General features: G+C 63.1%; 55 protein-coding genes, 2 tRNA genes and 1 pseudogene (1 of these 58 running past the window's edge). 36 read left to right on the top strand and 22 right to left on the bottom strand.

What is annotated here, in order from left to right; genetic code table 11:
- The first annotated feature begins 144 nt into the window (after positions 1–144).
- Positions 145–2,865, top strand: coding sequence for an FtsK/SpoIIIE family DNA translocase (locus WMO64_RS02170; protein WP_349230848.1), 2,721 nt, complete (start codon positions 145–147; stop codon positions 2,863–2,865).
- A gap of 44 nt (positions 2,866–2,909) precedes the next feature.
- On the opposite strand, the gene WMO64_RS02165 is transcribed toward WMO64_RS02170, so the two are convergent.
- The 6 genes from WMO64_RS02165 to WMO64_RS02140 form a co-directional block, all read right to left on the bottom strand.
- Positions 2,910–4,760 carry a heavy metal translocating P-type ATPase gene (locus tag WMO64_RS02165; RefSeq protein WP_349230847.1) on the bottom strand — a complete coding sequence of 617 codons (1,851 nt, stop codon included), beginning with the start codon at positions 4,758–4,760 and terminating at the stop codon, positions 2,910–2,912.
- A gap of 61 nt (positions 4,761–4,821) precedes the next feature.
- The gene (locus WMO64_RS02160) at positions 4,822–5,040 is read right to left on the bottom strand and encodes a cation transporter (RefSeq protein WP_294519706.1); all 219 of its coding nucleotides are present in this window, start codon (positions 5,038–5,040) and stop codon (positions 4,822–4,824) included.
- 61 nt (positions 5,041–5,101) lie between these two features.
- The gene (locus WMO64_RS02155) at positions 5,102–5,464 is read right to left on the bottom strand and encodes an ArsR/SmtB family transcription factor (RefSeq protein WP_294519708.1); all 363 of its coding nucleotides are present in this window, start codon (positions 5,462–5,464) and stop codon (positions 5,102–5,104) included.
- A 138-nt stretch (positions 5,465–5,602) separates the two neighbouring features.
- The gene (locus WMO64_RS02150; protein ID WP_349230846.1) at positions 5,603–8,833 is read right to left on the bottom strand and encodes a peptidase; all 3,231 of its coding nucleotides are present in this window, start codon (positions 8,831–8,833) and stop codon (positions 5,603–5,605) included.
- Positions 8,814–11,261, bottom strand: coding sequence for an efflux RND transporter permease subunit (locus WMO64_RS02145; RefSeq protein WP_349230845.1), 2,448 nt, complete (start codon positions 11,259–11,261; stop codon positions 8,814–8,816). The genes WMO64_RS02150 and WMO64_RS02145 overlap by 20 nt, the downstream gene beginning before the upstream one ends.
- A 7-nt stretch (positions 11,262–11,268) precedes the next feature.
- Complete coding sequence (locus tag WMO64_RS02140) at positions 11,269–11,850, bottom strand: TetR family transcriptional regulator (RefSeq protein ID WP_349230844.1); 582 nt, start codon at positions 11,848–11,850, stop codon at positions 11,269–11,271.
- Between the two features lie 285 nt (positions 11,851–12,135).
- Here WMO64_RS02140 and WMO64_RS02135 point away from each other — a divergent pair.
- Together WMO64_RS02135 and WMO64_RS02130 are read left to right on the top strand one after the other, a co-directional pair.
- Positions 12,136–12,212 (top strand) — tRNA-Pro (locus WMO64_RS02135).
- Between the two features lie 85 nt (positions 12,213–12,297).
- A tRNA-Pro gene (locus WMO64_RS02130) sits at positions 12,298–12,374 on the top strand.
- A gap of 221 nt (positions 12,375–12,595) precedes the next feature.
- Here the strand turns inward: WMO64_RS02130 and WMO64_RS02125 are convergent.
- The 8 genes from WMO64_RS02125 to rpmG form a co-directional block, all read right to left on the bottom strand.
- Complete coding sequence (locus WMO64_RS02125) at positions 12,596–12,988, bottom strand: hypothetical protein (RefSeq protein ID WP_294521924.1); 393 nt, start codon at positions 12,986–12,988, stop codon at positions 12,596–12,598.
- Positions 12,989–13,429: 441 nt separating this feature from the next.
- A complete protein-coding gene (gene rplL / locus WMO64_RS02120; protein WP_294521926.1) occupies positions 13,430–13,804 on the bottom strand; it encodes a 50S ribosomal protein L7/L12 in 375 nt (124 codons plus the stop codon).
- 58 nt (positions 13,805–13,862) lie between these two features.
- Positions 13,863–14,396: a 50S ribosomal protein L10 gene (gene rplJ / locus WMO64_RS02115; protein WP_349230843.1), complete on the bottom strand. Its 534-nt coding sequence runs from the start codon at positions 14,394–14,396 to the stop codon at positions 13,863–13,865.
- A gap of 243 nt (positions 14,397–14,639) precedes the next feature.
- Positions 14,640–15,332, bottom strand: coding sequence for a 50S ribosomal protein L1 (gene rplA, locus WMO64_RS02110; protein ID WP_294521933.1), 693 nt, complete (start codon positions 15,330–15,332; stop codon positions 14,640–14,642).
- A 19-nt stretch (positions 15,333–15,351) separates the two neighbouring features.
- Positions 15,352–15,777: a 50S ribosomal protein L11 gene (gene rplK / locus WMO64_RS02105; RefSeq protein WP_294521936.1), complete on the bottom strand. Its 426-nt coding sequence runs from the start codon at positions 15,775–15,777 to the stop codon at positions 15,352–15,354.
- Positions 15,778–15,904: 127 nt separating this feature from the next.
- Positions 15,905–16,429: a transcription termination/antitermination protein NusG gene (nusG, locus tag WMO64_RS02100; protein WP_006574558.1), complete on the bottom strand. Its 525-nt coding sequence runs from the start codon at positions 16,427–16,429 to the stop codon at positions 15,905–15,907.
- An 11-nt stretch (positions 16,430–16,440) separates the two neighbouring features.
- Entirely contained in the window at positions 16,441–16,752 is a 312-nt protein-coding gene (gene secE, locus WMO64_RS02095) for a preprotein translocase subunit SecE (protein ID WP_294521942.1), read from the bottom strand.
- Between the two features lie 41 nt (positions 16,753–16,793).
- The gene (rpmG, locus tag WMO64_RS02090; RefSeq protein WP_173023872.1) at positions 16,794–16,958 is read right to left on the bottom strand and encodes a 50S ribosomal protein L33; all 165 of its coding nucleotides are present in this window, start codon (positions 16,956–16,958) and stop codon (positions 16,794–16,796) included.
- Between the two features lie 392 nt (positions 16,959–17,350).
- Between rpmG and WMO64_RS02085 the strand changes: the two are divergent.
- The 3 genes and pseudogenes from WMO64_RS02085 to ruvX all read left to right on the top strand — a co-directional run.
- Positions 17,351–17,623: pseudogene (locus WMO64_RS02085) on the top strand (autorepressor SdpR family transcription factor); the annotation flags it as partial.
- A gap of 4 nt (positions 17,624–17,627) precedes the next feature.
- Positions 17,628–18,305 (top strand): SdpI family protein, encoded by a 678-nt coding sequence (locus WMO64_RS02080; RefSeq protein ID WP_349230842.1) that lies wholly within the window; start codon positions 17,628–17,630, stop codon positions 18,303–18,305.
- Entirely contained in the window at positions 18,302–18,721 is a 420-nt protein-coding gene (ruvX, locus tag WMO64_RS02075; RefSeq protein ID WP_349230841.1) for a Holliday junction resolvase RuvX, read from the top strand. Before WMO64_RS02080 ends, ruvX begins: the two co-directional genes overlap by 4 nt.
- Here the strand turns inward: ruvX and WMO64_RS02070 are convergent.
- From WMO64_RS02070 to WMO64_RS02055, 4 genes are all read right to left on the bottom strand, one after another.
- Positions 18,696–19,085: a sulfite exporter TauE/SafE family protein gene (locus WMO64_RS02070; RefSeq protein WP_294521954.1), complete on the bottom strand. Its 390-nt coding sequence runs from the start codon at positions 19,083–19,085 to the stop codon at positions 18,696–18,698. The genes ruvX and WMO64_RS02070 overlap by 26 nt on opposite strands.
- Positions 19,085–19,447: a sulfite exporter TauE/SafE family protein gene (locus WMO64_RS02065; RefSeq protein ID WP_294521957.1), complete on the bottom strand. Its 363-nt coding sequence runs from the start codon at positions 19,445–19,447 to the stop codon at positions 19,085–19,087. The genes WMO64_RS02070 and WMO64_RS02065 overlap by 1 nt, the downstream gene beginning before the upstream one ends.
- A 56-nt stretch (positions 19,448–19,503) precedes the next feature.
- The gene (locus WMO64_RS02060) at positions 19,504–20,229 is read right to left on the bottom strand and encodes a tRNA threonylcarbamoyladenosine dehydratase (RefSeq protein ID WP_349230840.1); all 726 of its coding nucleotides are present in this window, start codon (positions 20,227–20,229) and stop codon (positions 19,504–19,506) included.
- 66 nt (positions 20,230–20,295) lie between these two features.
- Complete coding sequence (locus WMO64_RS02055) at positions 20,296–21,885, bottom strand: peptidylprolyl isomerase (RefSeq protein ID WP_349230839.1); 1,590 nt, start codon at positions 21,883–21,885, stop codon at positions 20,296–20,298.
- Between the two features lie 255 nt (positions 21,886–22,140).
- On the opposite strand from WMO64_RS02055, the gene WMO64_RS02050 reads away from it, so the two are divergent.
- The 9 genes from WMO64_RS02050 to argF all read left to right on the top strand — a co-directional run bounded on the left by WMO64_RS02050 (position 22,141) and on the right by argF (position 32,130).
- Positions 22,141–22,638: an RNA polymerase sigma factor gene (locus tag WMO64_RS02050; protein WP_349230838.1), complete on the top strand. Its 498-nt coding sequence runs from the start codon at positions 22,141–22,143 to the stop codon at positions 22,636–22,638.
- A gap of 12 nt (positions 22,639–22,650) precedes the next feature.
- Positions 22,651–23,754, top strand: a complete 1,104-nt coding sequence (locus tag WMO64_RS02045) for a hypothetical protein (protein WP_349230837.1) — start codon at positions 22,651–22,653, stop codon at positions 23,752–23,754.
- A 263-nt stretch (positions 23,755–24,017) separates the two neighbouring features.
- On the top strand, positions 24,018–25,235 hold the full coding sequence (locus WMO64_RS02040) for an argininosuccinate synthase (protein ID WP_294521970.1): 1,218 nt from the start codon (positions 24,018–24,020) through the stop codon (positions 25,233–25,235).
- Positions 25,236–25,332: 97 nt separating this feature from the next.
- On the top strand, positions 25,333–26,715 hold the full coding sequence (argH, locus tag WMO64_RS02035) for an argininosuccinate lyase (protein ID WP_294521973.1): 1,383 nt from the start codon (positions 25,333–25,335) through the stop codon (positions 26,713–26,715).
- Entirely contained in the window at positions 26,712–27,653 is a 942-nt protein-coding gene (argC, locus tag WMO64_RS02030; RefSeq protein ID WP_349230836.1) for an N-acetyl-gamma-glutamyl-phosphate reductase, read from the top strand. The genes argH and argC overlap by 4 nt, the downstream gene beginning before the upstream one ends.
- A 56-nt stretch (positions 27,654–27,709) precedes the next feature.
- Positions 27,710–28,975: a bifunctional glutamate N-acetyltransferase/amino-acid acetyltransferase ArgJ gene (gene argJ, locus WMO64_RS02025; protein WP_349230835.1), complete on the top strand. Its 1,266-nt coding sequence runs from the start codon at positions 27,710–27,712 to the stop codon at positions 28,973–28,975.
- A 23-nt stretch (positions 28,976–28,998) separates the two neighbouring features.
- Positions 28,999–29,853, top strand: a complete 855-nt coding sequence (gene argB / locus WMO64_RS02020) for an acetylglutamate kinase (RefSeq protein WP_349230834.1) — start codon at positions 28,999–29,001, stop codon at positions 29,851–29,853.
- A gap of 150 nt (positions 29,854–30,003) precedes the next feature.
- Complete coding sequence (locus tag WMO64_RS02015; RefSeq protein ID WP_294521983.1) at positions 30,004–31,188, top strand: aspartate aminotransferase family protein; 1,185 nt, start codon at positions 30,004–30,006, stop codon at positions 31,186–31,188.
- Between the two features lie 18 nt (positions 31,189–31,206).
- Positions 31,207–32,130 carry an ornithine carbamoyltransferase gene (gene argF, locus WMO64_RS02010; protein WP_349230833.1) on the top strand — a complete coding sequence of 308 codons (924 nt, stop codon included), beginning with the start codon at positions 31,207–31,209 and terminating at the stop codon, positions 32,128–32,130.
- 33 nt (positions 32,131–32,163) lie between these two features.
- On the opposite strand, the gene WMO64_RS02005 is transcribed toward argF, so the two are convergent.
- Positions 32,164–32,631 (bottom strand): GNAT family N-acetyltransferase, encoded by a 468-nt coding sequence (locus tag WMO64_RS02005; RefSeq protein WP_349230832.1) that lies wholly within the window; start codon positions 32,629–32,631, stop codon positions 32,164–32,166.
- Between the two features lie 116 nt (positions 32,632–32,747).
- The gene (locus tag WMO64_RS02000; protein WP_294521993.1) at positions 32,748–33,593 is read right to left on the bottom strand and encodes a DegV family protein; all 846 of its coding nucleotides are present in this window, start codon (positions 33,591–33,593) and stop codon (positions 32,748–32,750) included.
- Between the two features lie 287 nt (positions 33,594–33,880).
- On the opposite strand from WMO64_RS02000, the gene pyrH reads away from it, so the two are divergent.
- From pyrH to WMO64_RS01910, 18 genes are all read left to right on the top strand, one after another.
- Positions 33,881–34,603: a UMP kinase gene (gene pyrH, locus WMO64_RS01995; RefSeq protein ID WP_349230831.1), complete on the top strand. Its 723-nt coding sequence runs from the start codon at positions 33,881–33,883 to the stop codon at positions 34,601–34,603.
- A 1-nt stretch (position 34,604) separates the two neighbouring features.
- A complete protein-coding gene (frr, locus tag WMO64_RS01990; protein ID WP_294520015.1) occupies positions 34,605–35,159 on the top strand; it encodes a ribosome recycling factor in 555 nt (184 codons plus the stop codon).
- Between the two features lie 195 nt (positions 35,160–35,354).
- On the top strand, positions 35,355–36,110 hold the full coding sequence (gene uppS / locus WMO64_RS01985; protein ID WP_294520012.1) for an undecaprenyl pyrophosphate synthase: 756 nt from the start codon (positions 35,355–35,357) through the stop codon (positions 36,108–36,110).
- Positions 36,103–36,918, top strand: coding sequence for a phosphatidate cytidylyltransferase (locus tag WMO64_RS01980; RefSeq protein ID WP_294520010.1), 816 nt, complete (start codon positions 36,103–36,105; stop codon positions 36,916–36,918). The genes uppS and WMO64_RS01980 overlap by 8 nt, the downstream gene beginning before the upstream one ends.
- A 40-nt stretch (positions 36,919–36,958) precedes the next feature.
- Entirely contained in the window at positions 36,959–38,113 is a 1,155-nt protein-coding gene (dxr, locus tag WMO64_RS01975; RefSeq protein WP_349230830.1) for a 1-deoxy-D-xylulose-5-phosphate reductoisomerase, read from the top strand.
- Positions 38,114–38,125: 12 nt separating this feature from the next.
- Positions 38,126–39,244 carry a M50 family metallopeptidase gene (locus WMO64_RS01970; RefSeq protein ID WP_294520003.1) on the top strand — a complete coding sequence of 373 codons (1,119 nt, stop codon included), beginning with the start codon at positions 38,126–38,128 and terminating at the stop codon, positions 39,242–39,244.
- Positions 39,245–39,338: 94 nt separating this feature from the next.
- A complete protein-coding gene (gene ispG / locus WMO64_RS01965) occupies positions 39,339–40,376 on the top strand; it encodes a flavodoxin-dependent (E)-4-hydroxy-3-methylbut-2-enyl-diphosphate synthase (protein ID WP_349230829.1) in 1,038 nt (345 codons plus the stop codon).
- Positions 40,377–40,437: 61 nt separating this feature from the next.
- Positions 40,438–44,619, top strand: a complete 4,182-nt coding sequence (locus WMO64_RS01960) for a PolC-type DNA polymerase III (protein ID WP_349230828.1) — start codon at positions 40,438–40,440, stop codon at positions 44,617–44,619.
- A gap of 169 nt (positions 44,620–44,788) precedes the next feature.
- On the top strand, positions 44,789–45,958 hold the full coding sequence (gene hisZ / locus WMO64_RS01955; protein ID WP_294519993.1) for an ATP phosphoribosyltransferase regulatory subunit: 1,170 nt from the start codon (positions 44,789–44,791) through the stop codon (positions 45,956–45,958).
- On the top strand, positions 45,955–46,593 hold the full coding sequence (hisG, locus tag WMO64_RS01950) for an ATP phosphoribosyltransferase (protein ID WP_294519990.1): 639 nt from the start codon (positions 45,955–45,957) through the stop codon (positions 46,591–46,593). The genes hisZ and hisG overlap by 4 nt, the downstream gene beginning before the upstream one ends.
- Positions 46,593–47,891, top strand: coding sequence for a histidinol dehydrogenase (hisD, locus tag WMO64_RS01945; protein WP_349230827.1), 1,299 nt, complete (start codon positions 46,593–46,595; stop codon positions 47,889–47,891). The genes hisG and hisD overlap by 1 nt, the downstream gene beginning before the upstream one ends.
- Positions 47,891–48,502, top strand: a complete 612-nt coding sequence (hisB, locus tag WMO64_RS01940) for an imidazoleglycerol-phosphate dehydratase HisB (protein WP_349230826.1) — start codon at positions 47,891–47,893, stop codon at positions 48,500–48,502. Before hisD ends, hisB begins: the two co-directional genes overlap by 1 nt.
- Positions 48,502–49,110, top strand: a complete 609-nt coding sequence (gene hisH / locus WMO64_RS01935) for an imidazole glycerol phosphate synthase subunit HisH (protein WP_349230825.1) — start codon at positions 48,502–48,504, stop codon at positions 49,108–49,110. The genes hisB and hisH overlap by 1 nt, the downstream gene beginning before the upstream one ends.
- On the top strand, positions 49,107–49,829 hold the full coding sequence (hisA, locus tag WMO64_RS01930; RefSeq protein WP_294519977.1) for a 1-(5-phosphoribosyl)-5-[(5-phosphoribosylamino)methylideneamino]imidazole-4-carboxamide isomerase: 723 nt from the start codon (positions 49,107–49,109) through the stop codon (positions 49,827–49,829). The genes hisH and hisA overlap by 4 nt, the downstream gene beginning before the upstream one ends.
- A complete protein-coding gene (gene hisF, locus WMO64_RS01925; RefSeq protein WP_349230824.1) occupies positions 49,823–50,620 on the top strand; it encodes an imidazole glycerol phosphate synthase subunit HisF in 798 nt (265 codons plus the stop codon). The genes hisA and hisF overlap by 7 nt, the downstream gene beginning before the upstream one ends.
- Positions 50,613–50,939, top strand: a complete 327-nt coding sequence (gene hisI, locus WMO64_RS01920; protein WP_294519972.1) for a phosphoribosyl-AMP cyclohydrolase — start codon at positions 50,613–50,615, stop codon at positions 50,937–50,939. Before hisF ends, hisI begins: the two co-directional genes overlap by 8 nt.
- Positions 50,940–50,942: 3 nt before the next feature.
- Positions 50,943–51,272 carry a phosphoribosyl-ATP diphosphatase gene (hisE, locus tag WMO64_RS01915; protein ID WP_294519969.1) on the top strand — a complete coding sequence of 110 codons (330 nt, stop codon included), beginning with the start codon at positions 50,943–50,945 and terminating at the stop codon, positions 51,270–51,272.
- Between the two features lie 103 nt (positions 51,273–51,375).
- Positions 51,376–52,557, top strand: a complete 1,182-nt coding sequence (locus WMO64_RS01910; RefSeq protein ID WP_349230823.1) for an iron-containing alcohol dehydrogenase — start codon at positions 51,376–51,378, stop codon at positions 52,555–52,557.
- 43 nt (positions 52,558–52,600) lie between these two features.
- On the opposite strand, the gene WMO64_RS01905 is transcribed toward WMO64_RS01910, so the two are convergent.
- Positions 52,601–53,104, bottom strand: a complete 504-nt coding sequence (locus tag WMO64_RS01905; RefSeq protein WP_294519963.1) for a nitroreductase family protein — start codon at positions 53,102–53,104, stop codon at positions 52,601–52,603.
- A gap of 219 nt (positions 53,105–53,323) precedes the next feature.
- Here WMO64_RS01905 and WMO64_RS01900 point away from each other — a divergent pair, with 219 nt between their 5' ends.
- The 3 genes from WMO64_RS01900 (at position 53,324) to WMO64_RS01890 (ending at position 55,459) form a co-directional block, all read left to right on the top strand.
- Positions 53,324–53,971: a redox-sensing transcriptional repressor Rex gene (locus WMO64_RS01900; protein ID WP_294519960.1), complete on the top strand. Its 648-nt coding sequence runs from the start codon at positions 53,324–53,326 to the stop codon at positions 53,969–53,971.
- Positions 53,972–53,974: 3 nt separating this feature from the next.
- The gene (locus tag WMO64_RS01895) at positions 53,975–55,129 is read left to right on the top strand and encodes a hypothetical protein (RefSeq protein ID WP_294519957.1); all 1,155 of its coding nucleotides are present in this window, start codon (positions 53,975–53,977) and stop codon (positions 55,127–55,129) included.
- Between the two features lie 168 nt (positions 55,130–55,297).
- Positions 55,298–55,459 carry a hypothetical protein gene (locus tag WMO64_RS01890; RefSeq protein WP_294519954.1) on the top strand — a complete coding sequence of 54 codons (162 nt, stop codon included), beginning with the start codon at positions 55,298–55,300 and terminating at the stop codon, positions 55,457–55,459.
- Positions 55,460–55,542: 83 nt separating this feature from the next.
- On the opposite strand, the gene gltX is transcribed toward WMO64_RS01890, so the two are convergent.
- Positions 55,543–55,743, bottom strand: partial view of a glutamate--tRNA ligase gene (gene gltX / locus WMO64_RS01885; RefSeq protein ID WP_349230822.1) — the end only. The gene runs 1,284 nt beyond the window's last position; 201 of the gene's 1,485 nt are visible here — the last part of the coding sequence; its start codon lies off the right edge, out of view; it ends in the stop codon at positions 55,543–55,545.

Raw genomic sequence — 55,743 nt, 5'->3', positions numbered from 1 at the left:
GTCTGCTGGATAAACCGCAGATTGGTTTATTTGCGCGGTGGCAGCCGCGCAATTCCATAAAAACGGCTCAAAGGAGCTGCTTTTATGGAATTCAGCCATTGTTCAGTACGCATTACCATACTCTCCTGAAAGGAATGACGCTCCATGGCCACGGCACAAAAGAAAAGCACCGGTGGAAAGCGCACTGCGTCCTCCTCCGGCAAGCGGACAAGCGCCGCCGGGAAGAGCGCCTCCGCCGGCCGGAAGAAGGCGGTCAGCCAGCCCAAGCCCATCCGCAGGGAAGTGGGGGCGGTGGTCTGCTTTCTGCTGGCCATCTTTGCCGCCTTTGGGTATTTCAATGTCCACGCCATCTTCATCGACTTTTTCTGCGGCCTTGCCAAGGGATTGATCGGATACGGCTTCTGGCTGGTGCCCCCCATGCTGCTGGTGTCCAGCGTGGTGTTGATGTTCCACCGGGGACGGCCTGTGCGGCTGCGGGTGTGGTGCGCCATGCTCCTCCCGGTGCTGGTGGGCGCGCTGCTCCACCTGATGCTGGCCAAGGGCAGCTACCAGTGGGACGGCGCACTGATCAAGACCCTGTGGACTCAGGGACAGGCCATGTCCAGCGGCGGCCTGCTCAGCGGCATCATCGCCATGGGCTTCACCGCCGTGTTCAGCAAGATCGGCGCCGGTGTGGTGTTTGTGCTGTGCGGGGCCATGATGGTGATGACCGTGTGCAACGTGACCGTTGTGGACATTGTGGACGCCATCCGCAACCGTCCCCACCCGGAGTACGAGGAAGAGGAGCTGCCCGAGCCCCGGCCCCGTGGCCGGCGTCCCGCGCCCGCCCCAGCTCCTGTGGCGGCTGAGAAGCCCGCTGCCGCCGGGCGCAGGCGTCCCGTGATCGACATCCCGGTAGATGAAGTGCCCGCTGAGGCGGCGGCCCAGGAGACGACCGAGCAGCCCCCGGAGGAGGAAAAGCCCAGAAAGAGCGGCCTCTTCAACCGCCGTCCTTCTGTGCCTACCCCCGACCAGGTACTCACCGCCTCTGCGGCGGAGGCAGAGGAGGAGCTGCCCTTCTCCCAGCCGGAGCCGGAGCCCCAGCCTCAGCCTGTGGAACCTGCCGTCAATCCGGCGGCTGTGCGCCAGCCCGAGCCTTTCCAGCCCGCTCCCGCCGTCCCCGCCCCTGTGCCCCCCATGCCGGAGATCGAGCGGGAGCCCGCCGTACCCAAGGCCAAGGGCAAGGAGACCGCCCAGGCGGCCGCGGAGGTGGCCCAGGAGGTGGAGAAGAACCTGGGCCAGAGCGGCGGCGCCTATCAGTATCCGCCTCTCTCCCTGCTGAAGGAGGGGGACAGCATCGTGGGCGCCGAGGCCATCGGCGAGCTGAAGGCCAACCAGGCCCGGCTGTCCGATACCATCCGCTCCTTCGGCATTGACGCCAACATCGTTAACGTGACCCGGGGCCCGTCGGTGACCCGGTACGAGCTGGAGCTGGACCAGGGCGTCCGGCTCAACAAGCTGACCAACCTGTCCGACGACATCGCCCTGGCCCTGGGCGCCACCGGCGTGCGCATCGCCCCCATCCCCGACAAGATCTCCATGGTGGGCATCGAGGTGCCCAACAAGCTGGTGTCCCCGGTGTACATCAACGAGGTCATCGGCTCCCGGGAGTTCCGGGACAACCCCTCCAAGGTGGCCTTTGCCGTGGGCAAGGACATCGGCGGCAACTGTATCGTGGGCAACATCGCCAAGCTGCCCCACCTGCTCATCGCCGGTACCACCGGCTCCGGTAAGTCGGTGTGCACCAACTCCCTCATCATCTCCCTGCTCTACAAGGCCACCCCCGACGAGGTGCGCCTCATCATGGTGGACCCCAAGATGGTAGAGCTGGGCATCTACAACGGCATTCCCCACCTGCTCATCCCGGTGGTCACCGACCCCAAGAAGGCCGCTGGCGCCCTCCAGTGGGCGGTGGTGGAGATGATGAAGCGGTACCGGGCCTTCTCCGAGGTGGGCGTCCGTGACCTGGCGTCCTACAACGCCCACGCCGCCCGCACCGAGGGCATGGAGAAGATGCCCCAGATCGTGGTGGTTATCGACGAGCTGGCCGACCTGATGCTGGTGGCGGCCAAGGAGGTGGAGGAGTCCATCTGCCGGGTGGCCCAGATGGGCCGTGCCGCCGGCATGCACCTGATCATCGCCACCCAGCGCCCCTCCGCCGACGTGATCACCGGCCTGATGAAGGCTAACATCCCCAGCCGTATCGCCTTTGCCGTGGCCTCCTCGCTGGAGTCCCGCATCATCCTGGACACCACCGGCGCCGAGAAGCTGGTGGGCAAGGGCGACATGCTCTACTTCCCCCTGGGCACCGGCAAGCCCAAGCGGGTCCAGGGCTGCCTCATCTCCGACGAGGAGGTGGCCGCAGTGGTGGACTTCATCAAGAAGCAGAGCGGCTCCGCCGAGTATGACGAGTCCATCATCCACGAGATCGAGAAGCACGCTGCGGAGAAGGACAAGCAGGGCAAGGGGGGCGGAAGCTCCGCCTCCGAGGACGCCGGCGGGGACTACGACGAGCTGCTGCCCTCCGCCATCGAGGTGGTGGTGGAGACCGGCATGGCCAGCGTGTCCATGCTCCAGCGCCGCCTGAAGCTGGGCTACTCCCGTGCCGCCCGTCTGGTGGACCAGATGGAGGAGAAGGGCGTGGTGGGTCCCTTTGAGGGCTCCAAGCCCCGCCAGGTGCTCATCACCAAGGAGCAGTGGCAGGAGATGCAGTTCCGCCAGGGCATGGTGGACACAGCCCCCGACGCGGGTCCCGTCCCCGACGAGCTGGCCTTTGAGGGGGACGCCATCCCCCAGAGCCGGGATATGCCTCCCTTTGATATGTAATGTAAAAAGTGGTCCCGCCGGAGCTTCCGGCGGGACCACTTTTGTTATTTGACCTTCAGCGCCCTTGTGGCGTTGAGGATGGCGATGACGGACACGCCCACATCGGCAAAGACGGCCTCCCACATGGTGGCGTCTCCGGTGGCGCCCAGAAGCAGCACCAGCAGCTTGACGGCCAGGGCGAAGACGATGTTCTGGAGCACGATGCGGCGGGTCCTGCGGGCGATGCGGATGGCCACGGCGATCTTGGAGGGCTTGTCGTCCATGAGCACCACGTCGGCGGCCTCGATGGCGGCGTCGGAGCCCAGAGCGCCCATGGCGATGCCCACGTCGGCCCGGGAGAGGACGGGGGCGTCGTTGATGCCGTCGCCCACAAAGGCCAGGGTGCCCTTGGCGCTCTTCTCCTTCAGCAGGGCCTCCACCCGGTCCACCTTGTCTGCCGGGAGCAGCTGGGCGTGGACCTCGTCCAGGCCCAGCTCGGCGGCCACCGCCTCGCCCACGGCGGCGGTGTCGCCGGTGAGCATGACGGTCTTGCGTACTCCGGCGGCCTTCAGGTCCCGGATGGCCTGGGCGGCGTCCGGCTTCACCTGGTCGGAGATGACGATATGGCCCAGATAGGCGCCCTGGGAGGCCACGTGGACCGTGGTGCCCACCTTGTGGCAGGGGTGCCAGGTGACGCCGATCTCGTCCATCAGCTTGCCGTTGCCCACCCAGACGGGCACGCCGTCCACCTGGGCGCACACGCCCTTGCCCGAGCGCTCCTCCACGCCGGATACCCGGCTCCGGTCCAGCTCCATGCCCCAGGCCTCCCGGAGGGAGCGGGAGATGGGGTGGTCGGAGTAGGACTCGGCCAGGGCGGCCAGCTCCAGCAGGTGCCGCTCGGAGCACTGGTCGGGGTGGATGGCGGTGACGTTGAATACGCCCTGGGTCAGGGTGCCGGTCTTGTCAAAGACCACGGCCTCGGTGTTGGCCAGGGCCTCCAGATAGTTGCCGCCCTTGACCAGGATGCCCTGCCGGGACGCGCCGCCGATGCCGCCGAAGAAGGAGAGGGGCACCGAGATGACCAGGGCGCAGGGGCAGGAGATGACCAGGAAGATAAGGGCCCGGTGGATGCTCTCCGCCCAAGTGACATGGATGAGGAAGGGGAGGAGCAGGGCCAGCAGGGCCGCGCCGATGACCACGGCGGGGGTGTAGATCCGGGCAAACTTGGTGATGAAGTGCTCGGCCTTGGCCTTCTTGCTGCTGGAGTTCTCCACCAGGTCCAGGATCCTGGCCACCGTGGACTCCTCAAAGGCCTTGGTGACCTGTACCCGCAGCAGGCCGGTCAGGTTGACGCAGCCGCTGATGACGTCGCTGCCGGGCTCCGCGTCCCGGGGAAGGGATTCGCCGGTGAGGGCGGAGGTGTTGATGGTGGAGGAGCCCTCCAGCACCACGCCGTCCAGGGGCACCCGCTCGCCGGGCTTGATGACGATCACGTCGCCGACGGCCACGTCCTCCGGGTCCTCCTGGACCAGCTGGCCGTCCCGCTCCACGTTGGCGTAGTCGGGCCGGATGTCCATCAGCTGGGAGATGGATTTGCGGGATTTGTCCACGGCGCAGCTCTGGAACAGCTCGCCCACCTGGTAGAAGAGCATGACGAACACGGCCTCGGGGAATTCGCCGGTGAAAAAGGCGCCCACCGTGGCCAGGGCCATGAGGAAGTTCTCGTCAAAGACCTGGCCGTGGGCGATGTTGCGGATGGCCCGCCACAGCACGTCCCAGCCGATGACCCCGTAGGGGACCAGGAATACAGCCAGGCGCAGCAGGGGGAGATTGCCGAGGGGGAGGAGAACCGCGGCCAGCAGCAGGGCCGCGCTGAGAAGGATGCGGAAGAGCATCCGCTTCTGTTTCTTGTTCATAGTGCCTCCTGAGAGACGGAGCTTCCGGCTCCGGGCGGATTCGGGCGCCACCCGTAATCAATCAGAGGACAATGGTACAGTCGGGCTCCACCCGCTTGCAGGTCTTGACCACCTGGGCCATGATGTCGTCCAGGCGGCTCTCGTCGGCGTCAATGGTCAGCTTCTGGGTGAGGAAGCTGACGGACGCATCGTGGACGCCGTCGATTTTGCGGATGGCGTCCTCCATTTTGGCGGCGCAGTTGGCGCAGTCCAGGTCCACCATTTTGTAGCGCTTCTTCATGGGGAAAACTCCTTTCCAAATCTCTGTTGTTATCGGGGTAGGGGTGGGCAGGGAAGGCGGCTCACTCGGCCACGTGCTCCATGCCCTGGTCCAGAATGGAGCGGACGTGGTCGTCGGCCAGGGAGTAGAACACGGTCTTGCCCTCCCGGCGGTACTTGACCAGTTTGCTCTGCTTCAGGGCCCGCAGCTGATGGGAGATGGCCGACTGGGTCATGTTGAGCAGCTGGGCGATGTCACACACGCACATCTCCGACTCAAAGAGCACGTAGAGGATCTTGATGCGGGTGGAGTCGCCGAAGATTTTGAAGAGCTCAGCCAGGTCGTAGAGGATCTCCTCGTCGGGCATGTTCTCGTTGACCTTGGCGATGATGTCCTCGTGGGCGTGGATATAGTCGCAGCGCTCGATGGCGGTTTGCTCGTCCATGGAATCCCTCCTAAAAACAAATGAGCTATTATTCATATGTTATTATATTCGCGGGCATAGGAATGTCAAGAGGGAAGCGAAAATTTTTTAAAAAAGTCCGCGGTGTCTGGGAGGAGACACCGCGGACTTAAACAGGAATTAAGTAGCGTTTTCAGACTGGGCAGCGGCTTTTTTGCAGCCCCGCCGTCTGAGCAGGAGCAGCAGGAGTACCAGCAGGACTGCCGCGCCTCCCGCCGCACAGGAGACGATGAGGGACACAGGGGTGGTGGGGGAGAGGACCGCCACCTGGCCGGAGGCGGGGGCGGAGAACACCAGATAGCTGCCGTCCCGCCTGCCGTCCACCTGCACCAGCCTGCCGTCCTGGAGGAGGGCGACCCGGTCCTTCTCGCCGCAGCGGAGCCGCAGGGTGAGACTGCCGCTGTCGCCGGCGATGCCTTGGATCTGGTAGTCATAACCGGCCGACACCTGATAGCCCTGGGGGACGGCGGTATTGGGCGTCCAGTCCTGAGTGGTGATGGACGCGTCGGGGGCAAAGCTGCCCTCGGCCAGCAGGACGGGCTGGGCCTCTCCGGTGGAGATGGTGGAGACCAGGGGGGTATAGACCGCGTGGATGACGGTGCTGCGGAGGATGTTTTCGGTGTCGGCATCCTCCCAGGCGGCGGAGCAGCCCTCACGCTCGGGCAGCGCCGGGAACTGGCCGGTGCTGACGCTGCCGCCATACTCCACGGTGATGGTCTTGAGCACCTGGCCGTCGGCCTCAAAGGTGACCTGAAGGGTGTGGAACTCCTCCGGCATGCCCTCCAGGGCGATGAATTCCTCATAGGGCAGGGAGACGGCCTCGCCCTCATAGTCCACGCCGTCGATGCCGCCCAGGGACTCCCGGACAAAGAAGTTGTCCCGGGCCGTGCCGTCAATACCGCCGGCGATGGCGCCGGTGCGCTCGCCGTCGCTGTCGATGCGCACCATGGCGCGGCACTCCTCCACGTCCCGGCCTGCGCCCACGATGCCGCCCATGTCGTCGTGGCCGGTGAGATCGCACAGGGCATAGCACCGGCGGACGGGGATGCGGGCCTGGCCCGCGATGCCGCCGCACAGGTTGCCGCCTGTGGTCTCCACAGCGCCGTAGCTCTGGCAGTCCAGCACCGCGCCTAGGTCGCCCCGGCCCGTGATGCCGCCTGCACAGTCATTCTTGGCAGTGACGGCGCCGTCGTTGCGGCAGTCCAGCACTGTGGCCCGGATGACCGCTGTGGTGTCCACCAGCAGCTTCCCGGCGTCCAGATCCAGGTCCTCCTCCGGGTCCGGGTCCAGCTCCAGGGCCATGATGCCCGCAATGCCGCCCACATTGGCGTCGCCGCTGACGGCGGCGTCGTTGCCGCAGGACACCACCCGTCCGCTGCCGCTGACATCCTCCTCGCTGTCGGACACGTCGTCAACGGTCTTGGTGGGGGTCTCCTTCAGCCCGGAGGCGGCCAGCCGCACCGCGTCCAGTTGGGCGATGATGGCGTTGGTGGTGGCGGTGATGGAGGCGTTGGAGGCGGAGAACTGGTCGTTCAGAGCGGATACATGGGTGTTGATGGTGTCCAGCTGGGCGTCGATGCTGTCAAAGGCGGCCCGGCCGCCGGTGTCGGTCTGGTCATACCACACACTCAGCGTGTCCTCGATAACGTTGACCGCGCTGTTGACGGCGGACAGGCGGTCCGCAGCCCCGGCGGAGAAGTCGTTGAACCTGTTTTCCAGGGTGGTGGAGGCGGTCTTCAGGTCGTCCAGGGCCTTGTTGACCTGCTTGTAGACCTGATCTCCCAGATCGGAGAGGCTGCCCTCGGTCTGCTCCAGTCTGTCCCGGATGAAGCCCGCCTGGATGAAGAGGTCCTCCAGCGCGCCGCTGATGCCGGAGATGGGAGAGGCCAGGTCGAAGCCGTTGAGCAGCGCCACCGCATCATGGATGGCAGCCAGCTTTTCGATGGGGCCCATGGCGCTGTCGGCAGATATCTCATTGAGCCGCTGCTGGAACTGCCGCAGCTTTTCCAGGGAGGCGGACAGGCTGTCCAGCTCCTTTCGGAGGGTGGACAGGTCCCGCTCGATGGCATCCAGATAGAAAGAGAGCAGGCTCTGGGTGGTGTCCAGCTGGTCGTCTCCGCTGGTAATGCCGGAGTTCACAGCCTTGCGCAGGTCGGAGAGGGCGGTGTCCATGCCGGTCAGGGCGTTGTGGGCGTCGGCGCGGAAACTGTCCGCCTCCCCGATCAGGTTGCCCAGGGCGCTGTTGATGTTCTGGGCCTCCCGGTAGATGGTGTCCAGGGCGGCCTTGGCGTGGTCGGCGCCCTGGGTGCCGCTGGTGTGGGCGGTGTCGGTGATGGAGCCCAGGGCGGTGTTGATGGCGGAGACCTCCTCTGTAATGCTGCTGCCCGCGCCGGAGACCTGGGCGGTCAGCTGGGAGAGGAGGGGCGTCAGTCCGCCCAGGGCGTCGGAGAGGGCCTGAGTGGGGTCTTCTCCGTAGATCAGATTGGTGTCCGGCTCGAACTGGCCCACAATGCCGCCGATGTCCTTCCGGCCCTGGATCACGCCGTGGTTCCGGCAGTTCTCAATGACGCCCTTCTGGCGGCCCGCGATGCCGCCGGTGTTGTACCCCGTGTGCTGGTAGCCCACGTCGGCGTGGTTGGTGCAGCCGGTGATGGTGCCGGAGGAGTATCCGGCGATGCCGCCGGTGTCCATGGCGTTCTCGTTTGCGGCGGTGTTGACCTGGCCCTGACCGATACAGGCGTCGATGACGCCCTGGTTGGAGCCTGCGATGCCGCCGGTGTGGAGTTCCCCGGTCACCGCCGCCTGGCTGACGCAGCCGGAGATCAGGCCGGTGACCGTGTTGCGGCCGGCAATACCGCCCACGTCCTCGTCGCCTGTCACAGTACCGGAGACGGTGCAGCCGGAGATGGTGCCGCTGTTTTCCCCGGCGATGAGGCCCAGCCCGGACTTGCTGCCGCCGGGGGTGAGGGTGCCCTCCACCGTCAGGTCCCGCACCACGGCCCCGGCCTGGAGGTAGCGGATGAAGCCCTGGTCCGAGCCTTTTGCTGTAAAGGAAAAACCACTGACAGTGTGCCCCGCACCGTTGAAATCGCCGCAGAACACAGGGATGGGGGCAAAATCAACGCCGGAGAGGTCGATGTCCGCGGTGAGCACCACGGTCAGGTTCCGGGAGTAGGCGTCCAGGGTGCAGTCTCTGGACAGAAGGGCCAGCTCGGCGGCGGTGGAGATGTAGAGGGTCTTGGGGCTGTTTTCCGCGGCCCGGGCGGTCGGTACGGCGGGGGACAGCAGTCCCAGGCACAGCGCCAGAGCGGCGGCCAGGGCCCCGATGCGTTTACTGGTGTTCCGTCTCATCGTCGTACACCTCTCTTTCCTGGTATTTGCTCTCGATCAGCGCGTCCACGCTGCCACGGATGACGCCCTTGATCTCGCCGTCCACAAAGCCGGACACGTGGCCCCGGATGTGGCCGTCCAGCCGGACCACGCCGTTGTTGAAGCGCTGCTTCCGGTTGCGGGTCAGGGTGATGGCGGTACGCTCGATGAGGGCGTCGCCCAGCAGCAGGAACTGGGGCAGCACGGTCATGACCAGGATGATGGAGGTCAGGGTACCCCGGCCCAGGGTGGTGCCGATGGAGCTGATGATGGAGTCGGTGGAGAGCTTGCCGATGAGGAACCCGGCCACCGTCATGATGGTGCCCGAGGTGAACACGGTGGGGAAGCTCTGGTTGAGGGATTCGATCACCGCCTCCCGCCGTCCCATGAACTGCTTGAGCTCCAGGTAGCGGTTGGTGATGACGATGGCGTAGTCGATGGTGGCGCCCATCTGGATGGCGCTGACGATCAGGTAGGACAGGAAGAACAGGTTGGTGTGGGTCAGGTAAGGGAAGGAGAAGTTGATCCAGATGGAGCCCTGGATGGTGAGCACCAGCAGGACGGGCAATCCGGCGGATTTAAAGGTGAAGAGCAGGATGACCATGACGAACAGCACGGTGAGCACGCTGATCTTCATATTGTCGCCGGAGAAGGAGTCGGACAGATCCCGGGCGTTGGTGGAGTTGCCCACCAGCACCACGTTATCCCCGTAGTACTCGGCGGCGATGGAGCGCATCTGGTCCAGAAGGGCGTAGGTCTCCTCGCTCTCCTCGGGTAGGTCGGCGGTGAACACCAGCCGGCTCCAGTGCTCGCCCTGGAGCTGGCTGAGTCCGGCGTCCAGGGTGTCCTGTAGCTCCTCCACCTTGGCGGCCTGGTCGCCGCTCAGATTGACCACGCCCTTGTCCTTCTGCTCCAGCAGGAACTGGAACACGTCCAGCAGGGGCACGGAGTAGCTGTCCGGGTCCTGGAAGATGGCGCCGTACTCCTCCACGCTCAGGCCGTAGGCCTGGTAGAGCAGCCGGGCCAGCTCGATGTCCACCCCGGCCAGCTCGGCGAATTGGCGGGGACTGGTCTTGTCGGTGAGCATCCGGCCCTCTTCCACCTCGATGTTGGCCAGGCCCAGGGCGCTCTTGACCCCGGGCAGAGCCTGGATCCGGCGGAGCACCGCGCCCTCCCTGTCGTAGTCTCCCCGGGGGACCAGCACGGCGATGGTGTTGTTGTAGCCGAAAGTCTCGTCCATCTTGTCCATGGCGATGCGGTAGGCGGGCTTGTTGCCCGAGTTGGTGGAGTTGGTGGAGAAGACGTAGTCGCAGCGGTTGGAGCAGTAAATGCCGCATACCACGATCACGGCGAAGATAACGGGGAGCACGAACCGGGTCTTGACCACGGCCTTGCCCCACAGAGAGATGCGGGGCACGAAGTTCTTGTGCCGGGTGCGCTCGATGCCCCGGTTGAAGAGCATCAGCAGGCCGGGCATCAGCAGGAACACGGTGAGCATGGAGCAGATAATGCCCTTGGAGAGCACCAGTCCCATGTCCAGGCCGATTCTCAGCTGCATCAGCATCAGGGCCACCAGGCCGGAGATGGTGGTCAGGCTGGAGGAGGAGATCTCCACAATGGCCTTGGACAGGGCGGTCACGTCGGCGTCCCGGGCGCTCAGGCCGTTGTCCCGCTCCTCCATGTACCGGTGACAGAAGATGATGGCGTAGTCGATGGCCAGAGCCAGCTGGAGCACCACGGCGATGGCGTTGGTGATAAAGGAGATGGAGCCGAACCAGTAGTTGGTGCCCATGTTCAGAATGGCGGAGACTACGAATACGATCAGGAACACCACCACCTCCAGGTAGCTCTTGGAGGTGAAGAGCAGCACCGCCACAATGACCACCGCCGCGATGAGCAGGATGTAGCTCATCTCCTTCATCAGGGTGGCGGAGTCATACTGTCCGGCGCTGGTGGTGATGTAGCTGTCGTAGCCCGCCAGGGCGTCCTGGACCGCCTGGGTGGCCTGGGTGACGGCAGGGGCGCCGTCCTCGCCGTCAAAGCTGACGTTGAAGAGGGCGGAGGCGTCTCTGTAGTGGTCCTCGCTGTCGTCAAAGGTGACAGAGTCCACGCCTTCGATCCGGGACAGCTGGTCGGAGAGCTGACAGGCATGGTCGTAGGTGATGTTGGAGACCATCACGTTGGCGGAGGCCAGGGTGGTGAACTCCTCATCCATCAGGGTGAGGCCCCGGCGGGTCTCCGTGTCGGCGGGGAGGTAGGAGGTGATGTCGTTGTTGATGACCACCTTGTTGATGGATGCGCCGCAGAAGATCACTGCCGCCAGAAAGACCAGATAGAAGGCCTTTCGCTTGTCGACAATGAAGCCCGCGATTTTATCCATGGTACTGACGGTTTTTTTCTCGCTGGACATAAGAAGATCAGCCTTTCTGGGAAGAGAGTTCGGGGAACAGCCCCGCCTGGTCCATCTGCTGGAGTAAGGCCTCCTCAGAGAGATTGGTATCCCGCTCTATCCACCACCGGACAAGGGAGAGAATGCCGCCGGCGTAGAAGTGGGCGGTTATCTCTGCCCGAGCGGGATGGGCCTCATCAGCGGGGAGACGAGAGAGGAGCTGTTCGGCCACCAGATCCTCCAGGGTCTGAATGTCCATGCTCCCGCTGGACACGGCGGAGCGGTACAGGCCCTTGTGAGCCCGCACAAAGGAGAGGGCGTTCTGGAATACGGAGAGGAGGTAGCTCCGGGGGTTGGTGCGCAGATCCTCGGCAGTGGGCTCAAAGGCCCGGTAGAGCCGGGCCACAGCATAGCGGAGGAGGGCGTATTTGTCCTCAAAGTGGGCGTAAAAGGTGGTGCGGTGGATCATGGCCCGCTGGCAGATGTCCACCACGGAGATCTCGCTGAAGGGACGCTCCTCCATCAGAGCCAGGAGAGCCTCGGTGAGGAGCTTTTTGGTTCTGCGCTGCCGCAGGTCCTCTTTGGGCTCCTCAGTTGGCTGGTTCCGCATGGCAATGCCTCCTTTTAAACAACATATTATTATAATGTGAAGGTTATCTATACAGACAGGGCCGAAAAAGAGCCCCGCGAGGTGGAGACACTATACCATGCAACCCTGCAAATGTCAAGATAATATACATATGTCTTTTAGTATACGGGTGTATTGCAGGGCCGAGAGCCGGAGGATAGAACGGACGAAAAGAAAATTTTGAAAAACTTCGAAAAAACACTTGCATAATCTGGGCAGCTGTGCTATCATATCAAAGTCGCCTGAAGCGACAACAACATGAGATATCCGGGTGTGGCGAAGTTTGGTATCGCGCTTGAATGGGGTTCAAGAGGCCGCTGGTTCGAATCCAGTCACTCGGACCAAACTCATAAAAGAAGTTGGCAGAATGAACTGTCAACTTCTTTTATGAGGGATATAAAGTTGTCAGCGAATGGTAAAAGTGAATATCCGGGTGTGGCGAAGTTTGGTATCGCGCTTGAATGGGGTTCAAGAGGCCGCTGGTTCGAATCCAGTCACTCGGACCAAGTCCGTATTCCGCAAGGAGTACGGACTTTCTTTTTTCTATAGCCGCTAAACCAGCGGTCTCTTGGCGCCGGAGGCGCGTGCAATCCGCTTGACGAAGCGAAGTGCCAAAACCTCTCGGATGGCGGCTTTCTGCTGTCAGAGAGGAAGCCTCGTCGAGCGCACGATACATAGTCGCCAGACCTAGGTATAGAAATGCGCCTTTTAGTTCCCAAAGGTTTTTTCACTGTATCTTAAAATGTTTCTTAATTCTGTCGGAGCATATGACCTTGCCTTTAACGGCGATGCTTTCAACATTTTCGATCACGAGGTCATCAAGTTCGCTGTCGATACCCAATAGCCCATAACCCTTGATTTTTATCTTAACCTGGTTTCCTTTCGATTTCAGCAGTTCTTCTTTTTCAAGAGCCATCACACCGATAAACCATCTAAAATCCAGATCGTTTTGCTGCTTGCTCATCTCTTCGATGACCGATTTTTTCTCATTAAGCGCTTGTCTTACGGCCTGATTGATAAAGTCGCTTCGGTTGGAATAATACCCTTTATCGACCAGCAGGTCAATTTGAGATAACGTTGCGATGTTCATGTTGACGGACACCTTTTCACTTGTTTCCATAAATATACCTCCTTGCTTACGATATGCTCCAATTGGAGCATATTTAGAATATCGTGTGTTTTAGCTTTTGTCAAGAGGACATGCAAAAAGGTCTGTATTGCAGTGAAACGTTCTGGTAATTTACAGCTTAACGATAACGGCAAGCGTAGTATATCAGTCTATTTCCGGTACGATTATAGGAACAAATGCTCGTATTTGGGGCCTTATACTAATACTTCTTGTCTGCGGCTGGTCTTTTATCGTTTGCCTTTTCAAACGCTGAGTTGGCGGCCTGTTTTTTCGCTTTATGGGCATAAAACTGTAGATAAGGCAGCACACAAGGCGGGACCATCTTTAACGATGATCCCGCCCCGTTATTATACGACGGGTAGAGAAAAAAACCCGGACCTGCGGTAAAACCGCAGGTCCGGGTTGATGCTGTATGAAGGGAAGGGGAGAGACTTACTTCAGCTCCACCTTGGCGCCGACATCCTCGAGCTTCTTCTTCAGCTCCTCGGCCTCGTCCTTGGAGACACCCTCCTTGATGGCCTTGGGAGCGGCCTCGACAACGGCCTTGGCCTCAGCCAGGCCCAGGCCAGTGATCTCACGGACAGCCTTGATGACCTTGATCTTCTCGGCGCCGATCTCAGCCAGAACGACGTCGAACTCGGTCTTCTCCTCAGCAGCGGGAGCGGCAGCGCCGGCAGCGGCGGGAGCGGCCATGGCGGCGGCGGAGACGCCGAACTCCTCCTCCAGAGCGTGGACGAGCTCGGAGAGCTCCAGAACGGTCAGGCCCTTAACCTCTTCGATGAGGGCAGTAATCTTCTCAGAAGCCATGATATGTTACCTCCTAAAATAAATATCTGAAGTGTTGTAGTGATGCGGGGGACAGGGGTTACGCCTCGGCGGAAGCGGTCTCCTCCACGGAGCCGCCCTGCTTCTCGGCGATGGCCTTGATGACGATGGCCAGGCTGGTGATGGGGGCCAGCATGGTGCCCAGGACCTGAGCCTGCAGGACCTCCTTGGAGGGCAGCTCGGCCAGAGCGCTGACCTCGTCCAGGGACAGGACCTTGCCGTCCATGAAGCCGGCCTTGATGGTGAACTTGGCGCCGTTGAACTGCTTGGCGAACTTGTTCACCACGCGCATGGGAGCGATGGGGTCGCTGTGGCTGATGGCCAGGGAAGTGGTGCCGTTGAGCACGTCGTCCAGGGCCTCCATGCCGCAGTTGTTGATGGCAAAACGGACCAGGGTGTTCTTCACGACGGCGTACTCCACGTCGTTCTTGCGCAGCTCGGCGCGCAGAGCGGTGTCCTCAGCCACAGTGATGCCCTTATAATCCACCAGAACGCCGCTGGCGGCGTCCTTGAGCTTCTCGGTCAGCTCGGCCACGACGGCCTGCTTCTCACTGAGAACCTTTGCGTTAGGCATGTGGGATTCACCTCCAGAAAAATAAAGTGCTGTTCCGCGTCCAAAGACACAAAACAGCACAAAACAAACGTCTATACTGCATTCTCGGCAGGATTTACCGTGCGAACACGACCTGCTGTCTCTGAACACGAAAGATAGTATAACATCCCGAAACCGGGCTGTCAACTAAAAAGTGAAAAAATTTTCTCCTGGGGGCAGATATCCAGGGGGGAATCCCCCTGGATACTGCTCGTCAGGCGGAAATTACATCAGCTTGGCACCGTTGATCTTCACGCCGGGGCCCATGGTGGAGGCCACCACGCAGCTGCGGATATACTGACCCTTGGCAGCGGAGGGCTTGGCCTTCACGATGGCGCCCATGAGGGCGTTAAAGTTCTCGGTCAACTTCTCGGCGCCGAAGGACACCTTGCCGATGGGGCAGTGGATGATGTTGGTCTTGTCCAGGCGGTACTCGACCTTACCGGCCTTGATCTCCTTGACGGCCTTGGCCACGTCGGGGGTGACGGTGCCGGCCTTGGGGGAGGGCATCAGGCCCTTGGGGCCCAGCAGCTTACCGAGGCGGCCGACAACGCCCATCATATCGGGGCTGGCCACGACCACGTCGTAGTCGAACCAGTTCTCCTGCTGGATCTTCTGGACCATGTCCATCTCGCCGACGAAGTCAGCGCCGGCGGCCTTGGCGGCCTCGGCCTTGTCGCCCTTGGCGAAGACCAGGACGCGGGCGGTCTTGCCGGTGCCGTGGGGGAGGACGATGGCGCCGCGGACCTGCTGGTCGGCGTGACGGGAGTCGACGCCCAGCTTCACGTGGAGCTCAACGGTCTCGTCGAACTTGGCGGGAGCGGTCTTGACCACCAGGTTCATGGCCTCGGCGGTATCGTACAGAGCGGCCTTGTCGATCTGCTTGGCGCTCTCCTGATATTTCTTGCCTCTAAACATTTCCTACTACCTCCTTCGCTTAGTCGCCCACCAGGACGCCCATGGAGCGGGCGGTACCGGCGATCATGCTCATGGCGGACTCAATGCTGGAGGCATTGAGGTCGGGCATCTTGGTCTCGGCGATCTTGCGCACGTCCTCCTTGCTGATGGTGGCCACCTTGGTCTTGTTGGGCACACCGGAGCCGGACTCGATGCCGGCAGCCTTCTTGATGAGAACGGCGGCGGGAGGGGTCTTGGTGATGAAGGTGAAGGAGCGGTCGGCGTAGACGGTGATGATCACGGGGATGATCATGCCGACCTCATTCTTGGTGCGCTCGTTGAATTCCTTCGTGAAAGCGGCGATGTTCACGCCGTGCTGGCCGAGGGCGGGGCCGACAGGGGGGGCGGGAGTCGCCTTGCCGGCGGGAATCTGCAGCTTCACGTAACCAGTAACTTTCTGTGCCATTTGAAACAGCACCTCCTACGATAAATGTGGTTGGAACGGCGTCTGTGGGACGCCTCCCACGTGCGGGGGAAAGCCATGCCGGGCATGGCGGAGCGGCCCGGGGCCGCGGGACGAGCCTCCGGCGGACTTACAGCTCGACAGGTTCCACCTGGTCGAGGTCCAGCTCCACGGGAGTCTCACGGCCGAACATGGACACCACGATACGGACCTTCTCGTGCTCCATATCGATCTCGTCCACGGTGCCGAGATAGGACTTGAGGGCGCCGTCGGTGATGCGGACATTGTCGCCCACCGCGTAGCCGATCACCACCTCGCGCTTTTCCACGCCGAGGGCGGCGATCTCCTCATCGGAGAGGGGGATGGCCTTGTTGCCGGAGCCGACGAAGCCGGTGGCGCCGCGGACATTGCGGACCAGATGCCAGGTCTCGTCGGTCATCACCATTTTCACCAGCACGTAGCCGGGGAACACTTTGCGCTCCACGGTCTTGGGGCCGTTGTCGGTGATTTCGGTGACCGTCTCCAGAGGGATGCTGACCTCCTGGATGAGGTCGTGCATGTTGCGGTTTTCGACTGCCTTTTCAATGGAGGCGGCGACGGTGTTCTCATAGCCGGAATAGGTATGGACGACATACCACTTTGCACTTTCAGCCATGATTTACTCCTTTATGCGCCGGGGTTGAAAAGGTTCAGCAGCGCCTGCACAACGGCGTTGGCCAGGGCGTCGAAAACCCAGATGAAGATGCCCACCACGATAACGCAGGCAATTACGATACCGGTGTTCTTCGCAACCTGCTTCCAACCGGGCCACTGTACCTTCTTCAGTTCGCTCTTCATTTCCTTGAACCACTTGGCGACGCGCTTGAAGAAACCGGGCTTGGACTTTTTCTCGTCCTTCGCCTTCTTGTCGGCTTTGGCGGGTGCGGACTTGGCGGCGTCCGCCTGGCCGGCCTGCTCGATCTTCTCGTTTTCAGACATTCAGATACACCCTTCTTTCTTGTGAGCCATCTGTAAGCTCATTACTTGGTCTCGTTGTGGACCGTGTGCTTTCTGCAGAAGGGGCAGTACTTGTTCAGCTCCAGACGATCAGGAGTGTTCTTCTTGTTCTTGAACGTGTTGTAATTGCGCTGTTTGCACTCGGAGCAGCGCAGGGTGATCTTCACCCGGTTGCCTGCCTTTGCCACTTGTCGGCACCTCCTTTATCATTTTGGGGCGCTCCGGACATAAAAAATGCCGGATGCGGCCCAATATGCCGAATCCAGCAACGTCCAGGCACAGATACACTATGCCCCTATACGCTACGGTGCGGATTCGGCATCATCTGCCTCCCTATGCCCGCTCTCGGCGGCAAAAGGGTTTGCGCGTCATTACACCGTAAAAATGCGCACAAAAAAAGCCCTTTTCATAGGTGTTAATAGAATAGCATGGGGAAGGGGAAAAGTCAAGGGGAAATTCAGAAAAAAGTTTTGATTCCGGGGATGGCGGCGGAGCGCTTGACAGGACGCCCGCCGCCTGATAGAATCTATTTAAAGAAAATTTGAAATAGCTTTGACTTTGCGCGGGAGGGGGGAGCGCTGTGGAGGGCCCCGGGATCTTCAAGGCCCTGTCCGACCCGGTGCGGCGGGAGATTCTGCTGCTGCTGCGGGGCGGGGAGCTGCCGGCGGGGGAGATCGCCGCCAGGCTGGACATGACCGCCGCCGCCGTGTCCTATCATCTCTCCTGCATGAAGCGGGCGGGACTGATACGGGAGCGGCGGGAGAAGAACTACATCTATTATGAGATGAACGCCACCGTATTGGAGGAGGCGGTACTCTGGCTGAGCCAGCTGTGCGCCGGAACAGAGGAGGAGCGCCATGAGACACGAAAAACTGTGGAGGACGCTGTTTTACATTCTGATGGGACTGCCGCTGGTGGTGACTCTGGCGGCCCTGCTGGTGCTGCCGGCGGAAATCCCCGTACACTATAATGCCGCGGGCGAGGTGAACCGCTGGGGCAGCAAGTACGAGATGCTGTTTCTGTCGCTGATCACGCTGCTGATGGGGGCATTTCTTTTAAAGGTGTCCCAGTGGAGCGGCCGAAAGGCGCCGGGGAACCGGACGGCGGTGCTGGCCATCGGCTGCGGCGCGCTGCTGGTGTTCAACGTGATGACCGTGGTCTTTCTGGTTCAGGCCTACCGCATAGCGGCCCTGGGGACAGGGCTGGAGCTGTCCGTCAGCCGGATTCTGTTCGGGGTCACGGGGCTGCTGCTCTTCTGCCTGGGCAACGTGATGCCCAAAATCCGGCGCAACGGCTGGTGCGGGGTGCGGACGGCCTGGACCATGGCCAGCGATGAGAACTGGCGCAGGAGCCAGATTGTGGACGGCGGGGTCATGATGGCGGTGGGTCTGGTGCTGGCCGTGGGGAACGCGCTCTTGTCCGGCGAGAAGACGAGCCTGCTGTTCTCCATGCTCTGTATTATATTAATGGTCCCCGCCCTGCTGATTGCCCTGGCGCTGCTGAAACGGAACATGGAAAAGGAGAAAAACAGATGAGAATCATGGCCATTGACTACGGCGACGCCCGGACGGGCATTGCCATTTCCGATCCCACCGGCCTGCTGGCGGGGTATACCACGGTGATCCACAGCCGGAAGAGCGAGGCGGTGGCGGAGGAGATCGCCTGCCTGGTCAAGGAGCACGGGGTGGAGGAGCTGGTGATGGGCTTCCCCCGGAACATGGACGGCACCGAGGGCCCCCGGGCGGAGCTGTACCGTGCCTTTGCGGAGCAGGTGGGCCAGGTGACCGGCCTGACCCCTGTCCTGTGGGACGAGCGCCGCACCACTGTGGAGGCCCACAACATCCTCCACGCCTCAGGCAAGCGGATGAAGCAGCACAAGAAGACGGTGGACGCGGTGGCGGCCACCCTGATCCTGGAGGGCTATCTCACCCGCCGCCGGACCCAGGGCTGAGCTTGTCCGGCTTTTTTCGAAAGAGCTCGGTGACGCCCACATAGAAGAGATAGACGCCGAAGCACCGGCGGAGCAGGCGCACGTCCAGACCGGTGGCCGCCCAGGCGGCGGCAGCCGTGCCCAGCAGACCGGCCAGAATGGCAGGCCAGGCGGCGGCGCGGTCCACATAGCCGTTTTTGATGTGGGCGGGCAGGGCGGTGGCGGCGGTGGGGAGGAAGTAGAGCAGGTTGACTCCCTGGGCCAGATTCTGGGGCACCCCGGCGAAGGAGGTCATATAGATGAGCAGCAGTGTGCCGCCTCCCACGCCGAAGCCGGACAGGATGCCGGTGAGAGCGCCGGCCAGAACGGGAATAAGCCACTCCATCAGAAAAAAAGGGCCTTTACGCCGCCGTAGAGGATGAACAGGGCGAACACCCGCCGGAGCCAGTCCATGTTCAGCCTGCGGAACAGCCGTCCGCCCGCAAAGCCCCCGATCAGCCCGCCGGCAAGATAGGGGAGCGCCAGGGCGAAGTCCAGCCCGCCCCGGAAGAAGTAGACGGCGGAGGACAGGGCGCACAGGGGCAGGATGATGGCCACCGAGGTGGCGAAGGCCTTCCGCTGCTCCAGGCCGCACCAGCGGGTGAGCAGGGGGACCAGGACCATGCCGCCCCCGCCGCCGAAGAAGCCGTTGGCCACGCCCGCCGCGGCGCCGGACAGGGCACAGCGCGTTTTTACCGGAAGATGCAAAAAAATCCCTCCCAACGGCACTAGTCTGCCGCCGGGAGGGATTTTCTATTCATGGACTATTTGCTGTCGGGGTTCATGCCCGCCAGGGTGAGCACCACGTCTCCCGCCATCATCAGTCCGGCCACCGGCGGCACCCAGGGCACGCTGGCCGGCACGCTCCGGCGGCCCGGGGGCGGGGTCTCCCGCTGGTCGGTGGCGTGGGGCAGCTCGGGGGAGAAGAGCACCCGGTGGTGCAGGATGCCCCGGCTGCGCAGTTCCTTCCGGATGACCCGGGCCAGAGGGCAGCCCGAGGTCTTGGAGATATCAGTGATGCGGAACTGGGTGGGGTCCAGCTTGTTGCCCGTGCCCATGGCGGAGAGGATGGGGATGCCCCGCTCTATGGCGGTCTGGATCAGGTCCAGCTTGCTGGAGACCATGTCGATGGCGTCTATGATATAGTCGTACCGGACGGAGAAGAAGTCCTCCCGGTTTGCCGGCTCATACTTGGCCGCCACCGGGTGAACCTTGCAGTCCGGGTTGATGTCCCGCACCCGGGCGGCCATGGCCTCCGCCTTGGGCTGGCCCTGGGTGGACCAGAGGGCCTGGATCTGCCGGTTCAGATTGGTCACGCCCACCTCGTCGTGGTCGATGAGGGTCAGCGCTCCGATTCCGGCCCGGGCCAGGGTCTCCACGGCCCAGCTGCCCACGCCGCCCAGGCCGAACACCGCCACGTGGGCGGCGGAGAGCCTGTCCATGGCGTCGGGGCCCAGCACCATCTCAGTGCGCAGAAATTGTTCCTTCATGGATACCTCCTGATAATAAGAGAGGGGGCGGGGTTCCTTGCCCCGCCCCCTGTGAGAAGCTCGATATTAAGCGACGTACTTGAAGCCGTCGGCCTTGACGGCCTCATAGCCCTCGGTGATGCTCTCGATCCAGCTGGTCATGTCGTCGTTCTGGAAGGAGCTCTTGGCGTTGATCTTCCAGGTGGGATCGTCCCAGGACTGGAAGTAGATGACGTGCCAGCCGTACTGGCCGCTGTTGGTGTTCTCCACCAGACCGGTGTCACCCTCGGTGTGCTCGTTGTCGAAGATCCAGCTGTTGAAGCTGTCCACCATCTGGCCCTCGTAGACCTGGGTGTACAGGCCGCCGTTGGAGGAGGAGCCGGTGTCGTCGGAGTACTCCTCAGCCAGGGCGCCGAAGGACTCGGCGGTCTTGTCGCCGGCCTCCCACTGGGAGAGGATGTCCTCGGCCTTGGACTTGGCAGCTTCCATGGCCTCGTCGGTGGGGATGGTGGACTCGTCCACGTCCTCGGTGCTGGGGTCATCCTCCTGGGTCAGCTCGGCCTTGATGAGGATGTGCCGGATGTCGGCGGTGGGCGTCTCGTTCAGGTAGCGGTCCAGGAACCGGACCACGTAGTAGCCGCTGGTGGACTCGAACACGCTCATGTCGCCCTCAGCGCGGGCGGCGTCCTTCAGCCAGTCGCCGTAGGTGGAGGAGAGGCTGGAGCCGGTGGTCTCGGTGGAGCGGAAGGTGTTGGAGCTGCTCTCCTGGACATAGGCGTCGGCCAGCTCGGCGAAGTCGCCGCCGGCCTGGACGTCGGCCATCAGCTGGTCGGCCTCGGCCTTGGCGGCCTCCATGGCGGCGGTCTTCTCCTCGTCGGTGGCCTCCACGGTGTTGCCGTCCTCGTCGGTGGTGGAGGGGGCGCTGCCGTTCAGGAAAGCGACCTCATAGGAGAAGGTGTCGATGTTGTCCTTGTTCTCGTCGTAATAGGTGTTGTAGTCGTCGTCGGTGTAGGTCAGGGCATCCCGGTGGTCCTGCTGGTACTCGGTGAGCATGATGGCCCGCTTCAGGCAGTTCTCATAGATGCCGGCGGTCATGTGGGTGCCGTAGATGGCCCGCAGGTAGGAGCCGTAGGAGTAGCCGGCGGTGGTAGCGGCATCCTTCAGGCTGGAGATGGTGGAGTTATAAGTCTCCTTGCCGCTGTCAGAGAGATCCAGGGAGAAGCCGTCCTTCTCGGCGGAGTCGGTAAGGGCGGCCACCTGGGTCAGGGCGTTCAGGGCGGACTCCATGAAGTAGTCGTAGTAGGTCTGGGTCTGCGCGTCGTCCACATACTGATCCTTGGGGTCGGTGTTGGGATTGAAGTTGGTCAGACCGGTGATGCCCATGGCGGAATACTGGTAGTACTGATATTCCTGCTGATAGGCGCTGTTGTAGTAGTAGGCAACCTCACCGGCGGTGAAGTTGTGTCCGTTGACGGTAACTGCGGTGGCACGGTTCTGGAAGAAATTGGAGTTCCAAATAAGCAGCGCGGCGACCAGGATGACCACCACCACGCCAATCACCCAGTACAGAATGGTTTTGCGCTTGGCGGCATGCGCCTCCTTGGCCTCCTTGAGCTCTTTCTGAGTCAGGTTTTGGCCGGCGCTCTGGCGCTGCTTTTTTTCTCTGGATGCGCTCATGAATGTCTCAGTCCTCTCGTTGTAATAGGAAGGCGGGGGGAGCTCTGCCCGCCCGCTCTAACACATCGTTGCATTATACAGGAAAATGAGATAAGTTGCAAGTGTAAAATGTTGTTTGGCGGGGGAAACAGGGGGGTTCCGGCGGGTTGTTTCCTGCCTCGAAATTTTAAAAAATGCATTTTCGGCGGACCCGGGAGCGCGGTCGGGCCGTCTAATGGGTGAGACCGGTCAAAACACCCGGGAGGGGGAAGAACAGTGACAGAGCTGGTACAGCGGGCCGTCCAGGGGGACACAGAGGCCTTTGTGGCCCTGATGGAGGCCCGGAAGCAGAGCTTTTATAAGGTTGCGAGGAGCATGCTGGGCCGGGACGAGGACGTGGCCGACGCCGTACAGGAGACCGTGCTCCTCTGCTTTGAGAAGCTGGGACAGCTGCGGCAGCCCGCCCACTTCAGGACCTGGTCCACCCGGATTCTCATCAATGTCTGCCAGGATATGCTCCGGGACAGAAGCAGGGTGACGCCGGTGGAGACGGTGCCGGAGCGGGCGGAGCACGATCCGGGCCAGGCCAACGCGGAGTTCCTGGACCTGTTGGAGGGGATCGACGAAAAGTACCGGACCGTGCTTCTGCTGTATTACGGCGAGGGGTTTTCAGTCCGGGAGATCAGCGGGCTTCTCTCATTAAAGAAAGAGACAGTAAAGACACGGCTGAAGCGGGGCCGGGGCGCGGTCCGGCTGGCCTATGAGGCGGAGTAAGGAGGCAGAGCCATGACAGAGCAGGAGCTGAGAGAGATTTTGGGCGGGCCGGTGGAGGTCCCCGACGTTGTGGAGGAGAAGATGGCGGCGGCCTATGCCCGGCTGCAGGCGGGGGAGAGGCGGCCTGCCCGGCGGCGGGGCCTGCGGACGGCGCTGGCACTGGCCGCGGCTGCGGCGGTGCTGTGCGCGGGAGCTGCGGCGGGATATTGGATCACCCGGACGGAGGTGGCCGTGGACGAGCGCAGACCGGCCGTTGTGGAGGGCATGTTCGGCGACAGCAGCCGTCCCAGCGTGGAGGAGCAGACGAAAGTGGAGGCGGACGGCAGTCTGAGCCTGAACCTGCCCAACCGGGAGCGTGTGCCGGTGGAGCTACCGGAGGCTCTGGCGGTGGTGGGGGACTACCTGCCGGACACCGGATACGCCTGGACCGTGGGGGACTACACCCTGACCGTGGAGGCCTATCTGTTGGACCAGGGAACCGGGACGGGAAAGATTTACTTCCTGCTGGAGCGGCCCGGGGGACTGGAGGGCGTGGAGGTATCCCCGGAGGACGGCGAGATCTGGTTCAACGGCGAGGGCATCTCTCTGACCTTCCGGGCGGGAGAGGACGCGCAGGCCGGATACCGGATTTACGCCGACCAGGCCAGGACCACGGATACCGTGCTGGCGGGGGTGGTCTCCTTTGCTGTGGCTGAGGAAGCGGACCGCTGGCAGGCGGCGGACGGGCTGACAATTGGCTTCCACGATCTGCGGCTGAATCAGAACAGCAAAAAGGACGTGAGCCTGCTGGCGGAGCTGGAGCTGCCCGGCACGGAGTCGTTGTCCGCAGTGACCGCTGTGGATCCGGACAGCGGTGAGCGCGGGGCAGTCCTGTCGGCCATCGGGATTGCCATTGACGCACAGGACGTAGACGAGATAGACAGCGTGGTGCTCCACTATGCCGACGGCAGCAGCTACGTGGTCCGGGACGAGAACCAAAACCTGGACAACACCGAGTATGCCCTGGGCTGCGGCAGCGGGACGGATATGACGCTGCGCCTGTGTTTCAACCGCCTGGTGGACCCGGCGCAGGTGGTGTCCGTGACGGTGAATGGTCGGAACTGCCCGACTGCTTAGGCGGAAAATCGAACGGAACAGTGTCAGGACAGCGAAAGCGGCTCCCAAACCTTTGGCTTTGGGAGCCGCTTTTCCCATACGGCGCAGCGTGATTTTTTGTGCCTCAAGATAATTATTATGCGCCATATTATAAAATATACGAATAAAAATGAATATATTCAAAAATAAACGGATAATATTCGAATATTTATTCAAATTCCCCCTTGCATTTTTCCGCCGGGCGTGGTAGACTGTGTCCAACAAAGCAAACGGAGGTTTTCACCATGGCTGATATTAAGAAAGTTGTGCTCGCCTATTCCGGCGGTCTGGATACATCCATCATCATCCCCTGGCTGAAGGAGAACTACAACAACCCCGAGATCATCGCCGTGTCCGGCGACGTGGGCCAGGGCACCGAGCTGGACGGCCTGGAGGAGAAGGCCATCAAGACCGGCGCCTCCAAGCTGTACGTGGAGGACCTGACCGACGAGATGGTGGACGAGGTCATCATCCCCTCCATGCAGATGGGCGCCAAGTACGAGGACTATCTGCTGGGTACCGCCTTTGCCCGGCCCATCATCGCCAAGCGCCTGGTGGAGATCGCCAAGAAGGAGGGCGCCGACGCCATCTGCCACGGCTGCACCGGCAAGGGCAACGACCAGGTCCGGTTCGAGCTGGCCATCAAGCGCTTCGCCCCTGAGATGAAGATCATCGCCCCCTGGCGGGAGTGGTCCATCAAGGGCCGTGACGAGGAGATCGACTACGCCGAGGCCCACAACGTGCCTCTGAAGATCTCCCGGGAGACCAACTACTCCAAGGACAAGAACCTGTGGCACCTGAGCCACGAGGGCCTGGATCTGGAGGACCCGGCCAACGAGCCCCAGTACGACAAGCCCGGCTTCCTGGAGATGGGCGTCAGCCCCATCCAGGCCCCCGACGCCCCCACCTACATCACCCTGGACTTTGAGAAGGGCTGGCCCGTGGCCTTCAACGGCGAGAAGATGAAGGCCAGCGACATCATCCGCAAGCTCAACGAGGTGGGCGGCGCCAACGGCATCGGCCTGCTGGACATCGTGGAGAACCGGCTGGTGGGCATGAAGGACCGGGGCGTGTACGAGACCCCCGGCGGCACCATCCTCTACCGGGCCCACGAGGTGCTGGAGATGATCACCATCGACAAGGATACCGCCCACATGAAGAGCAAGCTGGCGGTGGACTTCGCCGATCTGGTGTACAACGGCAAGTGGTTCACCCCCCTGCGGGAGGCCCTGTCCGCCTTTGCCGCCGAGACCCAGAAGCATGTCACCGGCACCGTGAAGCTGAAGCTCTACAAGGGCAACATCATCACCGCCGGCGTCACCTCTCCCGACACCCTCTACTCCGAGGACCTGGTCACCTTCGAGGAGAGCGACTACAACCAGAATGACGCCACCGGCTTCATCAACCTCTGGGGCCTGCCCGACACCGTCCAGGCGCTGCGGGAGCAGGGAAAGCTGAAATAAGGAACCGCGTACAAAGCCGGAAGGCGGGCGCCTCCCATGAGGGGGACGCCTGCTCTCCGGCTCTGCCGCAAAAGAGCGAAAAGTGAGGTAATGGATTATGAAACTGTGGGCAGGTCGGTTCCAGAAGGAGACCGACACCCTGGTAAACGACTTCAACTCCTCCATCACCTTTGATGCCCGGCTCTATCAGGAGGACATCGAGGGTTCCATCGCCCACGCCGCCATGCTGGGCAAGCAGGGCATCATCGAGGAGCACGAGGCGGAGAAGATCATCGACGGCCTGAAGGCCATTCTGGAGGACATCAAGGCCGAGCGGGTGGAGCTGACCACCGACAACGAGGACATCCACATGAACGTGGAGTCCCTGCTCACCGGCCGCCTGGGGGAGACGGGCAAGCGGCTCCACACCGCCCGCAGCCGGAACGACCAGGTGGCGGTGGACTTCCGCCTGTTTGTCAAGCGGGAGATTCCCACCATCATCCGCATGTGCCTGGATCTGGAGAAGGTGCTGGTGAAGAAGGCCCAGGCCAACCTGGAGACCGTCATGCCCGGCTATACTCACCTTCAGCGTGCCCAGCCCACCACCTTTGCCCACTACATGATGGCCTACGCCAACATGTTCCGCCGGGACGTGACCCGGCTGGAGGACTGCCTGGAGCGGATGGACGAGTGCCCCCTGGGAGCGGGCGCCCTGGCCACCTCCACCTATCCGGTGGACCGGTTCCAGACCGCCGCCGCCCTGGGCTTCAAGAAGCCCACCGACAACTCCATGGACTCGGTGTCCGACCGGGACTTTGCCATTGAATTTCTGTCCGCCTGCTCCATCCTGATGATGCACCTGTCCCGGTTCTCCGAGGAGATCGTGCTCTGGTGCTCCTGGGAGTTCAAGTTCGTGGAGCTGGACGACGCCTACTCCACCGGCTCCTCCATCATGCCCCAGAAGAAGAACCCGGACGTGGCCGAGCTGGTCCGGGGCAAGACCGGCCGGGTGTACGGCTCTCTCATCACCCTGCTCACCGTCATGAAGGGTCTGCCGCTGGCCTACAACAAGGACATGCAGGAGGACAAGGAGCCGGTGTTCGACGCCATCGATACGGTGGAGATGTGCCTGCCCGTGTTCACCGCCATGCTGGACACTCTGACCGTGCTGCCCAACAACATGCGCAAAGCGGCCTCCGGCGGCTTCATCAACGCCACCGACTGTGCCGACTACCTGACCAAGAAGGGCATGCCCTTCCGGGAGGCGTATATGATCGTGGGCCGGCTGGTGAACATGTGCATCAAGACCGGCGAGACCCTGGACACCCTGCCTCTGAAGGACTTCCGGTCCATCTCCGCGGCCTTTGACGAGGACGTGTACCAGGCCCTGGAGCTCAAGACCTGCGTCAACGGCAGAAGGGTCTACGGCGGCCCGGCCAAGGAGGCTGTGGAGCAGCAGATTGCCAATATTCAGGCATTTATCGAGGCGAGAGAAGCATGAAACCCAATGTTTATATTGACGGCAAGGAGGGCACCACCGGACTGCAGATCTATGACCGTCTGTCCGGCCGGGGAGACATCAACCTCCTGCTGATTGATGATGACAAGCGAAAAGACCTTACAGAGCGGAAGAAGTACCTGAACGGGGCGGATATCGTCTTTCTCTGCCTGCCCGACGCTGCGGCGGTGGAGGCGGTGGGGCTGATCGACAACCCCAAGACCCGGGTGATCGACGCGTCCACCGCCCACCGCACGGCGGCGGGGTGGGTGTACGGCTTTCCGGAGCTGCTGGCGGGCCAGCGGCAGCGGATCAAATACGCCAAGCGGGTGGCCAATCCGGGCTGCCACGCCACCGGCTTTCTCAGCATCGCCGCGCCCCTGGTGGCCATGGACATTCTCCCGGCGGACTACCCCGTCACCTGCTTCTCCCTCACCGGCTACTCCGGCGGCGGGAAGAAGATGATCGCCGAGTACGAGGGAGACAATAAAGCGGAAGAGCTTTACAGCCCTAGAATCTACGGCACGAACCTCAACCACAAGCATCTGCTCGAGATGCAGGCCCTGTCCGGACTGAAGTATCCGCCCGTGTTCAGCCCCATCGTGGACGACTACTATAAGGGCATGGCCACGGGGATCCAGCTCCACAACGCTCTGCTGAAGGGCAAGCCCACAGCCCAGGACATCTGCGAGCTGCTGGCCCGCTACTACGAGGACCAGACCATGGTGCGGGTGGCGCCCTGGGGGAGCGAGACCGGCATGCTGGCGGCCAACACCTTCTCCGGGTACGACAACCTGGAGATCTCGGTCACCGGCAACGGGGACCAGACCCTGATCGTGTCCCGTTTCGACAACCTGGGCAAGGGGGCCAGCGGCGCGGCGGTCCAGAACATGAATCTCATGCTGGGACTGGACGAGACCACTGGTCTTGCTGTAAAATAATGTCTGACAACACGGGCCGGCCCAGAAGAGCCGGCACCGAAAGGGAAGTGTGAACAATGAAGCAGATTTCCGGCGGCGTCACCGCACCCATCGGCTTTACGGCGGGCGGTATCCGCTGCGGCGTGAAGAAGGGCCTGGCGGACGGCAACCAGCCCGTGGTCGCCTCCATGACCGACTATCTCTCCGGCAAGAAGGACCTGGCCATGATTCTCTCCGAGCAGGAGTGCACGGCGGCGGCCATGTACACCATGAACCGGGTGAAGGCCGCGCCTCTGTACGTCACCATGGAGCATCTGGAGGACGGCGTGGCCAAGGGCATCATCGCCAACTCGGGCAACGCCAACGCCTGCGCCCCCCAGGGCCACGAGAACGCCAAGAAGATGTGCGAGGCGGCTGCCGCCGCCACCGGCCTGAAGCCCTCTGATTTTGTGGTGGCCTCCACCGGCGTCATCGGCCAGACCCTGAACATCGCCGCCATTGAGGCGGGGGTGCCCGTGCTGGCGGGCCAGCTGAAGAAGGAGGGCGGCTCTGACGACGCGGCCCACGCCATCATGACCACCGACACGGAGAAGAAGGAGATTGCCGTCACCACCGTCATCGGCGGCAAGACCGTGACCATCGGCGCCATCGCCAAGGGCTCGGGCATGATCCACCCCAACATGGGCACCATGCTCTGCTTTGTTACCACCGACTGCGCCATCACCCACGAGATGCTCCAGGACGCCCTCCACGAGATCGTGCCCCGCACCTTCAACCGGGTCACCGTGGACGGGGACACCTCCACCAACGACATGTGCGTGGTGCTGGCCAACGGCATGGCGGGCAACCCCCTCATTGAGTGGAAGGACGACAACTACACCCTCTTCGCCCAGGCCCTGCACCATGTCTGCGAGTACTTGGCCAAGTGCATCGCCGGGGACGGCGAGGGCGCCACCCGGCTGGTGACCTGCCGGGTGTGGCAGGCCCGCAGCGAGGAGAGCGCCGAGCGCCTGGCCAAGGCGGTGGTGGGCTCCCCTCTGGTGAAGGCGGCCATGTTCGGCGCCGACGCCAACTGGGGCCGTGTGCTGTGCGCCATGGGCTACTCCAAGGCCCCCTTCCGGCCCGAGTACGTGGACGTGAAGTTCGCCTCCGACCTGGGGGAGATCCTGGTGTGCCAGAAGGGCGCCGGTGTGGACTTTGACGAGGAGAAGGCCAAGAACATCCTCTCCCGGGACAGCGTGGTCATCGACGTGTGCCTCCACGAGGGGGACCACGAGGCCTCCTGCTGGGGCTGCGACCTGACCTATGACTATGTGAAAATCAACGGGGATTACAGAACCTGATAACCCCCATGGAGGCGAAGGCAATGTCCGATACCCACGTGGAGCGGGCCAAGGTTCTGGCCGAGGCCCTGCCCTATATTCAGAAGTACTACGGCAAGACCGTGGTGGTGAAGTACGGCGGAAATGCCATGATCTCCGACGAGCTGCGTCATGCGGTCATCTCCGACATCATCCTGCTCCACCTGGTGGGCGTCCACGTGGTGGTGGTCCACGGCGGCGGGCCGGAGATCAGCGACATGCTGAAGAAGATCGGCAAGGAGTCCCACTTTGTGGACGGCCTGCGGTACACAGACCGGGAGACCATGGATGTGGTCCAGCAGGTGCTCTGCGGCAAGGTGAACAAGAACCTGACCGCCATGATCAACCACATGGGCGGCCGGGCCATCGGCCTGTGCGGCCTGGATGCGGGGCTGCTCATGGCCCGGCAGCTGAATGAGAAGTACGGTCTGGTGGGGGAGATCACCCACGTCAATCCCGCTATCGTAAACGACAGCCTGAACGACGGCTACATCCCGGTCATCTCCACGGTGGCCCAGGGGGAGGACGCCGAGACAGCCTACAACATCAACGCGGACACGGCGGCGGCCAAGCTGGCGGTGGCGCTGAAGGCCGAGAAGCTCATCCTGCTCACCGACGTGCGGGGCCTCCTGCGGGACCCCCACGACGAGGACACCCTGCTGCCTGTGGTGGAGCTGTCCCAGGTGCCCGGCCTGGTGAAGGACGGGGTCATCACCGGCGGTATGATCCCCAAGGTGGACTGCTGCGTGGAGGCGGTGCGCTCGGGCGTGAAGAGCACCATCATTCTGGACGGGCGCATTCCCCACTCCATTCTCATCGAGCTGCTGAGCGACGAGGGCGTGGGCACCATGCTGCTCTGATCAAAAAACGGCGAAGCCGTTTTTTGTGCGGAGTTTTCTCCCACGCGCATGTCGCCGGAGAAAACAGACCGGATTTTTTTCGCGTCTGAGGACGCGAACTCTGCGAGGCTTTGCCGCGCTGTGGCAGACTCGCCAAGGGAGAGAGTCAAAATGACCCATGAAGAGCTAAAACAATTGGACCGCCAGTATGTGATGCAGACCTACGGCCGCTTTGACGTGGACCTGGACCACGGCAGCGGCGCCACGCTGTACGATCTGGCGGGCCGGGAGTACATCGATTTTTCCAGCGGCATCGGCGTCAACTCGGTGGGCTATGCCCACCCCAAGTGGGTGAAGGCGGTGGCCGACCAGGCCGGAAAGCTGGCCCACATCTCCAATCTGTTCTACTCCCAGCCCTACGCCAGGCTGGCCGAGCAGCTCTGCCGCCGGGCGGGCATGGCGGACGCCTTTTTCGCCAACTCTGGCGCCGAGGCCAACGAGGGCATCATCAAGCTGGCCCGCAAGTACAGCTTTGACAAGTACGGCAAGGGGAGAGGGACCATCATCACCCTGAAGAACTCCTTCCACGGCCGCACCATCACCACCCTGACCGCCACCGGCCAGGAGGTGTTCCACAACTATTTCTTCCCCTTCATCGACGGCTTCCGGTACGCCGAGGCCAACAACATGGAGAGCGTGGCCCAGGTGGCGGGGCACGACGTGTGCGCCGTCATGCTGGAGCTGGTCCAGGGTGAGGGCGGCGTGCTGCCCATGGACCAGGACTTTGTCCACGAGCTGGCGGTGCTCTGCGCCGAGCGGGACTGGCTGCTGCTGGTGGACGAGGTCCAGACCGGCGTGGGCCGGACGGGCACCCTCTTCGCCTTCCAGCAGTACGGCATCCTGCCCGACGCGGTATCCTTCGCCAAGGGCATCGCCGGCGGCCTGCCCATGGGCGGCTTCATGGCGGGGGAGAAGTGCCGGGACGTGCTGGGGCCGGGCACCCACGCCACCACCTTCGGCGGCAACCCCATCTGTGCCGCCGCGGCCCTGGCGGTGCTGGACATCCTGGACGAGGACACCCTGGCCCAGGTCAAGGAGAAGGGAAATTACCTCCGCACCCGGATCGAGGGCATGGGTCTGGACTGCCTGGGGGCCACCCGGGGTCTGGGCATGATGATCGGCGTGGAGGTGACCGGCGGACACACCAACAAGGAGCTGGCCGCCAAGCTGATCGACAACGGCCTGCTGGTGCTGACGGCGGGCAAGGCCCTGCGTCTGCTGCCCCCGCTGGTCATCACCCGGGAGGAGATGGACAAGGGCCTGGAGATTATGGAGAAGACCCTGAAGGGTCTGTAACGGAAGGAGTACATGAACATGCAGAAGGACCTGCTCAAGCTGCTGGACCTGACCAAGGAGGACATCATCAAGATCCTCAACGTGGCCGACCAGATGAAGTACAACCAGAAGCACGGACTGACCCACAACTACCTCCAGGGCAAGACCGTGGCCATGATTTTTGAGAAGAACTCCACCCGCACCCGTGTCTCCTTTGAGACCGGCATGTTCCAGCTGGGGGGCCACGCCCTGTTCCTCTCCGGCAAGGAGAGCCAGATCGGCCGGGGCGAGCCCATCGAGGACACCGCCCGGGTGCTCAGCCGGTACTGCGACGGCATCATGATCCGCACCTTCGGCCAGGATGAGGTGGAGACCCTGGCCAAGTATGCCTCCATCCCGGTCATCAACGGCCTGACCGACTTCGCCCATCCCTGTCAGGTGCTGGCCGACCTGATGACCATCCGGGAGCACAAGGCCCGGCTGGAGGGCCTGAAGATGTGCTTCATCGGCGACGGCAACAACATGGCCAACTCCCTCATCGTGGGCGGTCTGAAGTGCGGCATGGACGTGTCGGTGGCCTGCCCCGAGGGGTACGACCCGGACCAGAAGGTGCTGGACTTTGCCAAGACCGTCACAGGTAGCAAGTTCCAGCTCTGCCGGACGCCCCAGGAGGCCGCCGTGGACGCCGACGTGATACTCACCGACGTGTGGGCCTCCATGGGCCAGGAGGGGGAGAAGGCCGCCCGGGAGAAGGCCTTCGCCGGCTTCCAGGTCAATGACGCCCTGATGGCCCTGACCCACGAGGGATGCATGGTGCAGCACTGCCTGCCCGCCCACCGGGGCGAGGAGATCACGGCGGAGGTCTTCGAGGCCCACGCCGATGAGATCTTCGACGAGGCGGAGAACCGCCTCCACGCCCAGAAGGCGGTCATGTTCCTGCTCATGGGCGGCGAGCACGCCTGATAGAACCATAAAAAACAGCCCTGACACCTGGTGTCAGGGCTGTTTTTGTTTCAGAGGAAGCCGGTATATGTCCAGTCCGTCTATGTTTCCCACGAAAGAGAACCCGTTCTTCCGCGCGATTTGCCCTGTGGCGGTCTGTGCGGGCAGGCATTCTATAACCAAATTATCCGTCCTGTTCCGCGCATCCTCCACGAGACATCGCGTCAGCTCACCGGCGTACCCCTTGCCCCACTGGCTTTTGCGCAGGACCCAGCCGATCTCATAGGAAGCGGCATCGTAGGGGTGATAGATGACATACCCTGCGAATGTTCCGCTGCAATCCTCCACCGCATAGATCAGCGGCGCTTCTGCCAGCCCGCAGCGGTGCAGGAAGACCTTGGCTGCCTCTCTGGTGTACGGCGCTTCCAGGTATTTCATAACATCTTCATCAGACAGCAGATCATATAAGTCATCCAGATCCTCCGCCTGAAATTTTCGGATTCGCAGTCTCGCTGTATGCATGATGGTTTACCGCCCAATTTGGATTTGCCTTTCGGCCATGGTGGAAAAGCGGCGGCAACTTGGCCTTTGCCAGGCTGCCGCCGTACGTTTGGCTGTGTTTTGCTGCCCTGTGGGCATTACTTGCTGCGAATGAAGAGGATGCCCAGGGTGTTGGGGCCGCAGTGGGTGGACACGGTGCAGCCCGCTCTGGTCACCAGGATCTCCTTGAAGGAGGCGTATTTGGCGATGGCGGCCCGCACCTCGTCCAGGGTGTCCTGGGGGGCGGTGGAGTAGGTGATGAAGATCCGGTCGTTTTCCAGGTCGGTCCGGCCCTGGAGCCGGTCCTTCACGTAGTCCAGCACGCACTTCTCAAAGGTGCCCCGGTACTTTTTGGCCACGCCCATCTTGCCGTCCTTCACCTCAATGCAGGGCTTGAGCCGGAGCAGATTGGCCCCCAGCATGGCCACGGCGGAGCACCGGCCGCCCTTGACCATATAGTCCAGTCGGTTGAGGATAAAGCTGGCCTCCACACGGCCTGTCAGGTCCTTCAGGTAGGAGACGATCTCCTGCGGCGCCATGCCGGTCTCGGCGGCCAGGGCGGCCTCGATGACCACCAGGCCGTGGCCGGTGGACAGATTGCGGGAGTCCACCACGTACACGTTGTCAAACTCCTCCGCCGCGATGCAGGCGTTCTGGTGGCAGGAGGAGAACTCGGCGCTGATGTTGATATGGATGACCGCGTCATAGTCGGGGGAGAGGCGGGCGAACACATCCCGGTACTCGCCTACGCTGACCGCGGTGGTGGAGGTGATGTCCCCGCCGGCGTCCACATGGCGGAAGATGTCATCAGACGAGATCTCCAGCCCATCCCGGTAGGGCTTACCGTCCTTGACGATGGTGAGGGGGACGATCTCCACCTGGTAGCGGCTGACCAGCTCGGGGGAGAGGTCGCAGGTGCTGTCGGACGTAATTTTGATGGACATAACGACTCCTTTCCAGCGGCAGGGGAACGGCGGGCGCGCTGTCAAATAAAAATCAGTAGGCCGGACAGCTGGGAAAATAGCCTGAACCATGTCGAATTGCTGCTTCTATTTTAACCGTCAAAAAATGGATTGTCAATCCGCGGCAGGGGAGGGGGAGACAAATTAAGAACAAATTGAAAAATCTTATCGCAACCCCTATGCAAAAGAGAAAAGTTATATTAAAATAAAGTGAATTACAATGCTCCCCCGCGGGGGGAAATCAATACGGCAATGAAAGGGTCGAGTTTATGACGGAACCTCAGTATAAGCGGGTACTCATTAAGATCAGCGGCGAGGCGCTGGCGGGAGATGCCTCCCGGGGCCTCAATTTTGATGTGATCAACAGCGTGTGCAGCGTCATCAAGAAGTGCAGAGACAAGGGCGTCCAGGTGGGCGTGGTCGTGGGCGGCGGCAACTTCTGGCGGGGCGTGAAGGACGGCGGCGGCAAGATGGAGCGCACCCGTGCCGACCACATGGGCATGCTGGCCACCACTCTGAACTGTCTGGCCCTGGCCGACGTGCTGGAGCAGATGGACGTGGAGGTCCGGGTGCAGACCGCCATCGAGATGCGCGCCATCGCCGAGCCCTATATCCGCTCCCGTGCCATCCGGCACCTGGAGAAGGGCCGGGTGGTCATCTTCGGCTGCGGTACCGGCAATCCCTTCTTCTCCACCGACACCGCCGCTGTGCTCCGGGCCGCCGAGATCGACGCCGACGCCATCCTGCTGGCCAAGAACATCGACGGCGTCTACTCCGCCGACCCCAACAAGGACCCCACCGCGGTGAAGTACGACTCCATCACCTACGATGAGATCCTGGCCCGCCACCTCCAGGTGATGGACTCCACCGCCACCTCTCTGTCCATGGATAACAAGATCCCTGTCATTCTCTTCGCCCTCAAGGACCCGGAGAACATCTACCGGGTGATCATGGGAGAAAAAATCGGAACAATTGTCAAGGAGGCACAGTGAGATGAACGAAGCCAACAAGGAATTTGACGCAAAGATGCAGAAGACGGTGGACGTGGTGAAGAGCGACTTCGCCAGCGTCCGCGCCGGCCGCGCCAATGCCGCCGTACTGGACAAGATCACTGTGGACTATTACGGCGTGCCCACCCCCCTGAACCAGGTGGGCGGCATCTCCTCCCCCGACCCCCGCAGCCTGGTCATCCAGCCCTGGGACGCCAAGCTGCTCAAGCCCATCGAGAAGGCCATCCAGACCTCCGATCTGGGCATCAATCCTCAGAACGACGGCCGTGTCATCCGCCTGAACTTCCCCCAGCTCACCGAGGAGCGCCGCAAGGACCTGACCAAGCAGGTCCGCAAGTACGCCGAGGCGGGCAAGGTGGCCATCCGCAACATCCGCCGGGACGCCATGGACAAGTTCAAGGCTCTGGAGAAGAAGTCCGAGATCACCGAGGACGACCGGAAGGAGCTGGAGAAGGAGCTCCAGGACATGACCGACAAGCGCTGCAAGCAGATCGATGAACTGACCGAAAAGAAGGAAGCCGAGCTGATGGCCGTGTAACGGCCTGGCCGGCACAGCGAACGCATACGCACGGTCCCGGGCATGTGCCCGGGGCCTGTGCCGAAGATTGCCACGCCAGCATGTCGTGGGCGCGTTCCGGCACCGCCGGAGAAGAGTCCGCGCCCTGTGCCGGCGTGGCAATCCGCGTCTCCCGTCTCCGGCGCCAGTTATCAGGATAAAAGGATAGAGGATATCATGCCATTTTTTAAGCCAAAGGAAGACACCGCCGCTCTGGTGGACTTCGATCACCTGCCCCGGCACGTGGCCATCATCATGGACGGCAACGGCCGCTGGGCAAAGAAGCGGGGCCTGCCCCGCACGGCGGGCCACGCCGCCGGCGCGGAGAATTTCCGCACCATCGCAACCTACTGCAAGGAGATCGGCCTGGAGTACCTGACGGTCTACGCCTTCTCCACCGAGAACTGGAAGCGGCCCGCGGAGGAGGTCTCCGCCATCATGGGCCTGCTGAAGAAATACCTGATCGAGGCCATCGGCAAGATGGAGCGGGACCGGGTCAAGATGTGCTTTTTCGGCGACCTGTCCCCGCTGCCCCAGGAGCTCCGGGACCTGTGCGAGCAGACCAAGGAGATCTCCAAGCACTACGAGGGCGTACAGGTCAACATCTGCCTGAACTACGGCGGCCGGGATGAGCTGGTGCGGGCGGCCAGGGCCTTTGCCCTGGACTGCGCCGCCGGAAAGGCCGACCCCAACCACCTGACCGAGGCCCAGTTCGGCAATTATCTCTTCTCCGCCGGGGTCCCCGACCCCGATCTGGTCATCCGGCCCAGCGGGGAGGAGCGAATCTCCAATTTCCTGCTTTGGCAGTCGGCCTATGCGGAATACTATTTTACAGATGTTCTCTGGCCTGACTTCAATCGAGACGAGCTCCACCGGGCGCTGGCCGCCTACCAGCACCGTCAGCGGAGATTTGGAGGTGTCATCAATGGTTAAACGAATTGCGGTGGCGGTGGTGTGCATCCCGCTTCTGTTTGTGGTGTTCTTTGTGCTCCCGGAGATCGCCATTCCCATCATGATCTCCGTGCTGTCCATGCTGGCCCTCCATGAGGTGCTGTGGTCCACGGGCTTTGTGAAGAACGCCTGGATCTCCGGGCTGTCCATCGCCCTGTCCGGCGTGGTGCCCTTCTGGGTGTATATCGGCCAGGGCATGCGCTCGGCCCTGTGCGGCATTTTCATCTACTTTGTCTGTATCTTCGTGGTGGCCATCTCCAGCCACTACACCGTGACCCTGGAGAAGATGGGCGGCTCCTTCTTCTTCGCCATGCTGATCCCCTACTTCCTGTCCACCTTTGTGCGGATCGACCAGCTGCCTCTGGCGGACTACCTGATCCTCCTGCCCCTGGTGGCGGCCTTCACCAGCGACGCCTTCGCCCTCTTTGCAGGCATGGCCTTCGGCAAGCACAAGCTGGCCCCTGAGCTCTCCCCCAAGAAGACGGTGGAGGGCGCTGTGGGCGGCCTGGTGGGCGCCATCGTCTGCTGCCTGATCTACGGCGTGGTCATGCAGCTGGGCTTCCAGCTGAAGGTCAACTATGTGCTGCTGGCGGTGTACGGCCTGCTGGGCAGCCTGGTGTCCCAGCTGGGCGACCTGTCCTTCTCCTATATCAAGCGGCAGTACGGCCTGAAGGACTTCGGCAACATCTTCCCCGGCCACGGCGGCGTGCTGGACCGGTTTGACAGCGTCATCTTCTGCGCCCCCCTGATCGAGATCCTGATCTACTGGCTGCCCGCCATCAGCGCGTAACAGGGGAGCGTCCACCTCACGTAAGGAGTGGATTGCGGATATGAGAAGAATTTCCCTTCTGGGCTCCACCGGCTCCATCGGCAGGCAGTCTCTGGACGTGATCTCCGCCTGCGGCATGACCGTGGCGGCCCTGACTGCCAACCGGGATGTGGAGCGGATGGAGGCGCAGGCCCGGCAGTTCAAGCCCGAGCTTGCAGTGATGATGGACCCGGCTGCGGCCGCGGACTTGCGGGTCCGGCTGGCGGATACGGACATCCGGGTGGCCTCCGGCCCCGAGGGCCTGGAGGAGGCCGCCGCTCTGCCCTCCGCCGACACGGTGATCACCGCCGTGGTGGGTATGGTGGGGCTGAAGCCCACCCTGGCGGCCATCGCCCGGGGCAAGCGCATCGCCCTGGCCAACAAGGAGACCCTGGTGTGCGGCGGCGAGCTGGTGATGTCGGAGGCGGAGCGCTATGGCGCGGAGATCGTGCCCGTGGACTCGGAGCACTCCGCCCTGTTCCAGTCCCTCCAGGGCTGCCGGGACAGGGGAGAGGTCCGCAGGCTGATCCTCACGGCCTCCGGCGGCCCCTTCTTCGGGTACACCAGGGAGCAGCTGGAGCATGTCACCCTGGACCAGGCCCTCAAGCACCCCAACTGGTCCATGGGCGCAAAAATCACCGTGGACTCCGCCACCCTGATGAACAAGGGCCTGGAGTTTATCGAGGCCATGCGGCTCTACCACATGCCGCCGGAGAAAATTTCCGTGGTGGCGCACCGGGAAAGTATAGTCCACTCCCTGGTGGAATACTGTGATAATGCCATGATCGCCCAGCTGGGCAGCGCGGATATGCGCCTGCCCATCCAGTACGCCCTCACCTGGCCCGCCCGGACGGAGGCGGTGGCAAAGCCTCTGGACCTGCTGACCTGTCCGCCTCTCCACTTCGCGCCGCCGGATATGGAGGCCTTCCCCTGCCTGGGGCTGGCCATCGGCGCGGCACGGACGGGGGGCACCGCCACGGCGGTGCTCAACGGGGCCAACGAGGCGGCTGTGGGGCTGTTTCTGGAGCGGAAGATCGGCTTTATGGACATTCCGCGGCTGGTGGAGCGAGCCCTCAGCCAGGTGGCCCCGGTGTACGGCGGCGGCCTGGCGGAGATTCTGTCCGCCGACCGGGCGGCCCGGGACGCGGTGCTGTCCGCCCAGGGAACCCAACGCTAGGAGAAGCATTCTATGATCATCGTCTATATCCTCATCGCAATCTTGATGTTCGGACTGCTCATCGCGGTCCATGAGTTGGGCCATTTCGTCGCGGCCAAGGCCGTGGGCGTCAAGGTCAACGAGTTTGCCGTCGGCATGGGCCCCCGCATCTTCCACCGGCAGAGGGGGGAGACCGAGTACACCATCCGACTCTTTCCCATCGGCGGCTTCTGCGCCATGGAGGGGGAGGAGGAGGACTCGGGGGACCCCCGGGCCTTCGGCAACAGGCCGGCCTGGCAGCGGCTGATCGTGCTGGCCGCCGGTGCGTTCATGAACTTCCTGACCGGCGTGCTGATTTTCGTCATCCTCTTTGCGGGGACCACCAGCTATGTCACCCCGGTCATCGCCAGTTTTATGGACGGCTTTTCCGCCCAGGGCCAGGACGGCCTGATGGCCGGAGACCGGATTGTGGAGGTGGACGGCCACGCCATCTACCTCCAGGAGGACATCAGCCTGTTCTTCAACCGGGCCGGCGAGGTGATGGATATCACCGTGGTGCGGGACGGGGAGCGGGTGAAGCTGGAGGACCTGTCCATGCCCTGGCTGGCCATGGCGGACGAGAACGGCAACCCGGTGCTGGATGAGAACGGCAACCAGGTCCTCAAGCGGGGCATCAATTTCACCATCGCCCAGGCCAATGCATTTGACCGGCTGCGGCTGGCCTGGTATAATTCCATTGACACCATCCGCCTGGTGTGGGTCAGCCTGGGCGACCTGTTCACCGGCGCGGTGGGCATCCGGGATATGTCCGGCGCGGTGGGCATCGTGACCATGATGAGCGACGTGGGCAATCAGGCCCAGGAGAGCGCCCAGGCCACCGGGCAGAACTGGGTGGCCGCTGTGGCCAGCAGCATCGCCTATTTTGTGGCCTTCATCGCCATCAACCTGGCGGTGATGAACCTGCTGCCCATTCCCGCCCTGGACGGCGGACAGATCCTGTTCCTCATTGTGGATAAGATCTACAATCTCTTTTCCAAACGGCACATCGCCCAGAAATATCTGGGGTATATCAACGCGGCCGGTTTCATCTTCCTCATCGGGCTGATGATCCTGGTGGCCTGCTCCGATGTGCTCAAGCTGTTCGGCAAATAAAAGGAGAGACGGCAGTCTCCCGACGGGCACCTCTCCTCCTGCATGGGAGGGGAGGTGCCTGTCCCTAGACATAAGGTGAACGGGGGAGATACCTATGACAAAGCAGATCATGGTGGGCAAGGTGCCCGTGGGCGGCGGTGCGCCGGTGACCATCCAGTCCATGTGCAATACCCGCACCGACGACGTGAAGGCCACAGTGGAGCAGATTCTCCGGCTGGAGGCCGCGGGCTGCGAGATCATCCGGGTGGCGGTGCCCGACATGGCGGCGGCCAGAGCGGTGGGCGCCATCCGGGAGCAGATCCATATCCCGCTGGTGGTGGACATCCACTTTGACTACAAGCTGGCCCTGGAGTGCGTGGCCGCCGGGTGCGACGCGGTGCGCATCAACCCGGGCAACATCGGAGGGGAGGACCGGGTGAAGGCTGTGGCCAATGCCTGTAAAGTGAAAGGACTTCCCATCAGAATTGGCGTCAATGGCGGGTCCCTGGAGAAGCCGCTGCTGGCCAAATACGGCGGCGTCACCGCCGAGGCCCTGGTGGAATCCGCCTTCGGCCACATTGAACTGCTCAACCGGTACGACTTTGACGATATCTGCGTGTCCCTCAAGTCCTCCAGCGTGCCCATCACCATGGCGGCCTACCGGCTGATGAGTGAGAGAAGTAGTTATCCTTTACACCTTGGCGTCACCGAGACGGGCACGCCCCGCATGGGCGTGCTGAAGTCGGCGGTGGGCATCGGCGGCCTGCTGGCCATGGGCATCGGCGACACCATCCGGGTGTCCCTGTCCGCCGACCCCATCGAAGAGGTGTATGCCGCCCGAGACATCCTGAAGGTGTCCGGCGTGCGGAGGGAGGGCCCGGAGCTCATCTCCTGCCCCACCTGCGGCCGCACCCGCATCGACCTGATCGGCCTGGCCCAGCAGGTGGAGGAGCGGCTCCAGAGTGTGACCAAGCCCATCACCGTGGCGGTGATGGGGTGCGTGGTCAACGGACCCGGCGAGGCCTCCGCCGCCGACGTGGGCATCGCCGGGGGAGACGGCGTGGGCCTGCTGTTCCGCCGTGGGGAGATCGTGAAAAAGGTGCCCCAGGAGCAGCTGGTGGACGAGCTGTTCCAGATGATCGACGAACTGTGATAAGCCCGGAGCGGGGAACCCCCTGTTCCGGTGTGAAACCGTGTGTGGGAGCGTTGGTGCTATGCCTGAGCAAAAGATACCCTTTCTGACATTGTTTTCCGCCTGGCAGCCAGGGGAGGAGCTGGCGGCCCTGGCCGCCGGATGTACGGTCACTGGAGCGGTGATCGACCGGACGACCCGGTCCATCTCCGCCCGGGTGGAGTGCCCGTCCCTGCCCGGCGACGATCTGCGCCGCCGCTGGGAGCGCTCTCTGGCCGACGCCTACCAGGTGGGGCAGGTGATGCTGGAACTGCTGTGTCCCCGCAGCGAAGCGGCGGCGCCTGAGGTGCCGCCTGCACCGGAGGCCCGGCCGGAACCTCAGCCCATCCCGGAGCCGCCCGTGGAGCAAGGGCCTTCCGTTCCGGAGGAGGTGCCCGCCCCTGAGGAGCATCCCCACCGGGAGACGGAGGCCGAGGCGGCCTTCCGCCGCACCGAGGAGATCCGCCGTGAGGCCCTCCAGAAGCTGAAGATCTGCCGCCCTGCCGCTAAAAAGCCGGACAGCAAAAAGGGAGGCGGAAAGCTCATCTTCGGCCGCCGGGAGATCAAGGGCGAAGTGACGGCCATGAAGAGCCTGAACCTGGACATGGGCACCGTCATCGTCAAGGGCGACGTGTTTGCGGTGGAGCACAAGGAGCTGAAGAAGCGGGGCGCCTGGGTCATCGGCTTTGACATGACCGACTACACCGGCTCCATCCACATCAACAAGTTTTTCCCCGGTGAAGAGGGCAAGCCCATCGTGGACAACGTGAAGGAGGGCATGCACCTGCTGGTCCAGGGCAAGCTGAACGTGGACCGGTTCTCCGGCGAGATGGTGCTGGAGCCCTACGCCATCATGGAGGGGAAGAAGGAGACCAAGCAGGACAACGCCCCGGAGAAGCGTGTGGAGCTCCACCTCCACACCACCATGTCCACCATGGACGCCCTGACCCCCACCAAGTCTGTGGTCAAGCGGGCGGAAAGCTGGGGCCACCGGGCCATCGCCATCACCGACCACGGCGTGGCCCAGTCCTTTCCGGACGCCTGGCACGCCGCCAAGGACATCAAGGTGCTCTACGGCGTGGAGGCCTACTACATCAACGACGTGGACGACCGGGTGGTGGTCCACGGGGAGCAGGAGCAGGACTTCACCGGCGAGGTGGTCTGCTTCGACATTGAGACCACCGGTCTGGACAACCGGCGGGATGTGATCATCGAGATCGGCGCGGTCATCCTGCGGGGGGGCGAGATCGCCGAGACCTTCGATACCTTTGTCTCTCCCGGCCGTCCCCTGAGCCGGGAGATCGTGGAGCTGACCAGCATCACCGACAAGATGCTGGAGGGGGCTCCCTCCCAGGAGGAGGCCATCCGGGCCTTTCTGGACTTCGCCGGGGACCGGCCTCTGGCCGCCCACAACGCCGAGTTCGACATGGGCTTTATCGCCGAGGGCTGCCGCCGGTACGGCATTCCCTTTGAAAAGACCTCTATCGACACCCTGATCCTGGCTCAGAACCTGCTGCCCGACCTGGGCAAGTACAAGCTGGACATTGTGGCGGAGCACCTGCGGCTGCCCCCCTTCAAGCACCACCGGGCCGACGCGGACGCCGGCATGGTGGCCTACATGCTGGTGCCCTTCTTCAAGATGCTCCAGGACCTGGGCATCCACACCCTCCAGTCCATCAACCCGGAGATGACCCGCCTGCGGGTGAAGGGCAAGGCCCGCCGCCAGCCCAAGCACCTGATCGTGCTGGCCAAGAACAACATGGGCCTGCGCAACCTGTATACCCTCATCTCCAAGTCCCATCTGGAGCACTTCAAGCGGTACCCCATCATGCCCAAGAGCCTGATCAACCAGTACCGGGAGGGCCTGATCCTGGGCTCCGCCTGTGAGGCGGGCGAGCTCTTTGAGGCGGTGGTCAAGCACAAGGACTTCAATGAGCTTAAGCGTATCGCCTCCTGGTACGACTTTTTGGAGATCCAGCCCCTGTGCAACAACGGCTTCATGCTCCGCAAGGGCATGGTCCAGAGCGAGGAGGAGCTGCGGGACTTCAACCGCACTATCGTGGCCCTGGGCAAGGCCCTGGACAAGCCGGTGTGCGCCACCGGCGACGTCCATTTCCTGGACCCGGAGGACGAGATCTACCGCCACATCCTGCTGGACACCAAGGGCTTTGAGGACTGCGACGCGCCTCTGCCCCTGTATTTCAAGACCACGGAGGAGATGCTGGAGGAGTTCTCCTACCTGGGCAAGGAGGACTGCTACAACGTGGTGGTCCGCAACACCAACCTGGTGGCCGACTGGTGCGACCGCATCAACCCTCTGCCCAAGGGCCTGTTCGCCCCCAAGCTGGAGGACTCCGCCGGGGAGCTGTCCCGGCTGGTGTGGGGGAAGGCCAAGTCCCTCTACGGCGAAGAGGTGCCCCAGATCGTCTCCGACCGCATCAACGCCGAGCTGGGAGACATCCTGAAGCGGCACTACGACGTGATCTACATGTCCGCCCAGAAGCTGGTGCAGAACTCTCTGGAGCACGGCTATCTGGTGGGCTCCCGGGGCAGCGTGGGCTCCTCGCTGGTGGCCTTCATGTCGGGCATCACGGAGGTCAACTCCCTGCCGCCCCACTACCGCTGCCCCAACTGCAAGCACTCCGACTTTGAGATCGCCAAGGAGCTGGGGGCGGGTTGCGGCGCGGATATGCCCGACGCGGTGTGCCCGGTCTGCGGCGCCCAGTACGCCAAGGACGGCTTCAACATCCCCTTCGAGACCTTCCTGGGCTTCGGCGGCGACAAGGTGCCCGATATCGACCTGAACTTCTCCGGCGAGTACCAGGCCAAGGCCCACCGGTACACCTTTGAGCTCTTCGGCGAGACCCACGTGTTCCGGGCCGGCACCATCGGCACGGTGGCGGAAAAGACCGCCTTCGGCTACGTGAAGAAGTACCTGGAGAAGCGGGGCATCCACGTGCCCCGGGCGGAGGAGAACCGGCTGGCCCAGGGCTGCACCGGTGTCAAGCGCACCACCGGCCAGCACCCCGGCGGCATGGTGGTCATCCCCCAGAACCGGGAGATCTACGATTTCTGCCCCGTCCAGCACCCCGCCGACGACCCCAACACCGACATCGTCACCACCCACTTCGAATATCACTCCATGGAGTCCAACCTGCTGAAGCTGGACATGCTGGGACACGATGACCCCACCATGATCCGCATGCTGGAGGACCTGACCGGCGTCAACGCCCGGACAGACATCCCTCTGGACGACAAGAAGACCATGTCCCTCTTCACCTCCTCGGAGGAGCTGGGGTTTGTGGACGACCCGGTGCTGGGCCCCACCGGCGCGGTGGCCATCCCCGAGTTCGGCACCTCCTTTGTCCGGGGCATGCTGGAGGACACCAGCCCCAGCGAGTTTGATATCCTCATCCGCCTGTCCGGCTTCTCCCACGGCACCGACGTGTGGCTGGGCAACGCCAAGGAGCTCATCGTCAACCAGGGCATCCCGGTCGGCCAGGCCATCGGCTGCCGCGACGACATCATGCTCTTCCTCATCTCCTGCGGCATGCCGGAGAAGCGGTCCTTCAAGATCATGGAGTCGGTCCGAAAGGGAAGGGGCCTGCCCGAGGGTGCGGAAGAGGAGATGAAGGCCGCCGGCGTGCCCGACTGGTACATCGGCTCCTGCAAAAAGATCAAGTACCTGTTCCCCAAGGCCCACGCCGTGGCCTACGTGATGATGGCCTTCCGCATCGCCTGGTTCAAGGTCCACCGGCCTCTGGCCTTCTACGCGGCCTATTTCTCCATCCGGGCCAAGGCCTTTGACGAGACCTATATGTGCCGGGGCATGGACGTGGTGAAGGCCAAGATGAAGGAGATCAAGGCCAAGGACAAGGAGGCCACCGCCGTGGAGCAGGACATGCTCACTACGCTGGAGGTATGCTACGAGTTCTATCTCCGTGGCTTCACCTTTGAGCATGTGGACCTGTACAAGTCCCACGCCATCAACTTCATCTTCAGCCAGACCAACGACAAAGCGCTGATCCCGCCCTTCTCGGCCATCCCCGGCCTGGGCGAGACGGCGGCCTGGTCCATTATGGAGCAGCGGGAGGGCAAGGAGTTCATCTCGGTAGAGGAGTTTTCCGCCGCCTGCCCCAAGGTATCCAAGACCCATATTGAACTGCTCAAAGCCGCCGGCGCCATGGACGGAATGCCGGATACCAGCCAGATGACCCTGTTCTGAGACATTTTTCCTGCGGCTGCGCAGGCAGTCGGCATGTTCCGGCCGCCTGTGCAGCCGCTGCTTTTCCGCGGCGGACAGCCAAGAGTGGACAGCGGCTGAAAAAACCTTGACTTTAGTATGGTAATGTGCTACCATGGAAAAGCAAAAATCGGGCATAGGAGGATTTTACGTGAATTACACGGTACATACCCCCGAGGGCACCCGGGACCGGCTGTTTGCCGAGTGCCGGGAGCGGCGCCAGGTCCAGCAGGCCCTGACGGCGCTTTTCCGCCGCCGCAGCTATGCGGAGATCATCACCCCCGAGGTGGAGTTTTACGACCTCTTCCTCCAGTCGGGCAATCCGCTGCCCCAGGAGGCCATGCTGAAGATCATCGACCGTTCCGGCAAGATCATGGTCATGCGGCCTGACTGCACCACCCCCATCGCCCGGGTGGCGGCCACCAAGCTGCGCACCGTACCTCTGCCCCAGCGGCTCTACTATGACCAGACCGTGTTCCGTTCCGGGCAGGAGCACCGGGGCGGCAGCAGTGAGATCGCCCAGTGCGGCGTGGAGCTCATCGGCGCGGGGGGGAAGAAGGCCGACCTGGAGATGGTGGCCCTGGCCGTGGACGCGCTGAAGGCCGCCGGGCTGGAGCAGTTCCATGTGGAGCTGGGCCACGTGGGCTTCTTCCGGGAGCTGACCGCCCGGGTGGATATGCCCGCGGCGGCGGCGGAGCAGATGCGCTCCCTCATCGAGGGCAAGAACTTCGCCGCCCTCAACGACCTGCTGGAGCCCTATGACGGACAGAGCGCCGTCCGGCCCCTCCGCCGCCTGCCCTACCTCTTTGGCGGGGCCGAGGTGCTGGATGAGGCGGATACCCTCTCCGGCGGCAGCGACGCCCTGGACTACCTGCGGGACCTGTACGGCGAGCTGAAGCACGCGGGCTATGGGGAGCACATCCGCTTCGATCTGGGCCTGGTCCATCAGATCGACTACTACACCGGCGTGGTCTTCCGGGGCTACGTGGAGGGGGCGGGGGACGCCGTTCTCTCCGGCGGACGGTATGACAAGCTGGTGGGCGCCTTCGGACGGCCCGCCCAGGCCACCGGCTTTGCTGTGGACGTGGACGCGGTGGCGGCCTGTCTGCCCGCCGTGTCTTCCGCCGGGCTGGAGATGCTGATCCACTACGGAGACGGGGAGTTTGCCAGGGCGCTGGCAGTGCTGGACGCCCGGAAGCCCGGCTCCTGCGAGCTGTCCCCCTGCCGGGCGCTGGAGTCCACCCTCAGCCTGGCCCGTGAGAAGGGGGCGCCCGTGGTACTGGTGCTGGAAAACGGCGGAGAGAGGATGGTGGAGGTATGAGTCAGAATCTGAGGATCGCCCTGACCAAGGGCCGCCTGCAGGACAAGGCAGTGGCCCTCTTTGAGGCCATGGGGCTGGACTGCACCCCCATCAAGAACCCGGGCCGCCGTCTGATCCACACCATCCCCAACTACCCTCTGGACGGGGTGCTGGCCAAGGCGCCCGACGTCATCACCTACGTGGAGCACGGCGTCTGCGACCTGGGTATCGCCGGGAAGGACACCATCCTGGAGCAGGGGGGCGCCTTCTACGAGGTGTTGGACCTGGGCTTTGGCAAGTGCCGCTTCGCCCTGGCGGTGAAGGAGGGCAGCGACTTCTACGGCACCTACAAGACCCGGCGCATCGCCAGCAAGTACCCCAATGTGGCCCGGACCTTCTTCGCCAAGAAGGGCATGGACGTGGACATCATCAAGATCGAGGGCAGCGTGGAGCTGGCCCCCATCCTGGGCCTGGCCGACGCCATCGTGGACATTGTGGAGACCGGCGCTACCCTGAAGGAGAACGGACTGGTGCCCATCGAGACCGTGGCGCCGGTGAGCGCTCGGCTGATCGTCAACACAGCCAGCATGAAGCTCCGCAAGGCGGAGATTCAGGATTTTATCGCCAGATGTGAGCGGGAATTGGAGAAAAAGTGATGCTGGAGATTATCCGTGCCGACGGAACGTCGGAAAAGAATAAAATTGCCGCCATGCGGGCCAGAGCGGCCGAAGTGAGTGCGGACGTGGACCGCGCGGTGGCTGATATACTGAGCAATGTAATGGAAAATGGCTTTGCAGCTGTCAGGGAGTATTCCCTCCGCTTTGACAAGGCGGAGCCCAGGGAGATCTCCCGGGAAGAGCTGGATGCGGCCTACGCCTCCTGCTCCCCGGAGCTGATCGGGGCCATGGAGCGGTCCGCCGCCAACATCCGGGATTACAATGAGCATTTGCTCACCCGCACCATGGAGTGGCGCTCGCCTGACGGCGGCGTGGTGGGCCGGGTGGTCCGCGGCCTGACCCGGGTGGGCATCTACGTGCCCGGCGGCACGGCGGCCTACCCCTCCTCGGTGCTGATGAACGCGGTGCCCGCCAAGGTGGCGGGGGTGGAGGAGATCGTGATGGTCACGCCCCCCACCGAGAATCTGAACAGCGCCGTGCTGGCCGCGGCCAGGATCGCCGGGGTGGACCGGGTCATTGCGGTGGGCGGCGCCCAGGCGGTGGCCGCCCTGACCTACGGGGCCGGGTTCATTCCGCGGGTGGACAAGCTGGTGGGGCCGGGCAACGCCTTTGTGGCGGCGGCCAAGCGGATGGCCTACGGCAAGCTGGATATCGACATGGTGGCCGGGCCCTCCGAGGTGCTGGTCATTGCCGACGGCAGCGCCAACCCGGTGTACGTGGCCGCCGACCTGCTGAGCCAGGCCGAGCACGACAAACTGGCCTCCGCCGTGCTGCTGACCACCAGTATGGAGCTGGCCCAGGCGGTGGACAAGGAGATCATCCGACAGACCGGGTATCTCAGCCGCAGCGAGATCATGGAGGCCTCCCTCCGGGACTTCGGCTGCGCTATTGTCTGTGACACCCTGGACGGCTGTGCCGCCCTGGCCAACGAGATCGCTCCCGAGCACCTGGAGATCGTGACCGAGGACCCCCGGGCCCTGCTGCCCGCCATCCGCAACGCCGGCGCGGTGTTCCTGGGGGCCTGGTCCCCGGAGCCTCTGGGGGATTACATGGCCGGACCGGACCACGTACTGCCCACCAGCGGCACCGCCCGCTTCTTCTCGCCCCTGAGCGTGGACAGCTTCCTCAAGACCATGAGCGTCATCTCTTATGAGCGGGAGCAGCTGGCGCCGGTGAAGGACCAGATCATTGCCCTGGCCGAGGCGGAGCGGCTCACCGCCCACGCCAACGCCATCCGGGTGCGCTTTGAAGATGCGCCGGCCAAGGAGGAATTTTGATGGAGAGCCGTGTGTACAAGGCGGGGGACGCCCCTGTCCGGGCCTATACCATGGAACGTAAGACCAAAGAGACCCAGATCAGCGCAAACCTCTGTCTGGACGGGGGAGAGGTGAAGGTGTCCACCGGCATCGGCTTTTTTGACCACATGCTCCACGCCCTGGCCTTCTACGCAGGCTTCGGCCTGGAGCTGGAGGCCAGGGGGGATATGGAGGTGGACGGCCACCACACCGTGGAGGACACCGGCATCGTCCTGGGGCAGGCCTTCCGGCAGGCCATCGGCGACCGGAAGGGCATCCGCCGCTTTGCCAGCGCCTACGTGCCCATGGACGAGGCCCTGGGCTTTACCGCTCTGGACATCTCCAACCGCCCCTTCCTGGTCTATGAGGCGGAGATGCCCCAGGAGCGCATGGGGGAGTATGACGCCTGCCTCACCGAGGAGTTCATGCGGGCCTTCGCGGTCAACGGGGGACTGACCCTGCACATGAAGGCACTCTACGGCCGCAACGCCCACCACATCACCGAGGCCCTGTTCAAGTCCCTGGGCCTGGCCCTGAAGGACGCGGTGAAGGTGGAGGGGTGCGGCGTCACCTCTACCAAGGGGGTGCTGTGATGGGCTATACCGCAATCGTGGACTACGGCGTGGGCAACCTGAAGAGCATTGCCAACGCCATGGATTATCTGGGCCTGCCCACCCGGGTCACCGACGACGCCGGGACACTGGAGCGGGCCGACGCCATCATCCTGCCCGGCGTGGGGGCCTTCCCCGACGCGGCGGAGCGCCTGCGCCGGTCCGGGCTGGACAAGGTGGTGGTGTCCCAGGCGGAGCGGAAGCCCATCCTGGGCATCTGCCTGGGGATGCAGCTGCTCTTCGACATGGGAGAAGAGGTGCGGGAGTGTAAAGGCCTTGGACTTGTCCATGGCCGCGTCAAGCGGATTGAGACCGACCGGAAGCTGCCCCACATCGGCTGGAACAGCCTGACCTTCCAGAATGACGGCCCCATCTTCCGGGGACTGGAGGACGGCGCGTGGGTGTACTTTGTCCACTCCTATTGCGGTGTGGCCGCGTCGGAGGAGGACGTGATCGCCCGCACGGAGTACGGCGTGTCGGTGGTGGCAGCGGTGCGCAGCGGCAATGTGTACGGCTGCCAGTTCCACCCGGAGAAGAGCGGGGAGACCGGCCTGCAAATCCTGAAAAACTTTGGGGAGCTGAACCGATGAAACTTTTTCCTGCCATTGACATGAAAGATAGTAAGGTCGTAAGGCTTTACAAAGGAGATTTTGCAACGGTCCACCAGGTTGCCGACGATCCCCTCACTGTAGCCCGTGCTTTTTACGAAGCGGGAGCGCGCCACATCCACATGGTGGACCTGGACGGGGCCCGCAGCGGTGTGCGGGTCAACTTCCCCATGATCTATCAGGTCATCCAGAACTCCGGCCTCAAGGTGGAGCTGGGGGGCGGCATCAAGACCGAGCTGGACGTGATTACCGTGGGTGAGGCCGGGGTGGACCGGCTGGTCATCGGCTCTGCGGCGGTTACCAACCCCGGCCTGGTGTCCTATGCCCTGGGGCTCTACGGGGACCGGGTGGCCGTGGGCATCGACAGCCTCAGCGGCAAGGTACGCACCGCCGGATGGGAGGAGAACTCCGGCCTGGACTACCTGGAATTCGCCGCAAAAATGGAGTCAATTGGCGTAAAGAATATTATCTTTACAGATATTGCGACAGATGGGATGCTGTCCGGCCCATCCTATGACCAGCTGGCACAGCTCCAGAAGACGGTGTCCTGCAACATCACCGCATCAGGGGGCGTATCCTGCCTGGACGACATCAAGCGCCTGCGGGATATGGGCCTCTACGGCGCCATCATCGGCAAGGCCTACTATGCCGGGACCATCGACCTGGCGGAGGCGGTAAAGGAGGCTGGGGACCAGTGCTAGCCAAACGGATCATTCCCTGCCTGGACGTGCGGGACGGCCGGGTGGTCAAGGGAGTCAATTTTGTCAACATCCGAGACGCGGGCGACCCGGTGGAGCTGGCCAAGTACTACTCGGACGCGGGGGCGGACGAGATCGTCTTTCTGGACATCACCGCCACCAGCGACAACCGGGACACCGTGGCCGACGCGGTGGAGCGGACAGCGGAGCAGGTCTTTGTGCCCCTGACCGTGGGGGGCGGCATCCGCACCCTGGAGGACTTCCAGCTGCTGCTCCGGGCCGGGGCGGACAAGATCTCGGTGAACTCGGCGGCAGTGAAGGACCCCACCCTCATCTCCCGAGCGGCGGAGCGGTTCGGCTCCCAGTGCGTGGTGCTGGCCATCGACGCCCGCGGCAGGGGAGACGGCACCTGGGAGGTGGTGACCGCCGGCGGCCGCAACCCCACTGGGCTGGACGCGGTGGAATGGGCCAGAGAGGGCCAGCGGCTGGGGGCGGGGGAGATCCTCCTCACCTCCATGGACGCCGACGGCACCAAGGCGGGCTTTGACCTGCCCATGACCAAGGCCATCACCCAGGCGGTGGGCATTCCAGTCATCGCCTCGGGGGGCTGCGGGAGTCTGGAGCATTTTGCCCAGGTCTTTGAGGAGACCGGCTGCGACGCGGCCCTGGCGGCGTCCCTCTTCCACTTCGGCGAGCTGACCGTGGAGGAGGTCAAGGAGTACCTGCGGGACCGGGGCATCCCGGTCCGCCGGCCGGAGAAGAGCGAGTGGATGGGAGGCCGTCTGCATGTTTGATTTGGACCAGCTGTTTCAGAAGTCGGAGCTGATTCCGGTGATCATCCAGGACGCGGACACCCTGGAGGTGCTGATGCTGGGCTTCACCAACAAGGAGGCGGTGGAGCTGACCCTGAAGACCAAGACCGCTTGGTTCTGGAGCCGCAGCAGGCAGAAGCTGTGGAACAAGGGGGAGACTTCGGGCCATTTCCTCCACGTGGAGCGGATGGTCACCGACTGCGACACCGACACCCTGCTCTACTTCTGCCATCCCGTGGGTCCCACCTGCCACACCGGGGCGCGGAGCTGCTTTTTCCGGGAAATTTCAATGGAGGAATGACATATGAACGACGAAGTTTTGAAGCGACTCTATCAGGTGGTGCTGGACCGGAGGGCCAACCCCCAGGAGGGGTCCTACACCTGCTATCTCTTTGACAAGGGCGTGGACAAGATCCTCAAGAAGGTGGGGGAGGAGTGCGCCGAGACCATCATTGCCGCCAAGAACGGCGTGCAGGAGGACACGGTGAACGAGTGCTCCGACCTGCTCTACCACCTGATGGTCCTGCTGGCCGCCCAGAATATCCCGCTGGACGCGGTGCTCTCCGAGCTGGACCGCCGCAGCGCCAAGATCGGCAATCTGAAGCAGATGCGGGTCACCGACCACAACACCTGAATATAAAAAGGCCATATCCGATAGACAGCGGATATGGCCTTTTGTTTGGATCTGTAGTATACTGTTGCCAGACATAAGTTCTGCCGCAAGGAGGAATTGGAAAATGAATGCATTTACCTATCATGTGCCCACGAAGGTCATTTTCGGTGAGAATACGGAGGCCCAGGCCGGGCAGGCGGTCCGGGACGCCAGGGGCAGCAATGTGCTGGTCATCTACGGCGGCGGCAGCGCGGTGCGCAGCGGCCTGCTGGACCGGGTCACCGCCTCGCTGGAGGCGGCCGGACTGCCCTGGCAGGCGGTAGGCGGCGTGCAGCCCAATCCCCACCTGGGGCTGGCCCAGGAGACGGTGGACAAGTTCCAGGGCAAGGGCATCGACTTTGTACTGGCGGTGGGCGGCGGCAGCGTGATCGACACAGCCAAGGCGGTGGCCCACGGCCTGGCCCGGCCCGAGGTGCCCATCTGGGACTATTACAGCGGCAAGGCCAAGGTGACGGCCTCCCTGAAAAAGGGCTCCGTCCTCACCATTGCGGCGGCTGGCAGCGAGACGTCGGACTCCGCTGTGCTCACCAACGAAGAAAACGGCCAGAAGAAGGGTATCAACACCCCCTTCAACCAGCCGGATTTTGCCATCATGAACCCCGCCCTCACCTGTACGCTGCCGCCCGAGCAGACGGCCTGCGGCGTGGCCGACATCATGATGCACACCATGGATCGGTATTTCAGCGTCCAGACCGACAACGCCCTCACCGACGGCATTGCCGAGGCGCTGCTCCGCACGGTGATCGAGTACGGCCGGGCGGCCATGGACGACCCCAATGACCTGAAGGCCCGGTCTGAGATCATGTGGTGCGGCAGCCTGTCCCACAACGGCCTCACCGGTCTGGGCCAGCCCAAGGACTTCTCCACCCACGCCCTGGGCCATGAGCTCTCCGGCATGTTCGACCTGCCCCACGGGGCCAGCCTGACCGTCATGTGGCCCGCCTGGGCTCGGTATGTGTACCGGGATGCCCCCGGCCGCTTCGCCCGCTTTGGCCGGAACGTCTGGGGCATCCAGGAGGAGGACGAGGAGCGGGCTGCTCTGGCGGCCATCCGGGCCACAGAGCGGTACTTCTGCGATGTGCTGAAGCTGCCCATCTCCTTCAAAGAGGCCGTGGGGATACAGGGTGAGTCAGTCCTCCGGGACCTGGCGCTGCGGGCCACCTACTACGGCGGCCGCAGGGTGGGACAGCTCCACCCCATGGAGAAGGACGAGCTCTATCTGGTCTATCAGCTGGCCAACCACTAAAAAAATGCAGCGGCGCCCACCGGGCGCCGCTGCGGTTTGACGGTCAGCCCTTCCAGAAGCTGACCTTGCTGGGGTCGTACTGGTCCACTCTGGGCCGCTCCTCGGCGGGCCAGCCCAGAGCCACGATGCCCACGGGGAGCACCGTGCCGTCCAGCCGGAAGTAGCGGGTGAAGCCCTCGATCCGCTCCGGCTTGGGGGCCACCGCGCACCAGCAGGCGCCCAGCCCCTGGTGGACCGCCTCCACCAGCAGGTTCTCGATGGCGGCGGCACAGTTGACGTAGAGATACCCCTCGTCCGATTCGGCGGTGCGGTCGCCCAGCACCAGCACGGCGGCCTGGGCCTGACGCATCATGCCCGTGTAGGGCTGGAGGGAGGGCATGTCGTCCAGGGTCTTCCGGTCGGTGATGACCAGGAACCGCCAGCTCTGCGTATTGCGGGCGGAGGGAGCGTTCATGGCGGCGTGCAGCAGCTCGGTGATGACCTCCTTCGGGATGGGGCGGTCGGTGTAACGGCGGATGCTGCGGCGGTCGAACAGTTCTTTCAGCATAGGGTGTTCCTCCTTTGAGTGTGCGGATAATAAAACCGCAGTAGGCAGGTATCTATTCTAGCATAAGTAAGGGAAAATAGAAAGCCGGACCGGGCACGGCAGGCGGATTCCGTGAAAAAAATTGACAAGTGCACGGCGCTGCGGTAAACTATAAAAATAAGCGTGAAACCCCGTTTGACGGGAAACAGCCAACCAAAACAGAGTGAGTGTGATAAGACAATGAGAAAGCAGAAGGTATCCAGCGCAGTGATCCGGCGGCTCCCTCGGTATTACCGCCATCTGAACGATCTCTTTCAAGCCGGTACCGTTCGAATCTCCTCCAACGCCCTGGGGAGCTCCATGGGCCTGACCGCCTCCCAGATCCGGCAGGACCTGTCCTGCTTCGGCGAGTTCGGCCAGCAGGGGTATGGATATAACGTAGAGAAGCTGCGGGGAGAGATCTCCGATATTCTGGGCATGAACCGCTCCCATACGGCGGTGATCCTGGGCGCCGGCAACCTGGGTCGGGCGCTGATCGAGAACTTCCACTTTGAGAAGAACGGCTTCCAGCTGACGGCGGCCTTTGATGTCAATCCCGCCATTGTGGGCAGTACCATCGGCGCTGTGACCATCCGCCACGCGGATACCCTGGAGGAGTATCTGGCGGAGCACCCCACCAGCGTGGGCGTGCTCACCGTCCCCGGCCGTGTGGCCAACGACCTGGCGGAGCGGCTGGTGGCCGCCGGCGTAAAGGGCATCTGGAACTTCACCAACATCGAGCTGAACCTGGCCGAGGGGGACAATGTGATCATTGAGGATGTGCACTTTGCCGACAGCCTGTTGGCCCTGAGCTATATGATCTCCGACGCGGACGACGCCCGGGAGTAAGGAATGAGACGAATTGCGGCAGCCCTGCTGGCCATGCTTCTGCTGGCCGGCTGTGTGGCGGCGGTGGCGGCGGGCGGCAGCTCGTCCGACCCGCTGCTGACCCAGTCCTATATTACCAATACCTATATCCCCGAAACGGTGGCGCAGGCGGACAAGGAGATCCAGTCCGGGCTGGGGAAAGTCTATGATGACGCGCTGGACGAGCTCAAGGCTCAGGCGGAGCTGTACCAGGCCCGGGCCAATGCGCTGGCGGGAGAGGGGGGCGGGTACGCCGCCTCCTTTACCGAGCAGCGCTTCAAGCACGGGGACGTCATCACCCTGGACACCGGCTCCAGCGGCATGCTGCTGGCCGGGTCGGCCACCATCTCCTACGCCTCAGGCGGCGGCGTGGTGGACATGACCACCGCCGCTGATGTGGCCTCCGGTGCGGCTATGACGGCGCAGCACCGCTATCTGGCCGCGGAGAACACCCTCTGCCAGCTGACTGTCACATCCGACACTGCCGTGCTGGCGCCCCAGGGGTTCTACTCCGTGGTAAAGAGCGACGCCACGGATTACAACGAACTGGCCAATGCCCTGAAGGAGATGGGGCTGTTCAAGGGCGGCGACACGGCCTACGGCGACGGGCTGATGCTGGAGAACGCCCCCACCCGCATCGAGGGCCTGATCATGTTTCTCCGCCTGCTGGGTGAGGAACAGGCGGCCCTGGCCACAACGGAGCCCTGTCCCTTTGTGGACGTGCCCGCGTGGTGCCAGAGCTACGTGACCTATGCCTACGCCAAGGGGTACACCAAGGGCGTGGGCGCGGACAGCGAGGAGCTGTACTTTGCCCCCTATGTCACCATCACCTCCGGTGAGTACATGACCTTTGTGCTCCGGGCGCTGGGCTATCAGGACAGCGGCAGCAACCCGGATTTCCAGTGGGATTCGGCGCTGCTGCGCAGCCTGGAGCTGGGGTGCATCACCGACGGGGAGTACAAGCTGCTGGTGGAGGAGCCCTTCCTCCGGGCCCAGGTGGCCTATGTGTCCTATTACGCGCTGGACGCCAAAATGAAGTCCGGCGGGACCCTGCTCAGCCATCTCGCTTCTGCGGGGACCCTGGACTCCGCCAAGGTCAAGAAGGTACAGGCCGGCGTGGTCACGGAGCGAATTGCATAAGCACAGCCCCCGGCGGCAGCCGGGGGCTTTCTCTTTGCCTGTGTGGGGCGGGCGGGATGCCGCACCAATCGGAGGGCGGGGCATAGTATGAAGTGAGGCCGCGCAGGAGAAGCCGCCAGGGCAGGCTCCGGCAGCCGGTCTCCATTTCATTTCAGGAGGTACTTCATTATGGGGTGCTGCAATAACGGTTCCGGCTGGGGTGGCGGCTGCGGCTGCCTGTGGATCATCATCCTCATCATCATCCTGTGCTGCTGCTGCGGCGGCGGGAACTGGGGCGGCTGCGGTTGCGGCTGCAACAACAACGGCTGCGGCAATAACTGCGGCTGCTGAGAGAGCAGGCTGAACATAAGAACAGAGGGCCGGGCGCGGTAGCGCCCGGCCCTCTGTCATGAGAGCGGGGGAAGAAGGGGGACTCAGCCGCCCAGCTGGGCGATGCCCTTGCGGATGCGGGCGAGGGCCTCGTCCCGGCCCAGGATGTGGCACAGCTCCACCGCGCCGCCGGGGGTGACGGCCTTGCCGGACAGGGCGGTGCGCACCGGCCACATGATCCGGCCGTTCTTCAGCTCTAGCTTTTCCGCCAGGCCGATGAGGGCGTCATGGATGGCGTCGTAGGT

The organism is Pseudoflavonifractor intestinihominis (genome assembly GCF_040096055.1).
GTDB lineage: Bacteria > Bacillota > Clostridia > Oscillospirales > Oscillospiraceae > Pseudoflavonifractor > Pseudoflavonifractor intestinihominis.
The sequence above is the reverse complement of the archived record's forward strand: the minus strand, read 5'-3'. Positions and strand labels throughout refer to the sequence as shown.

Excerpts from the sequence above, each read along its gene's own strand:
- WMO64_RS02170 (WP_349230848.1), top strand. The coding sequence starts at position 145 with ATGGCCACGGCACAAAAGAAAAGCACCGGTGGAAAGCGCACTGCGTCC.
- WMO64_RS02165 (WP_349230847.1), bottom strand. The coding sequence starts at position 4,760 with ATGAACAAGAAACAGAAGCGGATGCTCTTCCGCATCCTTCTCAGCGCG.
- WMO64_RS02160 (WP_294519706.1), bottom strand. The coding sequence starts at position 5,040 with ATGAAGAAGCGCTACAAAATGGTGGACCTGGACTGCGCCAACTGCGCC.
- WMO64_RS02155 (WP_294519708.1), bottom strand. The coding sequence starts at position 5,464 with ATGGACGAGCAAACCGCCATCGAGCGCTGCGACTATATCCACGCCCAC.
- WMO64_RS02150 (WP_349230846.1), bottom strand. The coding sequence starts at position 8,833 with ATGAGACGGAACACCAGTAAACGCATCGGGGCCCTGGCCGCCGCTCTG.
- WMO64_RS02145 (WP_349230845.1), bottom strand. The coding sequence starts at position 11,261 with ATGTCCAGCGAGAAAAAAACCGTCAGTACCATGGATAAAATCGCGGGC.
- WMO64_RS02140 (WP_349230844.1), bottom strand. The coding sequence starts at position 11,850 with ATGCGGAACCAGCCAACTGAGGAGCCCAAAGAGGACCTGCGGCAGCGC.
- WMO64_RS02125 (WP_294521924.1), bottom strand. The coding sequence starts at position 12,988 with ATGGAAACAAGTGAAAAGGTGTCCGTCAACATGAACATCGCAACGTTA.
- rplL (WP_294521926.1), bottom strand. The coding sequence starts at position 13,804 with ATGGCTTCTGAGAAGATTACTGCCCTCATCGAAGAGGTTAAGGGCCTG.
- rplJ (WP_349230843.1), bottom strand. The coding sequence starts at position 14,396 with ATGCCTAACGCAAAGGTTCTCAGTGAGAAGCAGGCCGTCGTGGCCGAG.
- rplA (WP_294521933.1), bottom strand. The coding sequence starts at position 15,332 with ATGTTTAGAGGCAAGAAATATCAGGAGAGCGCCAAGCAGATCGACAAG.
- rplK (WP_294521936.1), bottom strand. The coding sequence starts at position 15,777 with ATGGCACAGAAAGTTACTGGTTACGTGAAGCTGCAGATTCCCGCCGGC.
- nusG (WP_006574558.1), bottom strand. The coding sequence starts at position 16,429 with ATGGCTGAAAGTGCAAAGTGGTATGTCGTCCATACCTATTCCGGCTAT.
- secE (WP_294521942.1), bottom strand. The coding sequence starts at position 16,752 with ATGTCTGAAAACGAGAAGATCGAGCAGGCCGGCCAGGCGGACGCCGCC.
- WMO64_RS02080 (WP_349230842.1), top strand. The coding sequence starts at position 17,628 with ATGAGACACGAAAAACTGTGGAGGACGCTGTTTTACATTCTGATGGGA.
- ruvX (WP_349230841.1), top strand. The coding sequence starts at position 18,302 with ATGAGAATCATGGCCATTGACTACGGCGACGCCCGGACGGGCATTGCC.
- WMO64_RS02070 (WP_294521954.1), bottom strand. The coding sequence starts at position 19,085 with ATGGAGTGGCTTATTCCCGTTCTGGCCGGCGCTCTCACCGGCATCCTG.
- WMO64_RS02060 (WP_349230840.1), bottom strand. The coding sequence starts at position 20,229 with ATGAAGGAACAATTTCTGCGCACTGAGATGGTGCTGGGCCCCGACGCC.
- WMO64_RS02055 (WP_349230839.1), bottom strand. The coding sequence starts at position 21,885 with ATGAGCGCATCCAGAGAAAAAAAGCAGCGCCAGAGCGCCGGCCAAAAC.
- WMO64_RS02045 (WP_349230837.1), top strand. The coding sequence starts at position 22,651 with ATGACAGAGCAGGAGCTGAGAGAGATTTTGGGCGGGCCGGTGGAGGTC.
- WMO64_RS02040 (WP_294521970.1), top strand. The coding sequence starts at position 24,018 with ATGGCTGATATTAAGAAAGTTGTGCTCGCCTATTCCGGCGGTCTGGAT.
- argH (WP_294521973.1), top strand. The coding sequence starts at position 25,333 with ATGAAACTGTGGGCAGGTCGGTTCCAGAAGGAGACCGACACCCTGGTA.
- argC (WP_349230836.1), top strand. The coding sequence starts at position 26,712 with ATGAAACCCAATGTTTATATTGACGGCAAGGAGGGCACCACCGGACTG.
- argJ (WP_349230835.1), top strand. The coding sequence starts at position 27,710 with ATGAAGCAGATTTCCGGCGGCGTCACCGCACCCATCGGCTTTACGGCG.
- argB (WP_349230834.1), top strand. The coding sequence starts at position 28,999 with ATGTCCGATACCCACGTGGAGCGGGCCAAGGTTCTGGCCGAGGCCCTG.
- WMO64_RS02015 (WP_294521983.1), top strand. The coding sequence starts at position 30,004 with ATGACCCATGAAGAGCTAAAACAATTGGACCGCCAGTATGTGATGCAG.
- argF (WP_349230833.1), top strand. The coding sequence starts at position 31,207 with ATGCAGAAGGACCTGCTCAAGCTGCTGGACCTGACCAAGGAGGACATC.
- WMO64_RS02005 (WP_349230832.1), bottom strand. The coding sequence starts at position 32,631 with ATGCATACAGCGAGACTGCGAATCCGAAAATTTCAGGCGGAGGATCTG.
- WMO64_RS02000 (WP_294521993.1), bottom strand. The coding sequence starts at position 33,593 with ATGTCCATCAAAATTACGTCCGACAGCACCTGCGACCTCTCCCCCGAG.
- pyrH (WP_349230831.1), top strand. The coding sequence starts at position 33,881 with ATGACGGAACCTCAGTATAAGCGGGTACTCATTAAGATCAGCGGCGAG.
- frr (WP_294520015.1), top strand. The coding sequence starts at position 34,605 with ATGAACGAAGCCAACAAGGAATTTGACGCAAAGATGCAGAAGACGGTG.
- uppS (WP_294520012.1), top strand. The coding sequence starts at position 35,355 with ATGCCATTTTTTAAGCCAAAGGAAGACACCGCCGCTCTGGTGGACTTC.
- WMO64_RS01980 (WP_294520010.1), top strand. The coding sequence starts at position 36,103 with ATGGTTAAACGAATTGCGGTGGCGGTGGTGTGCATCCCGCTTCTGTTT.
- dxr (WP_349230830.1), top strand. The coding sequence starts at position 36,959 with ATGAGAAGAATTTCCCTTCTGGGCTCCACCGGCTCCATCGGCAGGCAG.
- WMO64_RS01970 (WP_294520003.1), top strand. The coding sequence starts at position 38,126 with ATGATCATCGTCTATATCCTCATCGCAATCTTGATGTTCGGACTGCTC.
- ispG (WP_349230829.1), top strand. The coding sequence starts at position 39,339 with ATGACAAAGCAGATCATGGTGGGCAAGGTGCCCGTGGGCGGCGGTGCG.
- WMO64_RS01960 (WP_349230828.1), top strand. The coding sequence starts at position 40,438 with ATGCCTGAGCAAAAGATACCCTTTCTGACATTGTTTTCCGCCTGGCAG.
- hisG (WP_294519990.1), top strand. The coding sequence starts at position 45,955 with ATGAGTCAGAATCTGAGGATCGCCCTGACCAAGGGCCGCCTGCAGGAC.
- hisD (WP_349230827.1), top strand. The coding sequence starts at position 46,593 with ATGCTGGAGATTATCCGTGCCGACGGAACGTCGGAAAAGAATAAAATT.
- hisB (WP_349230826.1), top strand. The coding sequence starts at position 47,891 with ATGGAGAGCCGTGTGTACAAGGCGGGGGACGCCCCTGTCCGGGCCTAT.
- hisH (WP_349230825.1), top strand. The coding sequence starts at position 48,502 with ATGGGCTATACCGCAATCGTGGACTACGGCGTGGGCAACCTGAAGAGC.
- hisA (WP_294519977.1), top strand. The coding sequence starts at position 49,107 with ATGAAACTTTTTCCTGCCATTGACATGAAAGATAGTAAGGTCGTAAGG.
- hisI (WP_294519972.1), top strand. The coding sequence starts at position 50,613 with ATGTTTGATTTGGACCAGCTGTTTCAGAAGTCGGAGCTGATTCCGGTG.
- hisE (WP_294519969.1), top strand. The coding sequence starts at position 50,943 with ATGAACGACGAAGTTTTGAAGCGACTCTATCAGGTGGTGCTGGACCGG.
- WMO64_RS01910 (WP_349230823.1), top strand. The coding sequence starts at position 51,376 with ATGAATGCATTTACCTATCATGTGCCCACGAAGGTCATTTTCGGTGAG.
- WMO64_RS01905 (WP_294519963.1), bottom strand. The coding sequence starts at position 53,104 with ATGCTGAAAGAACTGTTCGACCGCCGCAGCATCCGCCGTTACACCGAC.
- WMO64_RS01900 (WP_294519960.1), top strand. The coding sequence starts at position 53,324 with ATGAGAAAGCAGAAGGTATCCAGCGCAGTGATCCGGCGGCTCCCTCGG.
- WMO64_RS01895 (WP_294519957.1), top strand. The coding sequence starts at position 53,975 with ATGAGACGAATTGCGGCAGCCCTGCTGGCCATGCTTCTGCTGGCCGGC.
- WMO64_RS01890 (WP_294519954.1), top strand. The coding sequence starts at position 55,298 with ATGGGGTGCTGCAATAACGGTTCCGGCTGGGGTGGCGGCTGCGGCTGC.